The sequence below is a fragment of the Acetobacter fabarum genome, assembly GCF_029069195.1.
Classification (GTDB): Bacteria; Pseudomonadota; Alphaproteobacteria; order Acetobacterales; family Acetobacteraceae; genus Acetobacter; species Acetobacter fabarum_A.
The window spans coordinates 1-57,671 of sequence record NZ_JARDYK010000009.1 but is presented as its reverse complement, the minus strand read 5'-3'; the positions used below and the strand labels follow the sequence as shown (position 1 = coordinate 57,671).

The following is a 57,671-nucleotide window of genomic DNA, read 5'->3' as shown; positions in this document are numbered from 1 at the left end:
GGTCGCTGAACATCGGGATCAGCATCTGCTTTTCCAGAGTGGTGAGCTGTGGATTGGCCCAGGTGTAGCTCGGCAGATAGGCTACGTTCGCCAGTGGCATCGGCGTGCGTAGTCCCGGCTCGCCATGCGCGCCTACATGCGTCGGGACACCAGAGGCAAAGCCCAGTTTCTGGAGATGGCACGACGCGCAGGCGAGCGTCCCATTCTCCGATAGCCGTTTGTCATAAAACAGCCGCCGCCCCAGTGCGACCTTCTCTGCCCTCATCGGATTGTCGGACGGGACGACTGGCGCAGGCGCCCAGGAGGGGATGTCCCAATGCCACGTCGTGGGCCGGGTTGCGGCTGATAGAAGCAGCGCCCCCCCACCCAGAAGGGCCATCTGGAGAACTTTGCGAAATAACGTGCGCATCTTATCGACCCCGAAATACCGACTGAGCCGGCGGAGAGGTCTCTGATCCGAATGGCAGGCCGAACTCACGGAACACACCTGCGCAATCCTTGTCGTCCGGTCCAGACATGCAACCTGGCGCACTATTAATCTGGTTGGTGCTGACATTACTCAGAGCGAGCAGTCGACTTATGTCGAGCTTCACGGTCTGATGCGCCGGATCGAACTCCGGCAGCGTGACCGTGACGAGGTTCGGGGCCGTGCACGCGCCCTTCGGCGCCTCGACCGCGCTGGCGGACTCACAGCCGGTGCTCCCGATATGGACAGGGAAGCCGTGCGGTCGCGCTTTGTCGCCAGGCTTCGGAATCATCGTGATGTCGAGCGTGAAAAAACGATATCCTGACTGCCAGGTCCAGAACATGCTCGTCATGTTCAGTGGTGGCTGTGCAATCGTAGGATCGCCGTGATTGGCGGCCATAGGCAGCCCAACGGTGAAGCGCAGGCCGGTGAAATGGCCTTGCGGCCAAACAAAACTGATAGCCGAGTTCGGCGACGGAGTCGTATCGCTGCATGGAATATTGCGATCGATCAGGTCGATCAGCGCTATCCCGTCACGCTGCCAGAGGCCGGACGGCCCTGGCTTGACCAGCACCGCACGGCCGTCCTTCGTGAGCAGCGCCACATCGTGGATGTAGAAGCGTAGATCGTTGATGCGGACCGTATTGTCGCTTGTCCCCACCGGGCTTATGGTTCTAGCACAACTTACCGGCTGGTTTCCGAATGCCGCCTGGAAAGTAAGGCGCCCGAGCTTTGGTGCTGCGTGGGCTTCGTTTGAAGAAAAGGCCGGGAAAATAAATAGACCCATCCCAATGAATAACAAAAAAAAATTTATTCTATACACTGACGGCGCATAGGTCAAATTGCTCACAGTATGCGGCTCCATCCAGGGAATACAGAAATTTTGTTATCAAAAATAAGGAAATACGACGGAATATCATCTTCCGGGCTTAAATCCGCACCAATTTCAATTTCTTGAATTTCTCGTTGCAGATCTACCGCACGGTACTTCCAGCCGACAGTCCAGTTTTGTTTGATACCGCGGTAAATGGCGATGCCTAGTGCTTCTGTGCGATCAGATATGGCCCACCGAGCAGCTGCAGCTCCCGCCAATTCCGATAGAATGATTTCGGAATTAGAACTATTCAGCATCTCATTTTCTTGCAACCAAATGATAACCCAGAGGTGTAATGGCCAACCAAAACAAATTTTTCGCTCAGAACCCCACCTCATAAAGGGCCGAAAAATATTGAATCCGTCTTGATCACCAGAAAAATCCAGTAGGGATGGACATGGATCATAAAGAGCATGCCAATAACCGCGCCACGCAATATCTAATCGCACCAACGCGCGCCTGTTGTCAGAAAACAAAGAAAACTGATCTGGGCGCGACATAAAGTCTATGACATCGATATCACGCAAATATTTTCTATGATTGTTCATTGTATACACTCTGGTTTTTCGATTTCAAGCGAAGGCTGTTTAAATCTTCCACTATAAGGTCGTAATCAAAATTTCCGTCTCGTTCGTAAGTAATTGTAGTATTTTCACGAAAAAACAGATCAGCATAACGATCTATGAAGATCTCCGTTTCTGATGAAATCTGCTCCGAATGTGAATCAATTAAAATATTATTATCGCTTGGTGCTGGAGTGTATCCTGCAACATGATAGTGTAGCGTTTTCGATATTACATTCTTCCAGTCGTCTATGTCTGCGCCCGTATTCCTAGAGGCACAAACAGCATTGGATATATCAAACAACACATTACATTCAGTTTTCTTTGATATATGCTCGAAGAAAGTTGGAGCTTCATAAGAACCGTCGAGCAGTGAAGGATAATTCTCTAAATATAGAGTATGACCAAGCATATCCTGCCACCGCCGAATTTTATCAAAATATATTGACCCTATTGCATAATTTATTTCGGCGAGTTGATAAAAATTAGTTCCGTTATGCTCGAAAAGTGCGATATGATCGGAAATATAAAGTGGCTGAAACGCCTCAGACATTTGCGTTATTCTGCTTGATATATACTTTAATTCTTCCTCACCTCGCTCCAAAAAACGGGATTGCATAATATGGAATGCGACAGGGCAAGGAAATTTCTTTGCAATTTCTGTTGGATTGAGATGTAAAAAATTGTCGATCAGGAGTTCGACGTAATCTATATGTCCCTCGTCAATAAGGGACATAATAGATGAGTAAGATTGGCCGCCAGTGAAATTTATGCCAATAGAACCGTTACACATCGTATACCTCCTAGGGCGAGACTGGCGCGGAAAGGCGCCAGTCTCTGTATTGTTTTAAGCGTTATAACCGCAGACACCCGAACCACACTGCAGTCCGGCCCGGACAGGTACAGAAATTTGTTTGGTTTTAAGTATAGTTATAGTAATAGTCATTTCATACCTCCAGTAACCACAATAGACATTCTATGTGGCGTCTAATTATACATAAAAACAGGAAATAAATCAATGGAATTACGTGTAATAATTTGATTTATTTCAGAATAACCTCCTGGCGATTGTCAAAATCTATATGATAGATCAAAGCGAAAGCTGCGACCTACTTCAGGAAAATCAACGTTTGTGGAAGCCATTTTATACATACTGTATTCCTTGTCGAATAAGTTGGTAACAGCAAAATTAATTCGCCAAGGCTTGCGAGGAGGTGCCCAGGTTGCGAGTATGTCGTGCACCATATAGCCGGGACGCCGACGAATAATAGTTGCATCGTAGTTCTGAGCGTCTACGGCCATGAGGCTGTACATTAAAGTCAGTCCGATGTTCGGAAAACGGTAACGCATATCAGCGGCAACTTTATCTGGAGGCGAGTACAACCCAGCACCGGTCCGAGCGTTTGTGACTCTTATGTGGCTGAAGCTCAGATCAAACCCCCAGTTTCCTATGTCGTAATTACTATGTAGCTCAATACCGTAACGTGTGGCGTGTCCAACGTTCTGATATTGATAAATGGGTCTGTTTTTCCCATATTTTCCATTAAAACGCCCGATAGCAACTTCTTGAATGAGATTGGTTACGTCTTCGTAAAAACCTGTAGCGCGGACGCTCGCACGATCGTGCTCGCTAAACAGTGCGCTCTTTGTATAAGTAAATCCGCCTTCGTATGTTTTGGCAGATTCGGGTTTTAGATTTTTGTTAGAAACAAAATTTGCGAACCATTGATTGCCTGTCAAATCCATGTCGCTTTGCGCTGGGGTGGGAGCATTATAAGCTTTCCCCCAACTGAGATATATCATCCATTCGCGTGTTGGTTGCCACGATAATGTTATTTTTGGAAGAATAGCACCGTTTGAGCTATTTGAGAGACCTTTCCCGTGTTCAGGAAAGGTATTGTATCTATCGTAACGCAAGCTAGGGGAAAGAGTGACATGGTGGCGAAATTTTATTTCATCTTGCCCGTAAACCCCATATACCTGCTGTTGTGCGTTGGGTGTATTTGAACCAGATGTGGTGTACGTATAAAAATCGCGGTAGTAATTTACGCCTCCAGTAAATTTATGTCTTCCAAACAATCCGAAATTACGAAAGTATGATTTTTGTAAGTCGAAACCATAGGTCTCAAGGACAGTGGACCCGCCATTAGAGTCCATGCTGTTCGGCACCTGCTTTGAGGCCATTTTCGTTCTGTAAAGGGTCAGCCTTCCATCTTCCTCGCCTTGCTCGTTACGTGTTGTGAGGTGCAATGTTGACTCGTCCTGTCGGACATTTTGCTCTTGGCAGGTAGAACAGTGGTAAGTGGAAGGACCTTTTTGTGGCACTGAAGATCTATAGTTTTCATCAAGATAAAATTGCTGACCAAAATCTATTCTAATTCGGTCATTGATGTCATATCCAAGTTTAAGTAGTGCGCTGTGGCTTTGCCCGTCATTGGGTGAAAGTCTCTCGCCGCCCCCTAATCGTATCGAGTTGAAGGTTTGCCCAGAATAAGCAAGAAGCGCATCGAACTTGCCCCATTTTCCGTATATTTTTGCTGATCCCTTCCCATTTCCGTTGGCGCTTTGATAGCCGCCATCAATTTCTCCGCCCAAGCCTTGACCCGGTTTCAGAAGGGACTTTGCGTCAATAGTCTTAATTGACATAACTCCGCCGAGACCACCTGTTCCATAAAGAGTGGACGCTGATCCGGCGACAACTTCTACACTCTGGATAAAGGCGGGATCGATATAAAGCGGCGCTTCAATCCCTTGGGAATCCCAATTACGCCGTGCGCCATCGACCATCAAAATGATCTCGCGTCCCGCAAACCCACGGATTTGGGGAACCTGACCTTCCATACGCGCCGTGCCGACCATATCGACATCAGGCAAGCGATTGAGGGCATCTGAAATCGTGGAAGATTGCCTCATTTGGATGTCCTGACGTGTTATCAGGCTGACCGAGGCGGGAACGTCCTGGATCTGCTGTGGCGTTCGCGTGGCTGTGACAACGAGCCGCTCAGCTGCGTTGCTGGATATAGGGACGGCTGCTCCTGTTTTTACGTGAGCGCCGAGTTGTTTTGACGTGTTTCGTGATGACTGTTCCGGAGTTTTTTTAATCGCCGCCTGCCTGGTTGATGCGGCACTCTCACGCTCTTTTCCGGGCAGTTCATTGGCATGCGCCGCGAAGGACGGGATAAGAAAAATTGCGGCGGCAGAAAGTAAGTGCGCGCGGTGGAACGTGTGTGCGCAAACATGTGTCGAAGACATGGAAGCTGATCCTGAGCTGAGAATATCGTTCAGCCAGCAGGACGGTCATTGTCTTTTTCGTCATTAGTTTATGACGTCAGCGACGCACTATGCGTTAAGTGAACGCGTACGGTCGATGAATGACAGCTTAAACGGCCTGCGGGCGCTAGAAGACCGCAGACACAGGGGGGCCACAGGAGAAAGGAACACCAAGTGTGATGACAGGTGGAGCACGGGGGTTAACGATGTTGACGTGGCGTTGCCAACGAATAAACGCCAGTGCCAGCAAGATCACGAGAGCTGTGAACAGGAATACTGGCAGGTGCAGGAGGGGGCATAACGGACAGCTTCCATCGTGATGAGAAGGATGCCCGGACATGTGGTCGTGGTCGCCCTCATTGTCGGCTGACACAGCCTGCGTCACATTGTCCATTGTCATGCCAGGCATATCCGCACAGACGGAGTGCTTATGTGGCGTGTGATAAAGATGTGGAGCGATATCAATGCCTGTCAGGCGCAGGATGGTAGCACGAGGCATTTCTCCCGGCATTGCCTGACTCTGGATCAGGAGTTGCCCCAGAAAGCCCATGAGCGTGAACGCGACCAGAAACCAGCGGCTCAATGAAGAGCGGGGCGCAGGATGTATGGCATGGGCCATCTTTTGAAAACATATGCTCCTGTCACGGTAGACTTTTTATAAAATCCATTATGGTTGCGAGCCTGTCAACCCGATATTGCACACACATGGCAGGCATTCCTACCAGGATGCTTGAAGAGCCCATTTTGGCTTGGCGGCGGCTTTGTTTCGCAAATACGTGGAAGATCGCCGAAGTTCACATCCACGTTGCTACTTTTAACCGCTTCACAACGCTCGGAACCTCAATCACTTAGGCGGTCGTATAACAAAAAACATAAGAGCGTTCAGCACGACCAATCAGTGAATTGTGCAACAAAGCCGAATATATTTTTAGGTATTTTTAAAAATAGTTCTGTGAGGCAGGGCATAATTGACGTGTTCAGATGTTGCTCTCGCTGCCTCCTGAAACAAGTGCCGTAAAAATTTTCAAATCGATCCCTTTGACTGCACGCTGGATTGGTTCTTTCTTGAGGTGAGCATAACGTGCGGTCGATTTGAGATCGCGATGACCCAGCAGTTTCCCGATCATGACCAGATCCTCGCCGAGTTCCAGCGCATCGGATGCAAAGGAATGGCGGAGATCGTGAATGCGGACATCATGCAGCCCGGCTTCCTTTCGGATGCGCCGCCACGGCTTCTCCAGATCGGTCAGGTGACCACCGTCTTTCCGTCCCGTGATGACATAGGGATTGCCCTCAACCCGCGTGATGTCTCCAAGCAAGCCGATCGCACTCTCGCCCAACTGAACCGTGCGGGCACCATTTTTGCTGTCAGGTAATCTGATTATCCCTTCGTCCAGAAAAACATATTCCCATTTCAGACGTTGGATTTCCCGCAGGCGGCAACCGGTTAAAAGCAGGAGTTGGAACGCGTTGACGGCTTCCGGCATTGCGGAACGGCCGTCGTCGAGTGCTTTGCCAAGACGCTGATGTTCTTCTGTTGTGAGGTAGCGCTCGCGCTTCTGCTCCTTATAGCGTTTCACGCCCCTGCATGGATTGACGTTGTCTGTCCGCACACCCCAGAGGATTGCCAGAGAGAACATTTTCGACAGCACACCCAGAGTCCGGTTCGCCTGATACGGGATATGGCGATAGGCGTGGTGGAATGCGACCACATCCGAGTGGGTCAGGGTGGCCACCATCCGGCTGCCAATTTTTTTTATAATGAACAGGTCAATCGCGCGTTGATATTCGGCTTGTGTGGTTGATTTCAGATGCGTCTTTACATGCCGTTCAATGAAAGTCTTGCAGAACTGACTGATTGTGGGGGAGGTCCGCTCTTCGCCGCGTTCGGTGTTTGGGTCGTTGCCGTCTTTCACACGAGCGAGGATTTTAATCGCTTCATCGCGTGCTTTGTCTGCCGTCCAGGGACCATGATGGCCGATCGTATAACGTCGGAACCGGCCATTGGCTCGATAATGAACCACGTAGCTCATCCGACCCGAAGGCCAGACCCGCAGGGCGAAGCCGGCGACCTGATCGTCCCAGACGATGTAGTCCTTCTCAGCAGGCTGGAGGGTGGCGATTATGCGCTTTGATATCCGGGGCATGGCTGCCTCCACAGGATGCGTATAGGATGCAAATGGGATTGAAACGTCAGCGTGAGTAAGCGTAGACAGAAGAGCCAAAATGAACGACTTATTCAATTAAAATAATAGGATAGTAGTGGTTCTTCGGGATGCGTCGGGGAATTTCGTGGCAGGGCGTAGCTCTTGCCTACAAACTCATAACCTGAAGGCCGTAGGTTCAAATCCTACCCCCGCAACCATCTGAACTTGCGATGCTAACGCATCACGAACCCCAGTCCCGTAACGGACTGGGGTTTTTGTTTGTCCGCTGCCCGACGCCATCGTCAGGATGCCGGCCAGATCGCCACGGACATCGATCTGGAGGCCCTTGTCGGACGGCGTGAGGATGATGGCCTCGATCAGAGAGCGGATTACTTCGGCCGCTTCCTGACGCTTCTCGTCCAGCTCCGAATGCAGCATGTCGTGCAGGCGCGCGAGTTGCCGGTGGTAGAACTCCGCCATCTGCGGATGGAGCAGGGGCGGGGGCGCCTCGGCGGTCGCGAGGAACTCTGTCAGCTCCGCCTTGCGGGCTTCGAGCTTGGATCCGCGCTCCTTGACCGTCGCGATCGAGATCGCTTCCGAAAGGTAGAGATCCATCAGGCGCTGGATATCGCGCTCGACCCGCTTCAGCTCCGCTTCTGATGCGCCGATGTCGGCCGACGCCTCCATGCGCAGACGGTTCATCTCGTCCGTGAACGCGGTGCAGAACTCCGCGAACAGGTCCGGGTCCATGAGATGCTGGCGGAGCGCGTTGAGAACACGCCGCTCCAGTTCCTCGCGACGCATGTTGGTCCGGTTGTCGCAGGTACCCTTGTTGCGTGCTGTCGAGCAGCCGAGCAAGGTGCCGGAGATCATCGAATAACCGCCACCACAGCAACCGCATTTGCTGAGGCCCGAGAACAGGTAACGGGGGCGGCGTTTCTCGCGGAAGTGGTCGGGCGATGACGTGTCGCGTGTGTCCCGGCTGGCGCTGACGCTGGCCTGCCGTGCCTTGACCGCGTCCCACAGTTCCTGATCGACGATCCGCAGCTCCGGCACCTCCTGGATGACCCATTCGGATTCCGGATTGGGTCGGGCCTGTCGCTTGCCGGTATCGGGATCCTTGATGAAGCGCTGCCGGTTCCACACCAGCCTGCCCACGTACATCTCATTATTGAGGATACCCGTGCCGCGCGCCCGGTTGCCGTTGATCGTGGAGAAGCCCCACGCACCACTGCTCGGTGCCGGGATGCCTTCGTCGTTGAGGCGGAAGGCGATGGCGCGCGGTCCCAGCCCGGCCGCGAAGTCGCGGAAGATACGACGGACAATCTCTGCCTCCGCTGCATTGATAGTCCGGTCTCCCCGGATCGGTTCGCCGTTGGCGTCGAGCTTACGCACCACGTCATAACCATAGGCATTGCCGCCGCCGGACTTGCCCAGCTCCACGCGCCCCCGAAGACCGCGATGGGTCTTGGTGGCTAGGTCTTTCAGGAAGAGGGCGTTCATCGTGCCCTTGAGGCCGACGTGAAGGTGGGAGACTTCGCCTTCGGAGAGGGTGACGATCTGCACGCCCGCATAATTCATGCGCTTGAAAACGCCGGCGATGTCCTCCTGGTCGCGGGACAGGCGGTCCATCGCCTCGGCCAGCACGATCTGGAACCGTCCGCGCTGTGCATCGGCGATCAGCGCCTGGATGCCGGGCCGCATCAGGGAGGCGCCGGATATCGCGTGGTCTGTATACTCCTTGACGATGGTCCAGCCCTGCTTTTCCGCGTGGGTGCGGCAGACCCGAAGCTGATCGGCGATCGAGGCGTCGCGCTGGTTGTCGGAGGAATAGCGGGCGTAGAGCGCGACCTTCATGACGGGTTTTCCCTTACGGTCCGGAGCGGCGACATTGCTCCTGTTGCTGCGACCGGAACCAGTCCCGTGCGGCACGACGGGCCATGAGGCGGACCAGCGCTATCAGACGCGGGTCGGGGGCATTGGGCCGCAGGATGAGCCGCAACTCGGGCTCGGGCGGCCGATACGCCGGGGCAAGGGACTGGCTGGGTCTGTCCGTCATCGTTGCTCTCTTCCGACCGTATGGCAAGGAAAACAGACACACGATCCGGACAGATGACTGTTATTTCAATGGAAATACGCAATGCGGGAGATCGCGCCTGCGCGTGCTCCAGAGTGCGGAATCGTAGTTATGGGTAGTCCCGGATACAGACGCGTCGTACAAATACTTGCTCATGGCGGTGCAAAAGGTCGCGGATCATGAAAGATCCGCGAATAACCTCTTTTTTTGAGCAACAGAGAACAGGGCGCTAAATGCCCACGATCGTAAAATGTGGTGATTTGGCCCGGCTTGTTTCAGTTTCATTGGCCGGAGATTGTAGAAGGCCGAATAGTAATTTCTCGACTTCTATGAACGGTAGTTTCAAGTCTCTTGCAATTTCACGCTTGGTGAGACGTTCTCTCCAAAGGTCTTCCAATACCATTTTCCAGACGGCTGATTCTTCTCGTGGGAGTCCGTTTGGTTCTGTCGTCCGGTAGCCGCGCTTTCCGATTTCAATGACAATTCCACGATACTGCCAATCACTGATAATATTGAGCTTATGCAACCGGTAAGCGAGCGCCGAGACTGACACGCCCCAACGTTTTTTGGCGCGCAAGATGTCATTCAGCGAGGAGATGAACGGGAGTTTTGCCCTAATATCTGCTTCTGGCATCAGAAATGAAGCCGCAAATTGTTGAGCTTCCAGCTCAGCTTGCTTCCCCTGTCCAGGGCCTCCATGTCGATGAAGTACCAAGTGACCGAGTTCATGGGCGCAGTCGAAACGACTGCGTTCAGCTGATTTCATGGTGTTAAGAAAGATGTAAGGAGCATCATCTCGCCAACAGGAATAGCCGTCTACATTGAGCGTTTCCTCCGCAAGAGAAAATATGCGGATTCCCTTGGCCTCCATTAACTTGATCATGTGACTGACGGGTTGTTCGCCCAACGTCCAATGCTCACGTAACGCACGAGCTGCTGCCGCAGGATCTCTTTCCGCAGACAGGTCCAATAAGTCGGCTTGAGGCAGATTGAAGCGGGCATCTACCCAGTCCTGGACCATGTAAGCAAGAGGAGCTGCTGCTTTGGACGCATCTCGTTCACGGGCAGTCATGGCACTTAAACTGCGAAAACTCACTCCGTCGGGAGATGGCGCTTCATAGACATCGCCTAAGAAAAAATCCTCTGGGAAATCAAGTGTTAGAGACAGTTTGTATAATGTATCCGGCTCAGGGGCATTTTTCCCGTTCTCTATGCGTGAAAGCGTAACTGGAGTGATGCCAGCCTTCTCGGCAAGCGCCCGACTGGACAGCCCGCGACGATGGCGGGCAAGGGTCAAACGCGAAGGGTTGAACATGGGGTACCGTCTTATTTTCTTGAGATCTGAATATCGTAATCCTGTTCAGGCATATCCAGATCGTTGTCCATACGAACGTCGTCAAGATCGCCTTTTTTCACAATGAAAATGCGTTCGTGGAAATCCACAAACTGCTCGTCTTCAATGGGCAAAGGACGTGATAATTCCGCTCTGATGCCCGTCACTTCATCACAGCTGACACAAAGGTACCAGACTTCGCCCGTAGGGCTTTGAGTTGGAACTGTATGGATGGGCGGAGATGAGAATAAATCCCCTTGAGCCGCGTCAACCAGAGCTTTAGAGGCAGCTTTCTTGCCAGAAATGGCCTTGGGCGAATATTTCAATTCAGCAGCCAAGTCTACGTTCTGAAAAATAATTCTGATGTTGGTATCTTTATTAAAGACGGATTCGATATTTTTTTCGCGCAAAGCTACCCACTTCTTTGCCCGAAAAATCATCCTAATTCCGCGCGTCCCGAAGATGTATGAGAATATTCCGGGAGCACTGATTGGATCGTCATCAGTCGAGTCACGACGAGCGCCTACCGCCATCTTGACGATATTGATTAACTCTTCCCGCGTGACATCAAAATGCTCAGCTAAGCGAGCTATAATGTCCACCTCTTCGGTTCGGATAATTTGTTTAGCGGGAATTCCCATGACATCACCGTGTTAATTTTTTCACCCTCAATTGTGGAGAAGAAAATTAACACGGTCAAGGAGAATTCTTTCTTCTGCCGTGTTATCTGATGGACGCCGAAAAAAGAAGAAAAAAGGGCTAATGGCTCCGCCCTCGCGCCAGCAAGGGTTCGCGTCAGCGCGCTGACGCCGCCCGATGGGGTGTCCCCGATCTTCCTGCGCTACGCTCCGTGCAGACCGGGAGATACCCCTCCCTATCGGTCGCCCTTGCCGTTGCTACCCCGCTGCTCGCCGCGAGGCAGAGAAACAGCGGGGGCTGTTCCTCGCGGAACAAAGGGCAAAGACCATGACCGGCAACACCAACACGGCGACCAATTTCCGCAATACCATTCTGAACGGTGACAGCGTGCAGTTGATGCGCGCACTCCCGCGCAATGCGGTGGATTTTATCCTGACCGACCCGCCTTACCTTGTGAACTATCAGGGCAGGGACGGGCGGAAGGTGCGCAACGACGACAATGCACGCTGGCTCCGGCCCGCTTTCAACCAGATGCACCGTGTCCTGAAATGGGGCGGGTTTGCCGTTTCTTTCTATGGCTGGAACCGCATCGACCTGTTCGCCGATGCCTGGAAGGCGGCGGGGTTCCGCATGGTCGGGCATATCGTCTTTCGCAAGTCCTATTCGTCCTCTTCCCGGTTTCTCCGGTATGAACACGAAAGCGCCTATCTTCTGGCCAAGGGCAATGTAACACCGCCCGCAAAACCTATCCCGGACGTGCTCGACATGCCCTATTCGGGCAATAAACTGCACCCGACGCAAAAGCCGGTGGCGGCTCTCCTTCCCCTGGTGGAAGCCTTCTGCCCGGTGGGTGGTCTGGTGCTGGACCCGTTTGCGGGTTCCGGTTCGTCGCTGGTGGCGGCGCAGCATCTTGGGCGCGACTGGCTGGGCATGGAACTGGACCCGGAGCACGCGGCCACGGCAACCCGTCGGCTGGCCTGGCACGGGGCAGGGAGGGCGGCGGCGTAAGCCGCCCCTTTCTTTCTTTACGCTAACCGGGCGGCCAGAAAATCGCGCCGGTCCTTCGGGACCGGCGGTGGAAACGCGCTGCCCGCGTGTGCGGCGCTCGCCGGCACGCCGGCTCGCAAGGTTCAGTGAAACAGGGTGCCGGACCGGTGTTCTTTGATCCAATCCCAACGCTGCAAAGCCAACGCGCCGCGTTCCCGGCGCGAGCGGAAGGCGCCGACAGGGGCGCCTCGGTCAGGATTGTCCGGCGCGCTTCGCGCGCTGTCTCTATGGTGAAAACGATGTCGGGAAACAGGCTTCTATTCTCTGGATATATCGGAACTGGCCCGGCATGTGTGTGGTATTGCACTCCATGGAAAGGATGCGATCCATGCTGCTCGGTCTCGGAATTGTCCTTGGCGTCGCCGGTATCGGTTTCCTGTGCTGGCTGCTGTTTCTCTGCGCAGTTTATGCCGCTTCCCTGTTTGTGGCTGCAATGGTCTGCAGCACATTTTATGACCACTCCATGATGTCCGGCTCTCATGCCATCCTTGCTGGTATCGCCGCCGGAATCATGGTTCTGGTGTTCGGTCAGGCGATACTCGTCTCCTCGCACGATCCTGCAATCCGGGGCGCGGTCTCGCTTCTGCTCGCCCTGCCGGCCGCGCTGGCGGGATTTGGCATGACACTGGGGTTCAGCGGGCTTGGCGATATGGGGACCATACCGGCATATCTCTTCGCGACATTCGGGGCGCTGTGCGTCGGCGGGGCCGCCTGGTCGCGGCTATGCGCCATCCAGCCCGCCTGAAAGCCTGATCTTCCGGCAGGCAAGTGTAGGGGCGGGGCGGTTAGTCCCCGTTGCGTGAGCAAGGGCGGCTCCATGGGATGGGTGCGTGTGCCGTCTTCATCGAAAGGACATGGACGGATGGATCTGGGGCCGGACCGTCCAGCTTCCCGCTGAGATACACCTGTTCATACGGTGCAACGCAGGATCGGTGCGGCCCCTTGCTGTTTTCCTGTCCGGATGCCATGTCCGCAAGCGGTCCTGGCTCATCGGTTTCGATCCCCGACAGCTTGCCCACACCGGTCTCGCAGTCGCAACAGGGCGGGATGCGGATGGAAGGGGGATCGGGCGCGCGGGCGGCGATGAAGGCGTCGGGTCTGTACGACGTATTCCGCACGGATCGGATGGCGACGCCACGGGCGTCGGATGCCGGGAAGGGTGGTCGGGGCGATGTGCTCGCGCAACTGACGGGGCAGGAAAACCATCATGCGGGGATGCTGGGAACCCCGACTGCGAACCCTGCGCCACGGGGCAGCATGTTGCGTCGGTGCAAGGGGCGGATGACATCGGAGCAGGACGATTTCAACCGCACGCCGACGATCGGGGAAGCGCTGTATTTCGAGGAGCACCAGCCTCCCTGCGGGATGCTGCCCACACCGCTGGCGCCGAACGGGGGCCGCCGACTCACCGCGCGGGAGATCGAGACGGGCCGTCGGGCGAACGGCGCGAAGGCCCAGATCGACACGCCGAACCTGCTGCGGCACGCAGCACTGGAAACACTGCCGACGCCCACGAAGCGCGACAGCCGGATGGACGGGTGGAGCGATGCCTACGATCGGAGGAAATCGCCCACGATGGACGCGGTGATGGATGGAGCGATGACGGGCAGGGCGCCCCCGGACCGCTGGGCGGGAGCGCGGGCGCTGGCGACGCTGCTACGGAGCCATGGGCTGACTGGAACGGCGGCCCTGCCACTCACCTACGGCTGGATGATGGGCTTTCCGCCTGGCTGGCTCGCACGCGCGTTGCGCTCGGCGATGGACGCCGGGCGTCTGCCGCCAGCCTCGCCGTCGAGGCGTTCGGCGACGCGGTCGTCCCGGACATCCCCGAAGCCATAGGCAACGCCATCCTGCGGGTCGAACTGGCGCTGGATGTGACGCTCGGGCGTGGCCCGTTCACCGTCATGCCCATGCGGACTGCGGGAGAGGTGTCATGACCCGGCGCGGCTGGTTTTTCACCACGTATTTCGCTGTGCTCGGTGTGGGCGCCTCGCTGGCGTTTCATCCCACACCGCGCTGGGTCTGGAACGAGACGGCCAGCGTGCCGGTCGGGCTGTATCGCATCCAGCCCACGGTTCCGGTCCGTGTCGGTGACATCGTCGCGCTCCGTCTTCCCGAGCGCGAGGCGACGCTGCTGGCGACACGCGGCTACCTGCCGTTCGGTGTGCCGCTGCTCAAGCCTGTGGCAGCACTGGCGGGGCAGAGTGTCTGCCGCATCGGCGCGCATGTCACCATCGACGGCAAACCTGCCGGTGACGCGAAGACCGTCGATCATCGGGGCCGCAAGCTGCCGGTCTGGCAGGGCTGCCAGCATCTCGGACCGGGGCAGGTCTTCGTCATGAACGCCGCCGTGCCGACCAGCCTGGACGGGCGGTATTTCGGCGTCCTGCCGATGGATGCCGTCATCGGGTGTGCCGTGCCGGTGCATGTGCGCACAGGCGAGGCCGAATTGCCTCCGCCGCATTTCGATCCCCTTCCGGAACCGGATGATTCCGTGAGGAAGGGACTGCTTCTGGGACCGCCCATGGTGCCCGTGAAACAGAGCGAACCGCCGATCGAATGACGGTCGTAAGGCACACGGATTTTCCACCCGCACCGCCGATGGTTTTGCCGGTCGCGTGCGCACTCTGTCGCTAGACGCAGAACTGACCTTCGTGCCAGCGGAAAACAATGGCGCGGAGCATGCGCCGGATTATCGCATCCATCTTGGTGATGGAGACGCTGGGCCGGAGATCGGTGCCGGGTGGACCCGCACCGGGGAGCGCGCCGGCGAATATATTTCCATCGTCCTGGATGACCCCAGTTTCATACAGCCGGTCCGGGCCACGTTGTTCCAGGCGGGACGCGGTGGGCGTGAATGGCAACTGGTGTGGAACCGGCCCGTGAAACGTCCGGGAGGCCGGGAATGAACGGCCGCTTTTTCCTGCCTGGCAGCATGCTGGCCGTGCTCGCGCTGCCGCTCTCGCCGGCCATTGTTCGAGCGCAGGATTTCGATGGCCTCGTGCGTCAGGCGGCGGACCGGAACGCGATCCCGGCGATGTGGGTGCGGGCGGTCATGCAAGCCGAAAGTGCTGGCGATCCACATGCGGTTTCGGGCGCTGGTGCGATGGGTCTGATGCAACTCATGCCCGGCACCTGGAAGGATGTCCGGCGCACGCTCAATCTGGGGGCTGATCCCTTCGATCCGCACGACAATATCGCGGCCGGGGCGGCCTATCTGCGATGGCTGCACGACCGCTACGGTGATGCCGGTTTCCTTGCCGCCTACAATGCCGGACCAGCCCGTTACGACGACTATCTGACGACTGGCCGACCGCTTCCAGGAGAGACGGTTTCCTACGTGGAATTCGTCACACGGCTGATGAAAAAACCATCGTCTGACTTCCAGCTTCCCGTTTCTTTTTTGTCCTTTCCGGCTCGCTCCTGGGTGACGGCCGGGCTCTTCGTTTCCGGCCAGCCCGATGCGTTTCGGGCACCCACGGCACGTCATGTCGCTGCTCCCGAAAATCTCTTCGCAGGACATGCCGGGGAGAGGTCCGTCATGGTCCCACTGAAGGGATCGGATCAGGTCCAGTGAGGCGTGAAACCCCCGGAAAGCCAACAGAAAAGGGAGGGCTGGATAAAAGGCCGCACATCGCGGCTCGGTTGGGGTGGCTGTTTTCCGGGATTTTTGAAGTCTTGTCGCGAGGTGCGTGGATTTTCCGCACCTCGCGACAAGGTGTCATCTCTTTGATCCGACGTGATTTTTCACGCGGTGCAGGACATTTTTCATGAACAGGGATGAGGGCTTCCGGGTCCGACCAGGGCGTATCCGCTCCACCCGTGCCCGGCAGGCACGGCCTTTCGTGACGCAGGTGCTGGCGTCCGTGCAAAGGGCCGGTGGCAGGGTTTCCCGCGCGGGGAAAATCAGTTCCGGGCGCCGCTCCAGTTTCGGGCGGGGCCGGGCCGCCGCTCATGCCGCCAATCGCCTGCTGACCAGTCGTTCACGGGGCGTTGTCATCAAGGCCCGCGTCGTGCGGCACGCACCGCGCGCCACCTCGCTGGCAGCACACCTTCGCTATCTCCGCCGGGAGGGCGTGACGCGGGACGGGGAGGATGCGCGCCTGTTCGGGAAGGACAGCGATGACATCCGTGCCTCGGACTTCGCGGAACGCTGCGATGGGGACCGCCACCATTTCCGCTTCATCGTTTCGCCCGAGGACGCGCCGGAGATGTCGGACCTGCGGGCTTTTGCTCGCGATCTGATGGGGCAGATGGAAACCGACCTCGGTACGAAACTGGACTGGGTTGCTGTGGACCATTGGAATACAGCGCATCCCCATCTGCATGTCATCGTCCGGGGTGTCACGGAAGATGGTGCCGATCTGGTGATCGCGCGCGATTACATCCGTGAAGGCATGCGTGCCCGTGCTCAGGATCTGATGACGCTGGAACTCGGACCGCGCACCGATCATGATATCCATCAGGCGGTCGAGCGGCAGGTAAATGCCGACCGCTGGACCCAGCTCGACCGTCAGCTTCAGAAGGACGCCGGAGAGGATGGCGTCATCGCTCTCGGGCGCACGCCGGGTGAAACGCCGGACGCCTTCGCGACGGTGAAGCTGGGTCGTCTGCGCCGTCTGGAAACCATGGGGCTGGCGCATCAGGTCGGGCCGGATTGTTGGCGAATGGACGGCGGCGCGGAAGCGACCCTGCGGGAAATCAGCGAGCGCAACGACATCATCAAGCGGATCCACCGAGGGTTGGCGGAACAGAAAATCGATCGCGCCGCGTCCTCTTGGGTACTGGCGGGTGAGGACTCCACCGATCCCGTCATTGGACGACTGGTCGATCGTGGCCTCGATGATGAACTGCGCGGCACGGCCTATGCGGTGATAGACGGGGTTGACGGGCGCACGCACCATGTCCGCCTGCCGGACCTCGAAGCCGCTGGCGACGGAGCGGTCGGCTCCATCGTCGAACTGCGGCATTTTACCGATAAACGGGGCCGGGACCGTGTCGCGCTGGCCGTGCGTTCGGACGTCACGCTGGAGCGGCAGGTGACGGCGGAGGGTGCCACATGGCTCGACCGGCAGGCGATCGCGCGGGAACCTCTTGTCCTGGCGTCCACCGGGTTCGGCTCCGAGGTCAAAGAGGCGATGGAAAAGCGCACGGGGCATCTGGTGGAGCAGGGACTGGCCAGCCGCGACGGCGGGGGTATCCGCTATGCCCGGAACCTGATCGCCACGTTGTGTCAGCGGGAGCTTGAGATGGTAGGACGGAACCTCAGCGGGAAATCAGGGATACCGTTCCGGCAGAGTGGGGAGGGCGATCCCGTTACCGGCAGTTATCGTCAGCGTTTCAATCTGGCGTCGGGCCGGTTTGCCATGATCGACGACGGGCTGGGTTTCGAGCTGGTGCCATGGTCGCCCTCGTTGGAAAAGCAGCGCGGACGGGAGGTGTCGGGAATCATGCGCGGCGATGGGGGGATTGACTGGTCGTTTGCGCGCAAACGCGGGCTTGGATTATAAAATCAGATGTCCGTGTTTTTCTTCGCACATGCTGCCAGTTTCTCATGATACCGTCGACGCCGCGCAATGCAGAATGCATGGAAGCCGTGCTACAAGATCTGGATCAGCGACAACCGGACGGAGACTGCCATGCAGCCGTTTCCCCTTGATCAGGCTTTTACGTTTCTGGAATCCGGGCCGGTAACGCTCGTGACCACGCATGACGGCAGACGCGACAATGTCATGACAATCACCTGGACCATGGTGCTGGATTTCGACGCGCGTTTCGCCATCACCACTGGTCCCTGGAATTACTCATGGGAAGCGATTGAGAAAACACGGGAATGTGTGCTCGCCATTCCATCCGCTGACATGCTCGACACTATCGTGGGGATTGGTCTCTGCTCTGGCAGGGATACGGACAAGTTCGAAAAATTCGGTCTTGCCCGCCGTAAGGCTGACAGGGTGAAAGCACCGCTTCTGACTGAATGTCTGGCGAACATCGAATGCCGCGTCATCGACATCATCGCGCCGTATGGCATCGTCATTCTTGAAGGGGTTGCGGTCCATGCCGACCCGCATCGCAAGGAACGCTCCCCCCTGCACGCTATTGGCGATGGCACCTTTGTGAGCGACGGGCCTGTACTGGATCGGCGCATGATGATGCGCCCGAAGCTACCACCGAGCGTCCTGACGCATAAATCATAACCCCCACATGATCATTCCCGTGGGGTCTGCCGCAGGCTGCGGTCGCGCTGGTGGGCGACGATCCCACGTTTGACTGCCGCGAAAATCTCTACTGGCAGAAAGCCCCACGCAAAACAGTCGGGTTGGTTGCGTGAGACGGGCCGCAGATCATAGCCGGGCCACACGAAACGGTTGAGTTCTGCGGTTATGATCCATGACGGTTCGTCATCCAGCCCAAGGCGTCGTTTGACGTTTGCAGGGAGAGCTACCGCATGTGGGTCGTCCGGTCTGGAATGGGTGATCGGTACGACATAAACTTGGTGGTCGCCGTCAGCATCGGCGGCAGCAACCACAATGGCACAGGGCCGTGCTTTCCGGCCTTCCTCGGCACCGGCGCGGTGCTGGTCATGCCAGAGATAGGAATAGGAAATGACCAGACCAGGCGCAGGTTCGGGAATAGACACGATGCGTGCTTATTGGCCCATGGTGTAGCGGTGCCCCTCGGGGATATCCGCTGCCTCGATCAGGGCAATCTCATGATCGTTGAGATCGGTCGCAGCGATGGCTTCGCGCTGGGCCTGCTTCAGGGCGTGAAAGGTCTGCGCCGAGATGATATAAACCGTCTCCCGACCATATTTCGTGACTTTCACCGGTTCGGTGAGCGCGCGGTCATGATAGGCGCCGAAATTCTTCTGCACATCGGATGAAGTGACTGTGGTGGACATCGGAGCGTCCTTCCTTTTTATCTATCATCCGTAAGATACGGATTTCTGTTCAGCGGTGCAAGGCTGGAAACCGCAACGCGCCAGTATTTCTTCGCTCCAGCCCGCTCTGGTACGATGAGTGCCAGATCCTGCTTGCGTCCCGGAAAATCCCGGTTCTCCGCTATCTCCCATGACAGGGGGAGGACTCGATGGACCAGCCGGGAACACATATCCAGTGGGGGCAGGCGCTCGTGGTCCTGTCCATGATCGTGCTGTCCTGGTGGGCGGCGACACAATGGACGGCCTGGAAACTGGCCTTCCAGCCGGAACTCGGCCGACCGTGGTTCACGGTCCTGCACCGCTGGCCGGTCTATGCCCCGCCGCTGTTTTTCTGGTGGTGGTACGAGTTCGACGCCTACGCGCCGGCGGTGTTCGCACACGGTGCCTGGATCGCGGGTTCCGGCGGGGTGCTGGCTTTTGCTGCGGCGGTCGCGCTGTCGGTCCATCGTGCCCGTGAAGCGATGCGGGCCGCGACCTACGGGTCCGCCCGCTGGGCCGAAGACGCGGAAATCCGCGCGGCGGGGCTGCTGGGTGAGGATGGCGTCGTGCTGGGTAAAAACCGGCGGGCCTATCTCCGGCATGATGGCCCCGAGCATGTCCTGATCTTCGCACCGACGCGCACCGGCAAGGGGGTGGGTATGGTGATCCCCACGCTCCTGACCTGGCCGGGCTCGGCCATTATCCATGACATCAAGGGCGAGAACTGGCAGATCACCGCTGGCTTCCGAAATCGCTTCGGGCGGGTGCTGCTGTTCGATCCCACCAATCCGGCCTCTTCTGCCTATAACCCGCTGCTGGAGGTCCGGCAGGGGGCGTCGGAGGTCCGCGACGTGCAGAACATCGCCGATATCCTGGTTGATCCCGAGGGTTCGCTGGAACGGCGGAATCATTGGGAGAAGACCTCCCATGCCCTGCTGGTCGGCGCGATCCTGCATGTGCTCTATGCCGAGGATGACAAGACCCTCGCCGGGGTGGCGAAATTCCTCTCCGACCCGAAGCGGTCGATCGAGGCGACCCTGTCCGCCATGATGCGCACGAACCATCTGGACGGGAAGGGGCCGCACCCCGTCGTGGCCTCGGCGGCACGGGAACTCCTGAACAAGTCCGACAACGAGCGCTCCGGCGTGCTGTCCACCGCCATGTCGTTTCTCGGTCTCTACCGTGATCCCGTGGTGGCGACGGTGACCAGTCGCTGTGAATGGCGGATCAGCGATCTGCTGGAGGGTGACCGGCCCGTCTCCCTGTATTTCGTCATCCCGCCTTCGGATATCAGCCGCACCAAACCGCTGATCCGCCTGATCCTCAACCAGATCGGGCGGCGGTTGACGGAGGATCTGTCCGGCCGGAAGGGACGGCGTCGCCTGCTGCTGATGCTCGATGAGTTTCCCGCTCTTGGCAGGCTGGATTTCTTTGAGAGCGCGCTGGCCTTCATGGCGGGCTACGGGATCAAGGCGTTCCTGATCGCGCAGTCCCTCAACCAGATCGACAAGGCTTACGGCCAGAACAACAGCATTCTCGACAATTGCCATGTCCGGGTCAGTTTCGCCACCAATGATGAACGGACCGCAAAGCGGGTGTCCGACGGGCTGGGCGTGGCGACCGAGATCCGGTCACAGAAGAACTATGCCGGACACCGGCTGTCGCCCTGGCTCGGGCATCTCATGGTTTCGCGTCAGGAGAGCGCGCGGCCTTTGATGACGGTGGGTGAGGTGATGCAGCTTCCGGCGCGGGATGAGGTGGTCATGGTGGCGGGTTGTCCCCCGATCCGGGCGCGGAAGGCGCGGTATTTCCGGGACCGCCGCTTCGTCGAGCGTGTCATTTCGCCACCCGATCCCGCACAATTACCTCGCCAGGTCCAGCCTGATGACTGGAGTGGACGCACGCTTCCAGTCACCCCGCCGCCGGACAAAAAGTCACCGTCACAATCGTCAGAAAATCCTGATGATGCGGACAGCGATGAATCCCTCGGCACAGGGCGGAAGTGGTCGCGCGAGCATGATCCGGCGGAGACCGGCAAACGCAAGCGGCGTGCGGCACCGGACCTTTTTGGTGAGGAACCGCCACAGGATCCAGAAGCGCGTGATCGTGCCGACCTGACGCGGATTGCCCGGCAGGCCGGGCTCGACCGTGGCAATGACCTTGGGTTGTGAGGGTGCAATGAGAATATCCCAGAAGAAGGCGCGGCTGTCGGTGTATCTGGAACCGAAACTGCTCGATGCCCTGACCGCGCACGCTACGCGGCGCGATCTCTCCCTTTCCCTGGTGGCGGAAGCGGCTATCGCATCCTTTCTGTCGCCCGATGCCGATGAGCGACGGGAAGCGGCGATGAGTCGCAGGCTGGACCGTCTTGACCGGCAGGTCGCCCGCATGGAGCGTGATCTCGGGATCAGCCTTGAGACGTTGGCTCTGTTCATCCGCTACTGGATGACGGTCAGCCCGCCCTTGCCGGAACCAGCGGCCGCTGCCGCGCGGGCACAGGGTGCGGAACGGTATGAAGCGTTCGTGGCTGCCCTTGGCCGACGACTCAGCCGGGGACCGGTCTTCCGGCAGGAAATTCCCGACGACGTGCCTCCAGCGCCAGAAACCTGATCCCGCAATCCGCAAGTAAAAACCGCATCCCCTACGATCCTGTACGATCGTAGGAAAATACTGTTGAAATCGGGAGAAAGCAGCACTCTCTAATTGTCCCCGTCGTTGTCCGGAAGGCCGGATGACCTGAACGGCCGGGGGCTTCCATGGTGGTTACATCCATTGAAAACGGTGCCCGACAGCGCGGCATATCCATGCTGCGCACGGCGATGGGGCCAGCGATTGGCCGGCACCTCGCTGATCCCGCGATCATCGAAGTGATGCTCAATCCCGATGGCAGGCTGTGGATTGACCGTCTGTCCGAGGGGCTGGGCGATACGGGCGACAGGATAACGCCAGTCGATGCCGAGCGCATCGTGCGACTGGTGGCCCATCACGTTGGAGCGGAGGTTCACGAGGCAGCTCCACGTGTGTCGGCGGAATTGCCGACCGGTGAGCGGTTCGAGGGATTGCTCTCACCCGTGGTGACGGCACCCAGCTTTGCGATCCGTAAACCCGCCGTCGCTGTGTTCACGCTCGACGATTATGTCGAAGCCGGGATCATGGCAGAAGGGCAGGCGGCATATCTGCGCCAGGCAATTGCTGACCGTAAAAATATTCTGGTCGCGGGGGGCACATCCACCGGCAAGACCACGCTGGTCAATGCCCTGCTGTCCGAGGTCGCGAAAACCGACGACCGGGTCGTGCTGATCGAGGATACGCGCGAACTGCAATGCCGGGCGCCCAATCTCGTATCGCTGCGCACCCGTGATGGTGTCGTCACGTTGTCCGAACTGGTCCGCTCAGCGCTACGGCTGCGCCCTGACCGTATTCCCATCGGCGAGGTGCGTGGCCCGGAGGCGCTCGACCTCCTCAAGGCGTGGGGCACGGGGCATCCCGGTGGGATTGGCACGCTGCATGCTGGCACCGCCATCGGCGCGCTGCATCGCATGGAGCAACTGATTCAGGAAATCGTCGTCACCGTTCCGCGCGCGCTGATCGCGGAAACCATCGATGTCATCGCCGTGCTTTCAGGACGCGGTACGGCGCGCCGCCTGTCCGAACTGGCAGAAATCGACGGCCTCGATCCCGTGACGGGAGCCTATCGCATCCGTCCGGTCAGCTTGCCCTCTTCCAAAACATCCAGCTCTGACAATGGAGAGTCATCATGATGCCGCCTTCACGTCTGCGCGCCATCGTGTGCGCTGTTGCACGTCCCGACCATCTCATGCCGGATATCCGCGTGTTCGGAACATCCATGCTTCTGTCGCTGGTTTTCGTGTCATCGGCCTGGGCGTCCGGCTCCGGCATGCCGTGGGAAAACCCGCTCAACGAGATTCTGGAATCCGTGCAGGGGCCAGTGGCCAAGATTGTCTCTGTGATCATCATCACCGTGACTGGTCTGACCCTGGCGTTCGGGGAAACATCCGGTGGCTTCCGTCGCCTGATCCAGATTGTCTTTGGACTCAGCATCGCTTTTGCCGCCAGCTCGTTTTTTCTGTCGTTCTTCTCCTTCTCCGGCGGAGCACTGATCTGATGGCCGCCGGATACGACGATGACGCGGTGCCGGGATTTCATGTCCCGGTGCATCGCTCGCTGACCGACCCGATCCTGCTGGGTGGGGCGCCCCGCGCCGTGGCGATTGCCAATGGCACGCTGGCGGCTGCGATCGCGCTGGGTCTGCGCCTCTGGCTGATCGGCGCGGCATTCTGGATCGTGGGGCACACGCTCGCGGTCTGGGGTGCGAAGCGTGATCCGTTGTTCATTGAGGTCGGGCGGCGGCATCTCCGCTACCCCGCCTGGCTGCGGGCATAGGGGGATCGGCCATGATGTCCCTTGGTGAATATCGCAATCGAAATTCTCTCCTGTCCGATTTCCTGCCCTGGGCCGCGCTGGTCGAAAAGGGCGTTGTCCTGAACAAGGACGGTTCTTTTCAGCGTACCGCAAAAATACGCGGTCCTGATCTGGATAGTGCCACGCTAGCGGAACTGGTCGGTGTGACCGGGCGCCTGAACAACGCCCTGCGACGTCTTGGTTCCGGCTGGGCGGTGTTCGTGGAAGCGCAGCGTGTGCCTGCCACGATCTACCCGGAAAGCGATTTTCCCGATGCGGCCAGTCAGATGGTTGATCTGGAACGCCGGGAGCAGTTCGAGGATGAGGGCGCGCATTTCGAAAGCCGGTATTTCCTCACCCTGGTGTGGTTGCCCCCGGCTGAATCTTCCGACCGGGCCGCGCGGTTTCTTTATGAGGGCAGGGAGCGCGAGGGGCCGGACCCGCATGGCATGCTTCACTCGTTCGTGGACCGCACGGATCGGATGCTGGCCCTGCTCGACGGATTTATGCCCGAGGCGGCATGGCTCAATGACGGCGAGACGCTCACTTATCTGCACAGCACCATTTCCACCCGAAACCAGCGTGTCCGGGTGCCGGAAATCCCCATGCATCTGGACGCCCTGCTAGTGGATCAGTCGCTGTCGGGCGGTCTGGAGCCGAAGCTCGGCGATGCCTTCCTCAAGACGCTAACCATCACAGGCTTCCCGAGCCGGACCTTCCCCGGAATTCTGGACGACCTCAACCGGCTGGCGATGCCCTATCGCTGGTCCACCCGCGCCATCCTTCTGGACAAGACCGATGCCACCAAGGTTCTGACGAAAATCCGGCGTCAGTGGTTCGCAAAACGCAAGAGTATCGCGGCCATTGTCAGGGAAGTAATGACCAACGAAGCGTCGGTGCTGGTGGACAACGATGCCGCCAATAAGGCGGCCGATGCCGATCTGGCCTTGCAGTCCCTCGGTGCCGACGAGGTGGGGCAGGCCTACATTACCGCGACCGTGACGGTCTGGGACGGCTCTGCCTCCATCGCGGCCGAAAAGCTCCGGCTGGTCGAGAAGATCATCCAGGGCCGTGACTTTACCTGCATGACGGAAAGTCTGAATGCGGTAGAAGCCTGGCTCGGGAGCCTGCCCGGCCATGTTTACGCCAATGTCCGTCAGCCTCCGGTCTCGACGTTGAACCTCGCGCATATGATCCCGCTCTCCGCTGTGTGGGCAGGGCCGGACCGGGATGGGCATTTCAAGGCGCCGCCGCTGTTTTACGGCAGGACCGCTGGAGCCACGCCGTTCCGGTTTTCTCTCCATGCCAGCGATGTGGGTCATACGCTGATCGCGGGACCGACTGGCGCTGGCAAATCTGTCCTGCTGGCGCTGATGGCGCTCCAGTTTCGCCGGTATGTGGGCGCGCAGATCTTCGCCTTCGATTTCGGTGGCTCCATGCGGGCGGCAACACTTGGTATGGGTGGTGACTGGCATGACCTCGGCGGTGGGCTGACGGATGATCATCCATCGGGAGAACAGGGCAGCGGCGTCTCACTCCAGCCACTCGCCGGGATTGACGACCCGGACGAGCGCAAATGGGCCAGTGAATGGCTGGGAGAGATCCTGGTCGGTGAAGGGGTAATGCTTACCCCGGAGGTGAAGTCCTACCTCTGGTCAGCGCTGAATTCCCTGGCGTCCTCACCCTTGCAGGAACGCACCCTATCTGGACTGGTGGCATTGCTCCAGTCCAACGCGCTGAAACAGGCGCTGGCCCCGTACTGCCTAGGTGGTCCCTATGGGCGTCTGTTGGATGCGGACGCCGAGCGACTGGGCGATGCCGATGTGGTGGTGTTCGAGACCGAGGGGCTGATTGGTTCCGGCGCGGCATCTTCCGTTCTGTCTTATCTGTTCCACCGCATCGAAGGCCGTCTGGACGGTCGCCCGACGTTGCTGGTCATCGACGAGGGATGGCTCGTTCTGGATGACGGAAACTTCGCCGGCCAATTGCGAGAATGGCTGAAAACCCTGCGCAAAAAGAATGCGTCGGTGATTTTCGCGACCCAGTCCCTGTCTGACATCGCCAATTCACCTATTGCGCCTGTGGTGGTGGAAAGTTGCCCCACGCGGATTTTCCTCCCCAACGAGCGCGCCATCGAGCCGCAGATCATGGCGATTTATCGCGACTTTGGTCTAAATGACCGCCAGATCGCCATCATCGCCCGCGCGGCCTCGAAGCGGGAATATTACTGCCAGACCCAGCGCGGCAACCGGCTGTTCGAACTCGGCCTCGGTCCGGTGGCGCTGGCGTTGTGCGCGGCATCCGGCAAGGACGACCACAGGCTGATCGATGCGGTGCTGGAGGAACACGGGCGTGACGGCTTTCTGCCGGCCTGGTTCGAGGCGCGTGGTGTGTCATGGGCGGCTGACCTTCTGCGGGACGGACGCTTGTCATGATGGACAGGTTCAGCCGCCACAGGGGCACTGCAATTCTCCCGATTGCTCTGGCTGTGGGTGTTGGGGCGATGCCGGTGCTACCGGCTCACGCCCAGTGGGCGGTGTATGACGGGGCGAACCACGTCCAGAACGTGCTGATCGCGGCCCGCACGCTTCAGCAGATCGACAACCAGATCACGTCACTGGCCAATCAGGCCCAGATGCTGGTCAACCAGGCGAAGAACCTCACGAGCCTGCCGCTTTCGACCCTGTCCACGCTGCAATCGACGATTTCCCAGACTACGGCACTCCTCGCGCAGGCGCAGAATATTGCCTACAGCGTGCAATCGGTCGAGCAGCAGTATCAGCAGGCGTACACATCTGTCTCGTCGGGTATGTCTGACAGCGCCCTGTTTTCTCAGGCGCAGACACGCTGGCAGAATTCTGTCGGCGGGTTCGAGGATGCCCTGAAGCTGCAGGCGCGGGTGGTAGGGAACATCCCCAGCGACAGTTCGGCCATGACCCAGCTCGTGTCCGCCAGCCAGACCTCCACGGGAGCCTTGCAGGCGGCTCAGGCCGGGAACCAGCTTCTCGCCCTGCAATCCCGGCAACTGTCCGACATTCAGGCTGAACTCGCCGCCAATGGCCGCGCCACCGCCCTGCAACAGGCGCGCGAGGCCGCCACGGAAGCCGAAAGCGCGGCGCAGTATCAGCATTTCTCCCAGCATGACGCCTACGTGCCCGGCACCGTGTCCATGTTCGGCAGCAGCGGGAACTGACCGCCATGGCGATGAGCGACGTTGGCGTTATCGATACCTTCCTGAACACTTTCACCACCACCATCGACAGTGGGTTCGGTCTGGTGAAAGGGAACGTGATCTCTCTGGCCGGAACGCTGTCGGTGCTGGATATCGCCCTTGCCGGGCTGTTCTGGGCGTGGGCTGCGGATGAGGACATCATCCAGCGTCTGGTCAAGAAGACGCTGTATATCGGGTTCTTCGCCTGGATCATCAACGATTTCGATGCGCTCTCGAAGATCGTTTTCGACAGTTTTGCGGCTCTCGGTCTGAAAGCCAGCGGTGGTACGCTGGCACTTTCGGATTTCCTGCGTCCCGGCCGCCTGGCCTCGACCGGTTTCGATGCAGCCCAGCCGCTTCTGGACTCTGTCCACAATCTGCTTGGTCCAGTCGCCTTCTTTACGAATTTCATCCAGATCTTCGTGCTGTGCCTGTCCTGGCTGATCGTGCTGGCGGCATTCTTCATTCTGGCGGTTCAGCTCTTTGTCGCCCTGATCGAATTCAAGCTGACGACGCTGGCAGGCTTCGTGCTGATCCCCTTCGCCCTGTTCAATCGCACCGCCTTTCTGGCGGAGAAGGTGCTGGGCAATGTCGTGTCCTCGGGTGTGAAGATCATGGTGCTGGCGGTCATTTCCGCCATCGCCTCCGTGCTCTTCAGGCAGTTTGCGACGTCTTATGGCGATGCTGCTCCCACGGTTGGACAGGCGACCTCGGTGGTGCTGGCTTCTCTGGCAATTGTCGGCCTGTCCATTTTTGGCGGCAGTATTGCCAACGGTCTGATCTCCGGCGCACCCCAGCTTGGGGCAGGGGCCGCTGTCGGCACTGGCATGGCGGTGGGCGCCATGGGTGCTGCTGCCGTAGCGGGCGTTGGAGCCGTCGCTTCTGGCGGTGCCGCAGCTATCGGTGCAACCGCCGCTGCCGCACGTGGCGGGGCTGCGATCGCCGGGGCCGCCACGTCCGCCTATTCGGCCGGGGCGGCCGGCACCTCTGGCGGCGCGGGCAGCATGGCGGCCGGGATCGGAGGCATGGGCCGGGCTGTCGGCGGGAATATCGCGAATGCCGCCAAAGGGGCGGCCTCGCGTGCAGGTTCATCTCTCAAGGAAAGCTACGCCGCCGGCGGACGCTGGGCCGCGCGCGGGATGGGGGGCGACAGTCCAACGGGCGATGGCGGTGACGGCAGTTCATCCGGTGGTGGTGACCCCACGGGTGGCGGCCCCGCCGGTTCTGGTCCGTCTGGTCCCGACGGTGGTGGCAGTTCCGGTCCGACAACCGGCGGCGAGCCACCCCGCTGGGCACGGAACATGAAACGTCGCAATGCCGCAGCCCATGCCGCCGAGGCGGCTCATGTCATCCGCTCCGCCGATGGCGGAGGCGGGTCGGCATCCATCGACCTCTCGGAGAAAGAATGATGTTCCGTCGCTCCACCACACGCTACGGGACCACGCCCGAGCCCGTGACACCCTATCAGAAAGCGGCACAGATATGGGACGAGCGCATCGGCTCCGCCCGTGTGCAGGCCCGCAACTGGCGGCTGACGGCCTTCGGTAGCCTTTTCTTATCTGCGGGCCTTGGGGGCGGACTGATCTGGCAGTCCGCGCGCGGCACGATTGTGCCGTGGGTCGTGCAGGTCGACCGTCTGGGGGAAGCGCAGGTCGTGGCTCCGGCGACAGCGGGTTATACGCCCGCCGATCCACAGATCGCGTGGTATCTGGCGCAGTTCATTGGAGACGTCCGTGGTCTGTCGTCCGATGCCGTTGTGGTCCGGCACAACTGGCTACGGGCCTATGATTTCACCACCACGTCCGGTGCTGTGGCGCTGAACGACTATGCCCGTCTCAACGATCCCTTCTCACGCATAGGGCATGAGCAGGTCGAGGTGGACATCGCCTCGGTGATCCGCGCCTCGTCTGACAGTTTCCGTGTCGCCTGGACCGAGCGTCATTATCGCGATGGGGCTTTTGTGGGCACCGAACGCTGGACCGCCATCGTGTCCATCGTGCTGCGCACGCCTCGCGATGCGGATCATCTGCGTAAAAATCCCCTCGGCATCTACGTCTCCGCCATCAACTGGTCGAAGGAGCTTGGTCAATGATCCGTCGTGCGCTTCGTGTTCTGCCACTGCTGGTCCTGTCTCTGGCGGGCTGCGCGCAGCAGTATCACCCGCCTGTCATCCGTTATGACGATGCCGCACGCGCAACGAGACTTCCCGATCCACCGAAGCCGGTTCAGGTGGTTGAAGTCCCCAGACCGCTTCCCTTGCCGGGGCAACTCAAGCCGCTGCCAGCCCGACGTGTGATCCATCCACCAGCGGACGTTCCTGATCCGACCGTGCGCGTGACCCAGGCCAATCTGGCTGCGCGCATCCAGCCCACGCGCGCCGGGTTCATCAACGCGGTGCAGGTCTATCCCTATTCTCCGGGCGCACTCTATCAGGTCTACACCGCGCCCGGTGAGATTACCGATATCATGCTCCAGCAGGGAGAGAAGCTGGTGGGCACGGGGCCGGTCGCCGCCGGGGATACGGTACGCTGGATCATCGGGGATACAGAAAGCGGGGCAGGGACGACCAAACGCATCCATATTCTGGTCAAACCCACGCGGCCCGATCTGACCACCAACCTGATCGTCAACACGGACCGGCGCACCTATCTGGCCGAACTGCACTCCACCCCCGCGACCTACATGGCGTCGGTATCGTGGAATTACCCCGAGGATGACCTGATCGCCCTGCACCGGCAGGACAGCGCTGCCGATGACGAGGCGCCCATTGAAACGGGGCTCACTCTCGACGCCCTGAATTTCCGCTACGCCATCCAGCCGGTGAAAGGCGGGACACCGCCCTGGCTTCCCAGCCGAGCGTTCGATGATGGTCACAAGGTCTATATCGCCTTTCCATCGGGGATAGGGCAGGGGGAACTGCCGCCGCTCTTCGTGCTGGGAGCCGATGGCGGGCCGGAACTGGTCAATTACCGGGTCCGACAGAACTGGATGATCGTAGATCGGTTGTTTGCCGCTGCCGAACTGCGCTTGGGAGACAAACACTCCGAGCAGCGTGTGCGGATCGTGCGCACCGATGGACGGCACTCATGACGGACGGGCAGGAAGAAGAACGGGATGACAGGGGTGATGGCAGCACGGAAAACGTGCCCCCTGCGGCCCCGCCGTCACCACCCGATCTGCGGCTGCGGGCGGAACGCCCGCGTGTGGTGCGGCTGTCGCGCACCGTCGTCTGGTCGTTGGGAGGTGTCGCCATGATCGCGGTGGCGTTTGCTCTGGGCTATGCGCTGGAAAGCAGCCATCACGCTCCCCCCTCGACGGAGGTGCAGGACACGGATGCGCATTCGTCCGCTGATGGTCTGGCCGTGCTGCCGTCCGACTATGTCGGCAAGGATGTGCCGAAGCTGGGACCAGCGCTGCCCGGTGATCTGGGGCATACCATCCTGAAAGCACAGGAGCAGGGAAAGGTCGCGTCCGGGGGCGATGATCGCCGCGCCGCGCAGGAGATGGAGGCTGCGATCGCCAGCAAATTGTTCGTGCAGACGGGGGACCGGAACCGGGGCAACGAACAGGCTGCTCCGTCCACATCGGGTGCCTCTGCCTCCCAGACAAACCCGTCTCCCGCGACCGACGCACAATCTGGCAACCGTGCCTTTCTGGCGGGACAGCCCGACCGCATGACCGTCAGCCCGGATCGTATCATGCCCCCGGCCTCACCCTACGTCCTGCAGGCAGGCACCGTGATCGCGGGGGCGTTGAACACCAAAATCAGTTCCGACCTACCGGGTCAGATTACCGGCCATGTGACACAGAACGTCTATGACAGCCCGACCGGCCGCTATCTGCTGATCCCGCAGGGGAGCCTGCTGTTCGGGGCGTATAATAGTGGCATTTCTTTCGGACAGCAGCGGACCCAGATCATCTGGACCCGGCTGATTTTCCCGAACAGTGACAGCCTCGTGCTGGAAAAGCTGCCGGGTGGCGACGCCATCGGCCAGTCCGGCCTGTCCGATGAGGTGAACAACCACTGGGGCCAGCTCTTCAAGGCCGCCATCGTGACCACGCTTCTGAGCGTCGGATCAGAGGCCGGAACCAGCCAGAGCGAGAACAATCTGGCCCAGGCCATCCGTTCCGGGGCCAGCAATGGCTTCTCGATGGTTGGCAACCGGCTGGTCGACCGCAGCTTGGATGTGCCGCCGACCCTTACCGATCGGCCGGGGCTGCCATTCACTGTCGTCCTCAACCGCGACCTTGTCCTGAAACCCTGGCACGCAAAGGAGCACGCCCCATGACAACCCTGCGCATCACCGAAATTCCTGATGACCGACCCGTGCGTGTTACGGTCCAGCTTCCTGCTGATCTGCATCGCGATCTGTTGGCCTATGCAGCGATGGTGCGTGACAATGGACGTCCTGCCGATCCGATAAAACTCCTGCCCCATATGATCCGGGCATTCATAGGTTCTGATCGGGTATTCCAGAAAGCTCGGCGTGATCGAACAGTATCAGGTGTTACAGTGCCCGACGGGCATCTTCCAGCGCGGTAAGGATACGTCGGGTCACGGGCGAGCACCTGTCTCTTCTGGAGATGACACCGTAATCCAGATGTGGTCGGCCATCACCATCCACGATATCCACCGCTACGATCTGTTTTTTCATGGCATCTGGAAGAAAGGCGAGCCACGCATCTGGAAGGAGGGCAATCCCTTCGCCATTGGCGACCAGGGCGATAACGCGCAGACTGCCAATATCATGATGGTGAATAATGGGATGCGCCCCAGCCTGGTTCATGCGACCTTTCAGAAGGGTATGTAGTTCATGCCCGGCATTGTCCGTTCCGATCAGGAATGTCTCGCCAGCGAGAACTGTCCATCGGACGGAAGGTCGGTCCGCCAGAAAATGTCCGACTGGCACGACCACCACAATCCGGTCACTCCACAACGGCGTTATTGCCAGCACAGTGTCCATCGAAGGAAGGGTCGTAATGGCCATGTCCAGAAAATCCATTTCCACGAGGTGACTCAGAAACTCGCAGGTGCCCTCGCGATAACGGAAGGCAATGTCGGGCTGATGATGCCGACAGGGTTCCAGCAGGGCTGACGCCCGACCCGGCGGAATGCAGCTTTCGATGCCGATGTTTACTAACCCGTGCTCCCCATTCCCCCAGCGTCGTGTCTGTTCGTAGAGGCTCAGCGAGCCATCAAGAAGATCATTTGCTTTCTGGAGAAAAGCTGTCCCGGCGGGTGTCAGTGTCGCGCCACTCGGCGAGCGCAGGAAAAGACACGCTCCGATGCGTCCCTCCAGCAGGTGGAGGGTACGGCTGAGTGCAGATTGTTTGTATCCCAGAGCGCGGGCCGCCCCGTGAATGCTCCCATGAACCGCGATTGCGCGGACGATCCATAATTCACGTAACTCAAAGGGCGGTCGACGCATGATGGTTCACAGTCTGGCCGTGCCGCCGAGAGCGTAGAATATTCCGTGGCTTATACGAGTGGCGCAGCATCAGCGTTGCTTTGTGGATTTATGCTCACGTACTTGCAGGCTCGTGATGCATCGTCACGATCATCCATATGATGGACGATGTGTCTGAAGAGGGAGAGCCGACTGCAATACACATTCGGCCGGGGGTTCGTGGTCCGTTATGGTTCCCATCCAAAGCAGTCTCATGGTGTTTCCCTGTGAGGCGAAATCGAAATTTCATGCTCGATAGAGACAGGACGATTCCCGGCAAAAAATATTCAGAAAAACAGGCAGGACGGACAGCGAAGCTGACCCATTCACAAAGTCAGTTGCGGAAATCCTGTCCTTCCCGTATGGGGAAATGAGAACCGTTCTTAAATACATCTTCATGCCCGCCAGATATCAGGGACGGAGATGGACCGAAGCGGGGAAGGAGCCCCGAGGCAGTGCCGCGTGACAGAAAGTTTCTGGCCTTATACGCCGCCCACCGTAATGCCCTGCTGAATTACGCGAGCACCATCACCGGTGATCGCGTGAACGCGGAAGACGTGGTGCAGGAAGCCTGGGTACGATGTGCTGCTGCTGTCGCGCCACGGGAAAACCCGCTGAGCTATCTGTATCGCGTCGTGCGTAACCTGGCCATTGATGGGCGTCGCAAGGCCGATCTGGAACGTCGACGCCATGACGCCGGTGACACTGATCGGATTAACCAGATTGCGGAAGACAGGGCGTCCCCCGAGGCCGAACTGGTGGCCCGGGATAATATCCGTCGTCTTCAGGACGCCCTTGCGGAACTACCCGAACGCACCCGCCGTGCGGTCGAGCTTTATCGACTGGGCAACCATACCTATAAGGAAGTCTCTGAACAGCTTGGCATTTCTGTCGGGCTCGCCCATGCCCTTGTCCTGGATGGGCTTGAGCACTGTCGTAAGCGCCTTGGCGGCATTGAATAAGTTCATATGCATTTATTTTTTGAAAATACGCATCATTCAGTTCGTCTATATGGCCGGGAGCGAAGCGCATCATCCGTAGCGTTCCGCAGCATCGCCGGATACTGAGAGCATGGCTACGGAACAGGATGATCGGGCGCACGGGACCATTCCCTCACCGCGCAAGGCGACCGAATGGCTGCTGGCACTGAACGAGGCGCCTGATGACGTGCTTCTGCAGCGTCGGTTCCAGGCATGGCTGACCGAAGACCCGGCTCATGAGCGGGACTGGATCAGCGTCAACAGTATGTTCGATCAGCTTGGCGCCGCATTGTCACCGGACACAGTGCCTGTGGAAGCGACTACGGTGGTGCCGTTCCCGGCGAACCGGGCGACGAAACGGCGGCGACTGGTTGTTATGGCGGTGGGTCTGGCTGCGGCCTGCGTGGCGGCTGGCGTTTTCAGTCCGGAACTCCTGCTACGTTTGCAGGCCGATCAGATGACGGGTGTCGCCCAGCAGCGCGAAGTCACGCTTGCCGATGGCAGCACCATCCGGCTCGCACCATCAAGCGCCATTGCGACCCACTTCACTGCCGGACGCCGTGATGTTCGCCTTCTGCGTGGAGAAGCCTTTTTTCAGGTGACCCATGATGCGAAGCGACCCTTTGTCGTGACGACAGGGGCAGTTCAAACCACGGATGTCGGAACGGCGTTTGACGTTCGTCGTAACGCTGCGGACACGACTGTCGCTGTTCGCGAGGGAGCAGTCCAGGTTGAAAGCAGCGGATCGCCACATGGGGTGCGTGAAGTGCTTCGTGCCGGAGATGAAATACGCGTTGAGACGCATGGTGACCGTGTTTTCGACATCGCCCATCGGCACATAGAGCCGGAAGAAGTCGCTCTGTGGACGAGCGCACGGGCTATGGTGCGGGACCGGACGGTAGGCGACGCCGTGGAGGCTATTCGCCCCTGGTTCCATGGTGTCATTGTCCTGCGTGGCGACCTTGCGCGCCAGCCGTTGACCGGTGTGTACAATCTTTCCGATCCGCTTGAGGCACTTGCGGCCGTTGCGCACGCGCAGGGTGCCGCGATGTACCGGATTTCGCCCTGGATTGTTGTTCTGTCCGCGCGCTGATCGCCTGATCTCAAAAATTCGAAAACTTTTTTTGAAGATCCGGATACCCGGTTTCGTCTCTCCATCAGAAAGCTGCTGTTGCGTCTGAATTGCAACAAGCCGGATTCAGAATTTGGATATGACGCGGACTGGAGACGATACGAACATGAAAACAGGTACTGCGTCGGGGCAGGCGGCTAAAGGGCGCCCATGCTGGCTGGCAGCCGCACTGATGACGACCACTCTGGCAGGTCTGGATGGGCATGTGGCGCGCGCTGCGAACGCACACACTATAGCCGCACCTGCGCAGGCTTCGGCGCAAAAATTCAACATCCCAGCCCAGAAACTGGGTGATGCTTTGGCATCCTTCGGGGCTCAGAGTGGCTGGCAGGTTTCCGTGCGGGCCGATGTGATCCGCAATGCGACCAGCCCCGGCGTAAATGGCAGCCTGACACCTGCCGATGCGTTGTCCCGTTTGCTGGCTGGAACGGGTTTTACATATCGCTTGTCAGGTGGACACACAGTGACGCTCGTTCCGGTGGCTGCCAACATCACACTCGGTCCTGTACGCGTCGGAGGAACCTTGGCGCATCAAGATCCAACTGGACCGGGCGTAGGATATTTTGCTGAAAATACCATGGTGGGCACTAAAACCAACACGCCTATCACGGAAATTCCTAACTCTGTGCACGTAATTACCAAACAGCAGATGATTGATCAACAGCCACAAACATTAGCGCAAGCACTGCGCTACATGCCGGGCGTATACGCGGAGTTCTTGGGTACGCAAAGTGATGGAAACGCGAATGGCAGCGAAAATTCGATCAGGCAGCGTGGGTTTGGCTCGACCCTTTTTGTCGATGGGTTAATGAGTTCTTCGCAGATTGCTGGTGAGCCGACATTCCTTGAGCGTGTGGAGGTCGTGAATGGACCTGCTTCTGTGATGTATGGACAGACGACGCCTGGGGGTATGATAGGTATGAGTCTGAAAAAACCCACAGATACGCCACTGCATCAAGTGTCGGTCGGATTTGGCAACTGGGGTCGGTATCAGGCAAATTTCGACTTCAGCGACAAAATTACGAAATCTGGAAATATCCGCTTTCGAATAGCCGGTCTTGGAGTAACCCAAGGTGAACAGACTAATTACGTAAAATACAAAAAAGTTTCTGTATTGCCGTCACTTACATGGGATATTGATGAAAAGACGTCGTGGACACTTATTGGGATGTACGACTATACACCCAATCAGGGAACGGCGTCCCAATATCCGGCACGTGGTACACTGATAACAAACGCGGCAATCCCGCGTATTTCTCGTAAGACTTACCTTGGGCTTCCGAACTGGAATGATAATGATATAAAAGGTGGTATGCTTGAATCTTTATTTCAGCATAAATTCAATAAATATGTCACGTTTAGCCAGACGTTTCGATGGAATAAAGAAAGCATTGACAATAGAACATCGTACTTTGGTTATCCAGCAAGTATAAACACAGCATATGTTGTTCCATGGTGGATAAAAGGAACTCAAAATAGAATACAGTTTGATGCGAGACTTTCCGGCATTATAAAAACAGGCCCACTGCAGCATACGTGGGTCGTTGGATCGGATTTCCGTGACTATGATTATACCTCATCTACTAACTTTGATAGGAATGATCAGGATTCAACTACCGTCAATATCTATAATCCTCAGCCAAACTATACCCCTTGTTTCTCTCTTCCGAGTTCAACATCTTGCAAAAACACATTCACGAGTGGTAACTATAACTTGTTTCAAGAAGGAGTATATTTTCAAGATCAAATTAAATGGAAGCGCTTGTCGATCGTGCTTGGTGGTCGTCAGGACTGGGTGAACAGAACAGCGACTTCTCATAGCTGGGCGGATAATAATTCAACCCACAAACTAACTTACAAAGACACAAGCGCAAACCCCCAGCCACAAAGTGCGTTTACATGGCGGGCAGGAATTCTGTATAACTTCGATTTTGGATTGACGCCATATTTTAGTTATTCAACGTCTTTTGTCCCACAGGTTTCGACTGATTATCTTGGTCGTCCATTTGCACCGCTTTCAGGGAAACAAATGGAAGCTGGTTTAAAGTATAAAGTTCCGAATAAAGATATTCTGATAACGGCTGCTGCATATGACATTACCGAGAGCCACTATCTGATCACGGATCCAGTGCATACAAGTTACCAGACTGATGTTGGTACAGTGAGATCTCGTGGATTTGAAGTGTCCGCCAATGCGAATGTTACTAAAAACTTACGCGTAGTTGCGTCATATAGCTATACTGATACGAGATTTGGAAAATCGAATCTGACGCAAAAAACTTGGTGCAATTCTGTAGATGATTACTGCAGCCCTTCTGAAACCCGGTCTGAAGCCGGAAGAGCTGTGCCCTATGTTCCGAGAAATATGTTTTCAGTGTTTGCAGATTACACAATACCAAAGTCGATAGCCAAAGGAATCAGCGTAAATTGGGGTATGCGTTATATTGGTTCCACATATGGGGATTACGTAGAATCATTTAAGGTGCCATCTTATATCCTGTTCGATATCGGTGCCCATTACGACTTCGGTCAGCAGTTTTCGAGCCTCAAGGGGTTACAGGCACAGTTAGCTATATCAAATCTGACAAATAAATATTACGTGACAAGTTGCTATCAGGATTTATGTAACCTCGGGCAAGGGCGTCGCGTGTACGGGAACCTCACGTATAACTGGTGAAATTTCCCTACCCCGAACTACGGCATCTTTTCCCTATTAATTTCAGCACCTTGCCCCTCGTTTCTATGCCAAACTCGTGGGGCAGGCATGCTGCAAGTCTCGAAGGGCAGCCCATGCAAGATGCGTGGACTGCCCACGGCAACAACCGTGGGGCGACCCATGTCAAAATCGTGCCCCGCAAGTGTGCAAGATGCGAGAGGTGTCCCTGCAAAATTCGGCTTGCAGAGCGGACAGTTTTATAAAGCTTTATACAGTATTCATGCAGCGTCTCTGGGAGTGGATGTTTTGTGTGCTTTCAAGATGCGGATGCATTTTGGATAAGGCACCAAGTCTCCAAAAAAATGAAAATACGATCTCTTAGATCGTCTTACATAATGAGATGAATGTTTTCGGTTAAAAGTCCGGCACGGAGCATCCTGCGGCCATAATCGCACGGATGAGCGTGATGTGGCTGAAAAGACCGGGAACGAAGGGCGAGGGACGAGGTTTTGCACGTATTCTGTTGTTGCGACTTACTCTTACACGCATTTGTGAGCGTGCGGTTTTCATGACGACCCGCACCCTTCGCCGCTGGTTCGTGGTCCATAAATGGACGAGCCTGGTCTGCACGTTGTTCTTGCTGATCGTGTGCGTGACCGGGCTGCCGCTGCTGTTTTCAGAGCAGATCTGGGACACGTTCGTCGGCGATGATGACCCGCCGTATGAGGTTCTCCCGCCTGGCACGCCTAATGCCAGTCTGGACGTCATCGTGGAGAAGGCGAAGGCGCTGTACCCCGGCCAGATCATCACCAATGTTGATCCTGACGATGACGAACCCGCTGTTCTCGTCTCGATGGCCCCAAGCTGGCAGGCCCTGAAGGATGACGACAAATACCCCGACCGGAATTCCAGCCACTGGATCAAGTTCGACGCCCGCACGACAAAGGTGCTCAAACAGTCGCGACCCGAGACAGAACCCAAGCCGCCCGGCACATGGACGGGCCTGATCATGGGCATTTGCCGCCGTCTGCATGTCAGTCTGTTCGCGTATCTGCCCGGTCGCCTGTTTCTCGGCCTCATGGGCGGTGTCTTTGTCGCATCCCTCGTGTCCGGCACGGTGCTGTATGGCCGGTTCATGAAGCGCCTACCGTTTGGCTCGGTCCGCCGGGATCGGGCCTCGCGCCTGACATGGCTGGACCTGCATAACCTGCTGGGGGCCGCCACACTGGTCTGGGCGACGGCCGTGGGCTTTACCGGGCTGGTCAACGAACTCCAGACGCCGCTGTTTGGCCTATGGCGCGTCACCGACGTGCGGCAGATTTTGCGGCCTTATGCCAACCTGCCCGTGCCGTCGCAGGATCATCTGTCTTCCGTGCAGGCTGCGTTCGAGACTGCGGCCAAGGCAGCCCCCGGTAATGAAGTGACCGGCCTGTCTTTCCCTGGTGCGTCCTTCGGCAGCCCGGTGCATTACGTGCTGTGGACACGAGGCGCGACACCGTTGCGGGCGCGGCTGTTCACCCCGGTGCTGGTCGATGCCCGCACAGGGAAGCTGACCGGGGCCTATCCCATGCCGTGGTATCTGCGCTTCCTCGAAATCTCCCGCCCTCTGCATTTTGGCGATTACGGCGGTATGCCGCTGCGCATCCTGTGGGCGCTGCTTGATGTGGTGGTGATCGGCGTGCTGGTCAGCGGTCTGGTGCTTTGGGCAGGCAAACGGAAGATCGCCACCGATGCCCGCCTGCGGGCGCTGGGTTACGATCTGGACGATACGGACGGCGTGCCTGCTTTGGCGGAGCGCGCATGATGAATGCCGTCTCTCCCGAAGTCCCCATGCCGTCCTCTCCTGTTTCGGCAGCACGTCCGCCCGTTGCTGTCTGGCCGTGGCCGATCGCGCTGGGCCTGCTCACCATCTTCGGCCTGCTCTCTGCTCTGCTGGGGCAGCACGGCATCTGGCTGGTCCTGTCTTGGGTCGCTCTGTCCATTCCCCTCATTGTGACTGTCGTCTGCCTGATCCGGGCATGGAGCCGACCGTCTAACAAAGGAGGTCTCTCATGACCGATCTTGCCCCCATTTCCTTTTCTCCGTGGGAGATGTTCCTCAACGCCGGTCCGGTCGTCCGCTGCGTGATGATCCTGCTGGCCGTGGCTTCTTTGCTGACCTGGACGATCTTCATCGCGAAATCGGTCGAACTGCTGCGCGCGCGGATCAAGCTGACAAAAGCCGAGCAGACGCTGGAGCAGGCCAATACGCTGGATCTCGGCGAGGAAGGCACCCGCCAGAACGGTATCGCCCACACGCTGGTCATGGCCGCCGAGACCGAACGCAAGCGCTCAGCCGACATTCCCGACGACAGCGAGGGGCTGAAGGAGCGCATTGTCCTGCATCTCGAACGGCTGGAAGCCGCTGAGGGCCGCAGGCTGATGCGTGGCACCGGCGTGCTGGCCACCATCGGCGCAACGTCTCCTTTCATCGGCCTGTTCGGTACGGTCTGGGGCATTATGACGTCCTTTACCGGTATCGCGGCGGCGAAGGCCACCAGCCTCGCCGTGGTGGCGCCGGGCATAGCCGAAGCCCTGCTCGCCACGGCTCTCGGTCTGGTCGCGGCCATCCCGGCCGTGGTGATCTACAATCATCTTGCGCGCCAGACGGCCTCGTGCCGCGCGCAGGTGGCTGATCTGACCTCACTGGTCATGCGCCTTGTCTCGCGTGATCTGGGGCGCATGCAGGCCCTGACCGCCAGCGGGCAGGTGGTACGGCTTGGCGCATCGCGCGACAGCCGCTCGGTTGCCGGGGAGTAAGCGGCATGATCCGCATCCGCCACACCGATGAGAACCCGCATGAGGCGAGCGAGATCAACGTCACGCCGTTCATCGACGTGATGCTGGTGCTGCTGGTGATCTTCATGGTCACCGCCCCATTGACCACGGTGAACGTACCGGTGGACCTGCCGTCCTCGACCGAGAAGCCCACGCCGCGTCCGGATGATCCGGTGTTTCTGACCGTGAAGGCCGATCATGGCCTGGCTCTGGGCGAGGATGACATCAGCACCGATGCGCTTCCCGGCGCGCTGGAAAGTGCGACCAAGGGCAACAAGGACGAGCGCATTTTCCTGCGCGCCGACAGGACGGTCGATTACGGCACGTTGATGGGCGTGATGGATAAGTTGCGGTCTGCTGGCTACCTCAAAGTCGCTCTGGTCAATCTGCAGGGGCAGGAAGAAGGTAGTGAGGCCGGAACGACGCCGGTTCCCGCAGGTGGCGGCGCGTCTTCCACGACACCGACGGCTCCCGCTGCTCCCGCGTCTGGACCGACACCGTGAGTGCTACGGCCGACATGGTGCAGGAACAGGACGGAACTGTCGAAAGTCCTCCCATGTCCTTTGCCGAGTGGCAGCGCGGACAGTTGCGGCTGGTCCGGCGTGAGGACGCGCTGCGCTGGGGACTGTCCTTCCTTGCCGTGCTGGCGGTGAGCGGTGGAGCGGTGTGGTGGATCATGCGCCTGCCACCACCGGTCATGGCTGTTCCAGAACCACCACCGGCTGCGATCGCCATCGACATGGCCCCGGAACCGGTCTCGATCCCGACGCCGCCCACCGATTTGCCACCCGGCCCCCAGCAGACCCAGTCCATCCCCGATCCGGACCCGGTCGAGCCGCCCAAGATCACGGCTCCACCGTCACCCGCGCTCAATCCACCGGTGCCAGTCCCCAAGCCCGAAAAGCCAAAGAAGCTGGTCAAGAAACATAAGCCGGTGCCGGTGCTCAAAAAGCCGATCCCTGACAAGACGCCACCAGCCGAGGCGACGACAGCACCGCCTTCTTCGGAAGCGCCGCCCGCGCCCGCACAGGCCGCCCCAGCTCCCGGTGCGTCGTCCTCCAAGGCGTCACATGATCCGGTGACCTGGCAGGGCGCGTTGCTGGCGCAATTGGAAAAATTCAAGCGCTATCCGTCCGACGCCATGGCCGACCATCAGGAAGGCGTGCCAACGGTGACCTTTTCCATGGACCGCAAAGGTCATGTGCTTTCGGTGACACTCGCCAGCTCTTCTGGCCATCCGCTGCTGGATCAGGAAGCCATCGCTCTACCCAAACGTGCCCAGCCGCTACCCATCCCGCCGGACAGTGTTGCGGGGGATCCCATCACCCTGACGGTTCCCGTCGAGTTCTACATCCACGCTGGCGGAAACTGAGATTTTTTCCGTTCTGGCTCCCATTCCCTTTCTCTGATCGTGACAGGATCAAACCCATGCTTGCCTTCTCCGAACATCGCCGATCTTCACCATCCCTGAATGAAATCCGCCCCGGCATGGGCGCCAGCCGTAGCGCCGTGCGTAGCCTGGAAGAACGCAGCGAGGAGGTCGGCATCAAAATGACCGATCTGCGGCGCATCCTGTTTCATGGCATTCTGGAAGCCGGGCCACGTGCGACGGCGGTGGAAATCTGGAAAACGCTCGGTCGGATCATGGAGCAGGGACACGTTCCCTCACAGGGGTCAATCCAGCGCAATCTGAATCTGTTTCTGGAGCGGGGCATCCTGCGCCGCGATGTCACGCCCGACCGACAATGGCTCTACAGCGTGGCTCCGGAGCCGAGGGCAGCGCTTGCGATTACCTTTGTGGAAGCCGGGACGGGGCAGAAGATCGCCTGCAATGCCCCGGAAGTGGTCAGGGTATTACGTCGGGTCGCGGCTGAGCACGGACTGGCCGTGCAGGGAGCCGCCATCACGGTTACATCGTCAGCCGGGTAAGATTCGAAAAACCGCTGAAAGAAGGTGAAGATTTTTTCGTGCTCCTTTGAAAAAACACCCGCATCAATCGTCTTATAGAGTGAGCCCTCCCGCAGGGACGGGACATCTTCCTTGAAATTTATCTCCTGGTTTGTCCATCGCCCGGTGGCGACAACGCTGCTGCTGCTCTCCGCCGTGCTGTCGGGGCTGATGGCGTTGCCCCGTCTGCCGGTTTCAGACCTGCCTGATGTTGATCTGCCGGTGATCTCGATCTCGGCGTCGAATACCGGCGACTCGCCCGAAGTCATGGCCCGCACGGTGGCCGCCCCGCTGGAGCGGCATCTGGGCAATATCGCAGGCGTTACGCAGATGGAGTCTTCTTCCACGCGGGGCGAGACCTCCATCTCGCTGGGCTTCGCACTGGGCCGTGATCTCAATGGCGCCGCGCGGGACGTGGAAGCCGCCATAAGGGCCGCCCGGCGCGACCTCCCAACCACGCCGGGATCGGACCCGAGCTACCATCGCGCCAATCCGAATGCGACGCCGGTGTTGATCCTTGCAGTGACACCGGGCATGCAACCCATGTCCCACCTGTATGATCTGGTGAGCACCATCCTGCGGCCCATGCTGCTGCAGGTGCAGGGCGTGGGCGATGTGACGCTCATGGGCAGTTCCGCGCCTGCCGTGCGGGTGGAAATGAACCTGCTGTTGTTCTTCAAATACGGCATGGGGTTCGAGAACCTGCGCGCAGCACTTGCTTCGGCCAATGCGCATACACCGAAAGGTGTGATCGATATGGCCGGGCAACGCTGGCAGCTTGCCGTCAACGATCAGGCCGAACATGCCGATGCCTATCGCAATATGGTTATCGCCTACAAGAGCGGACGCCCCATCCGGCTGCGCGACGTCGCGACCGTGACGGACAGCATGCAGGACGTGAACGCCGCCGCGTTCTTTGACGGCAAACCGGCGCTCACCCTGATGGTGCGTGCCCAGCCGGGAGCCAATCTGGTCGGCATTGTCGATGCGGTGAAGGCGCGGCTGCCGCAACTGCGGACACTGATGCCGCCGGGTGCAGATATCGCCGTGGCGCGGGATGGCTCGGCGGTGATCCGGTCCTCCCTGCACCATACGCTGGTGACGCTGCTGGCCGCCTGTGCTCTGGCGCTGGCCGTGGTCTGGGTCTTCCTGCGCTCGTGGACGGCATCCATCGCGGCGGCGATCATCGTGCCGTGCTGCCTGATCGCCAGTCTTGGACCGATGCATCTGGCGGGGTTCGGGCTGGATAATCTCTCGCTCATGGCGCTGACGGTGGTGATGGGACTGGTGGTGGATGACGCCATTGTGGTGATCGAGAATATCATCCGCATGCGTGAGCGCGGTCTGTCCGTGGACGAGGCCGCCATTGCCGGGGCCAGCGAGGTGGCGTTCACGCTGCTCTCCATCACCGTCTCGGTGCTGGCGGTGTTCCTGCCGATCGGGCTGGCGTCTGGGCTGACGGGACGGCTGTTCCGGGAGTTTGCCGGGACGGTGGGTATCGCCGTGACCGTCTCGCTGGTCCTGTCCTGCGTGGTCACACCCTGTCTGACGGCGCTGTGCATGCGCTTTGCCGAAAACAGAACCATCGTGCATCCAGAAGTGGATGTCGCAGACTTTCTGGATCATGGAAAACACAGAGGCAGCCCGTATCGCCGCACTCTGGAAGTCTGCCTGACCCATCCCGGCAAGACGGCACTGCTGCTGCCGCTGACCCTGCTGGTGGGCGTGGTCCTGTTCACCCGTATGCCCAAGGTCGTGTTTCCTCGTCAGGATATCGGCATCGTTTCGGGCGGGTCGCGGGGCAGCGGCAGTTCTCTGGCGCAGACAAAAGAACGGCTGGAGCGGTTCAGCAGGGTGCTGCTGGAAGACCCGGCCGTCAGCCATGTCATCGCCTATCTCGATACCGGCGAAGGCTCCAGCCACGGCATGGTGTTCGCCTCGCTGCGCGACCTGTCCACCGGGCGGGAGTCGGGAACGGAGGTGGCGGCCCGTGTGGTGGCCCGGATGGGAAAAGACATTCACGCCGAATATCACGCGCAGGCGCCCGGCAACATCATGATGCGGGTGGGCTCGAACAGCAGCGGAGTGAGTTACATCCTGCGCAGCGAGGATGACCGGCTGCTGGGGCCGGCCACACGGAAACTGGAGAAAGCCCTGCGGCATCACCCGGAATTCGCGGATGTGGATCCGGACGTCGATCCGCCGGGGCAGGGGATCACGCTTACCATTGATCGCGATACCGCCGCCCGCGTTGGCGTGACGCCACAGGTGATCGGCAGCACCCTGTCCGACGCGCTGGGCCAGACCACGGCCTCGGTCGTCTACACGACACACGGCCAGTATAACGTGGTGCTGACCGTGGAAAATCGCTTCCAGCGCGATCCTGAAATCCTGAAGCAGTTCTGGGTCAGCCCGTCCGGCGGCTCCGCCTCCGGCAGTTCGGCGTCCAACACCATCCGGGTCGTGACATCGGCTGCGGCCAGCACCACTGCGTCGACGAGTGCCACGGCGTTTCGGAACCAGATCGCCAATTCTCTGGCGGGTGGGGCGAATGCTTCGACCGGATCGGCCGTGGCGACCGGGGCGGAGACGCTGGTGCCGCTATCGGTCGTGGCCCGCATCACTCCCAGCCTCGACCCGGTGGCCGTGACCCATATCGGCTATGCCAGTTCCGCCTCGCTGGCGCTGGAGCTGGCTCCCGGCGTCAGCCTGTCACAGGCGCAGGCGATCATCGATCAGGAGTGGCGGAACCAGCATCTGCCGGAGACCATCAACGGCGAACTGCAGAGTGACGAAGGTGATCTGGGTAAAAGCACGCATGACAGCGAGATCCTGATTATGGCGGCCATCCTGGCGGTGTGGATTACGCTGGGCATGCTGTATGAAAGCGTGTGGCACCCGCTGACCATTCTCTCCACCATTCCCTCTGCCGGGATCGGGGCGGTGATCGCGCTCGATCTGTTCGGCCTGCCGTTCTCGGGCATGGCGGTGATCGCCATGCTGCTGCTCACCGGCATCTCGCTCAAGAATGCCATCCTGCTGGTGGATTTCGCCATCCATGCCGAGCGCGAACGGGACATGACACCACAGGACGCGATCCGTGAGGCCTGTCTGCTACGTCTGCGGCCCATCGTCATGACCACCTTTGCCGCCGCTCTTGGCGCGCTGCCTCTGGTGCTGATGGGCGGCTACGGGATGGAACTGCGCCAGCCGCTGGGTATTGCGCTGATTGGCGGGCTGCTCGTCAGTCAGGCCCAGACCATGTTCACCACGCCGGCGCTCTATCTGCTGGTGGGACGATGCGCACGGTGGGGGAAAGATAGAAGCGTCTGACGGCAACTATGGGGGGGAAGCTGAATGTCGGATTTAGGGCGCGAGACCGCTATTTCAGCCCTTTGCTCATTTTATGTGGGGCCGCATCCAATATTCGAATTCAATAATATTATCTGTTTTTGAGCACCCCAATCCGGGATTTCCTTATAATATTTTCTTAACGGAAATTCTTTTATTTATATCACTAGAGAAGCACTCAATTGAAAATATTTTGCCAGATTCCGATGGTAGTGGAATATAAAAAATCTTTGATCCTATGTCATTAGGACGAATTAATGAAATTGATTCGTAGATATCTATCATGTTAATCTTGTTAAGATGCACTTCACGCATGGCTTCATTTGTAATGTATATATTTTTAAATAATTTCAACGAATCTAAATGCTGATATTCTCTGCTTGTTATTGTATTCAAGGCAGCTTTATAGGGTTCAAAAAATCGTTCATCTATATTTTCCTGATATTTTTTTATTTCACTATCATATGCAGGAAATAAGTCAAATGCTGCGGTATTTATAAGTCTTCTTGCTTGCCTCAAATCCGGATTTACAGTTACAATAGAAGTTGCCACGTCTAGGGCATTGATATCTAATTCAAAATTTATAAACAAATCAGGATTTACGATTATTTGTTGTATATTTGTATCGTAAAATTCATTGTGATCTTCTACAGCTGTGTATATCGATCTAAAAATGAGGTGTAACATTTCATATTTATTGAAATGTCTTAACTGATTTATTTCCATTTCCTTATCGGAAAAACTTACTCGCGATGGGAAGGCTGGAGTATTTACTACATATTTAGAATTAAAGTTATTTTCTTTGTCTTTTAGGACAAATGATTTTCCAGGAAATACTGGAATTCCAAAACACTCACTCATAGTCAAAGACGATACTATTTTCACTGAAGTATCTGAATCATAATAATTTTCATTATCAGTGCCAATATTCACATTAAGTTTTGATATAATTTTTCGGTCATCGGCATTGATTTTTTTATTGTATTGATGATCCAGAATAAAATTTAGATTTTTTTTCATATTTATATATCCATGTAGTTTGTTAGATCTACATTTATAACCTTATCAATATTTTTTTTATTCACGATAATTGTCGGTATCCCCATATCAACAAATCCTTCACTTTCTATAAAGGAGTGATGTATCGAGCCAGATGAGTTGGTATAGGGTGGATCAGATTGAAACTGCATAAATGCCATTTTTCCATACAATGAAGCTTTTTCATGCGTGCTCGTAAAATATTTTACCTCACATCCATTTGGAGATGGGGAATATTCCTTCGTTTCTTCTATTATTAAAGTCTCATCTCCAGTCGTTGATCTATAAATAACTACCATTTTATACAGCTTCATTCATAAAAAGTTCAAACCCAAGCTTAATAATATTACATTACGGGTGGAATTCTAGATATATGATACGAAAAATGTCAATTTCCCAATGACGGAAGTTTCAGAAGGAGCGTTTCACATATGCGAGTTGTCAAAGCGTAAGGCCCAGCTTCTGCTGTCTGTCAATGTCGGCTTTACGGCAACATCGCGGGAGAATGTAATGTCATGAATGGTAGGCGGAAGCGGACATAGCTCTGGATGTATAAGCTTTACGCTTTATGAGGGTAGGGGGGGCATTTATTTCAGTAAGAGGTCATGCGTATGCCGAAAAAAGTTCATTAAAACAGCCTATTAATCCCGCTTTGCTCTCAACTTGCGGTTGTCGCAAGCTGAGAAGCAATCCTGCCCCCGCAACTACTTGCAGTTTTTGAAACCCCGCTAAGTCAACAGCTTAGCGGGGTTTTGCTATGCGTAAACCGAGGGCCTCTTCTGGGGAACTGTTTAATTTCAGGTGTTTAGGAGAATCAGGTTCAAATCGGGGGTATCTTATCTCGCAACCACTTGCGATTATCTGCATTGACGCGAGCCGCTGTCACAATAATGCTCAGAAACTACGCCCCCCTTGCGGGTCGAGCGTGTTTGTAAACATTCAATATAAGTATAAGGGTGATATATTTATGGAATTTTATTACAATAAAAAAATGAATGGATTATTTTATACACCATACTTTGAAGATAGTACAGAGGGGAGTGTATTTATAAATAAATCTGGTTACTCGGATGTAGATTTAAAAAATAAAATTATTAATAATAATCCAGACACTAAAAACGGTAAGAATACTGAAATACATGGGGTTTTCCCTGGATTTTCAATTTATTTTTCATTCATTGGTGTCCAGCCTGGTGACTTGGAGAAAATCCTTCTTGGTGACGGTGAGCGTTTTCGAGCAGCTATCTCAGTACTAGTGAAAGGAAACTCATGCAGGACAAAAGAAAAATTTTTTGAGAGTGAAAAAATAGAAAGTTTAGAGTTTAATTTATCTTCTTATAACGCTTTCTTTCATGATGTCGCATTAGACGAAATATTTTCTCTATATTGGGATACAGAAATTGGAGAAATAATTCTTCAGTCAAAAGAGGTAAAAAACATAGAAAATGATATGGAGAAAATCATTGAGACAAATTTAATAATTAATTTAAGAGAAAATAAAAGTATTTCTGATGCTGTGTTTTTAACAAAGTGGATCGAAAGGTTTTTCATTACGTTTATAACAAAAAAAATTCATATCAGTTATCCCGAAATAAAATTAAATAATGGAAAAATAGGAATATTAATATATCAAAGGGAGATTTTGAATGATTTTCAAATGATTGGTGAGACATTTGTTTCTAAATTCATATATCTAAAAGACACATTCGGAGCATTGTTGGCAAAATACATATTAAATTCTGGAAAATATGAGCAAGCGTATTATTTGTATACATTTAATTTTTATAAAAATAATTTTGCCGAATACAATTTTATATCTTTAGCGTGGGGGATGGAAGTGCTAATTAATAGATTTAATCCTCCTCAATTGCCAGAAAAATATTCTAAAAGCATCAAAGATTTTAACAGGATAATGGATGATTTAGTTCATGATAAGAAAATAACAGCCAAAAAATCTTGCTCTTTAAAAAAGAGAATAGAGAGATCATACTCTCTTACATTAAAAGAAAAAATAGAAAATGCACTCTGCAAAATTAGTAATTTTCTTGCAAAAGAAAAAGTAGGATTGTTTTCAGAAGATTTTTCTAAATTACGGAACCAGCTATCACATTATGGCGGAAAAAGAGAACCTGAAGATGAATCCTATGTAATGCATATGCATGAATTAACAAAATCAATAAGAATATTGTATTTACTTATAATAATGAAATCCTGCGATTTCCCTCAGGACTTGATAGATGGTATTTTAAATATGGAATTTTCTAATGAAATGATCCATGAATATATATCTCTTGTGAAAATGGGTTTAGTAAAAAGTCCTTTTAGCAAGGCTTTGGTAGAAAAATTGGAGTGAAAATTACCTAAGGATGCGATCGGTGGTTCATAGAAGACCATCTGTTATGGGGTTGCAGGGTCTTCACATAGCCATCTACAGGTGAAAACCTTGAGGGTGAGTTCTGATCCACTCGGAGCAAGGTTGTTATACCAACCTGCTCACGAGATGACTCATGAAGGGTACCACGAGGCGCGGACTTGTGAGCGGAAAGGGAATTAAGCGAAACTGACCATTCAGTTGCAGACATGGCGTGGTCGCTCGGATATGGTTTTGAAAGCGCATTCAGCAATGCTTTTAGCAGAGCGACCGGTTATTCTCCCGGCACTTTCGTAAGGAAGCCATGCAGAGCTATTCGAGACGCAGTCGCTATGAGGAGCGGCAGACGTTTGAACCTGGAGAAGGAGCTAGATGATTGATCGTGTTCACAAAATATGTTTGTATAAATTGGTATCTTCTGTTTCTTAATTAAAGAGAATTAAGAGATTTTATTATTGCAGCGCTTAGAGCTGTGGGATTTTCTGACTGGGTGATTTTCGCCGCGAATAGCCTCACGAAGATAGGCGCCGTCGCACATGGGGCCATTGCTAGTCTCACCTCTGGGGGCCGGAGCTATAGTGGCTGACGTTCGCCCCCAACTCGTTACCATCCGCTACTGGCGGGACAGTATTCCGTTTAATCTTGGCTGGTGGACTATATCTTGCCACTCGGCTTCTACACGGCTGTGACCTACAGTTTCGGTACGATCCTGCTATCGTACATGAGCTCAAGTGGTTGGTTGTGGCTTCTGGAGCGGTTGCCTGCGTGTGGAAAGGCGGTCTGTTCGTGTCGCTCTGCATTGCGATATCGCAATAATTGGTTTGGCGGGTCGTCTGTGGGCTCATCAAGTGTATGGAGAGGTCGCAAATGGTCGACAAAGGCGAGAGCAACCGATGAATTTTCAGGCAGTCATTGATGAAGTTGCACGTCGAAAGGTTGCTGGATTTACCGGTACGATCGACGAGGATGGGGATTACTATTCCAAGATCTACGCCGGCAGCGCCAGCATGGGGGAGAGCATCGCATCGGATTATCATGGCCGGTTCCTAATCGAGCTCATCCAGAACGCGAATGATGTGCACCCCGACAACAGGTCCGACGGTGCTATCAAGGTCGTCTTGGATCTGGCGGAGGGGGCGTTCGGTGTCCTGTACGTTGCAAATAGTGGTACGCCCTTTCTGCTAAAGAATGTCGACGCGCTTTGTGACATGGGACTCTCCAGCAAGCCTCCTGGCGAGTCCATCGGCAATAAGGGGTTAGGTTTCCGTAGCGTGCATCATGTCACGGATGTGCCGCATGTTTTCTCCCGCGCATCCGAAGGCGCAGCGGATATCTTCGACGGCTTCTGCTTCCGCTTCGCGGGAAGCGACGATCTGGACCGATTAGTCGACAACCCAAGACATCGAGAGTTGGCGAAGATCGACCTGCCGCTTTTCCATATCCCTGTGTGGGTGAGTGAACAGCCGGAGACTGTTAGACGCTTCGCGCGGCAGGGATATTCGAGTGTGATTGCATTGCCGCTGAGATCGGCGGACGCGGTAGCAGATGTCCGGCGCGAGTTTGCATCTGTTCGCGCAAGCGGCGTCCCACTCCTGCTGTTCCTGTCTCGCTTGGCAAGGTTGACCGTCAAGGTGCTGGGTGCTGGCGGCACGGTCGAGGACGAGATCATTCTCGAACGTATGGAAGATTCTGTCGAGATCGGCGGCCAATTGTTGTCAGTCGCCGACCTAGGAAACGAGGGTACGTACCTGATCGCCAGAAGATCGGTTCCCGAGATTGGGATGCTCGGCGCCATCCAGAATGGCATCGAGACAAAGCAACTCCATAAGCATTGGGAAAAATGGGGGGGCGATGGCGAAGTCGCGCTGGCTGTTCGTCTTGACGCGATGCTGCCGCAGACCCGCCTTTACACTTACCTGCCTATGGGAACGCAAGCTGTTTCGCCGTTCAATGGGTTCCTCCACGGCACGTTCTTTCCCAACTCAAGCCGTACAGCGGTGGACGGCTCCATCAGGTTAAACGCCCTGCTTGCCGAGACAGCAGCTGCTCTAGCTGCGGCGACCATAGCGACGCTTGTTTCTCCCGCCGCCGATGGAGCTTCGCCGAAGCTTGACAAGGTGAAGCGCGCCAGCGCGGTAGTCGACCTGCTGGCTTGGGAGCCGGTTGACAGCTTGGCAAGCGATGTGCCGCTTGAGGACATCATCGTCGAGCAATTGGTTACGATCCTAGGGGTCGAGCGCTTCAGCGATGCCCCGATCGTGCCGGCGCTTGTACATGATGCGGAGCCGCTCAATTGGTTCGGCGGCGCTATGACTCGTCATTGGACTGAGGAGGGAACCGTCTTTGGCGCCGACGCGGCGGCGCTCCACGCGCAAAGCACTGGTGTGTCGCCGATCTGGCCAGGGCTAGGACCGCGTATCGACCGGCTAACGAGTTTCCTAACTCGCACGATGATCGGGTACGTCAATAAGCCGAAGGTCCCAGAGAGGGTCGCCTTAGTCGTCGCGATTGCTAGGGATATTGCCAGCGACAAGCAATCCACGGCGTCGCGCTGGAATGATTTCTATCACCAACTTCCCGGATTCCTAAATCAATCGGGCGCTGCCCTGGCCGGCGCGCCCATCCTACTCGATGCCGACGGGAACTTGCGAAAGGCGATGACGCCTGCTGTCGAGGTCGAGGGCAAGGCAGTTCGCCGCAAGCGTGGCACGGTCGTGGTGTCGGTGTTCTTCCCGCCTGCGCGGCGCGGGGGAGACCAAGACGAGGATAACTTCGTCCTGCCCGCGAGCCTTGCCAACAACTTCGCCTTCCTGTCGCATAGCCTCGATTGGTACGGCGACCTCTCTGACGCCCGCGAATATTTAGAGAAGCACAAGCTCGTCCTGGAGTTCGACCGCGACGTTATCCTTGTCCAGCTCTCGCGGATCGTCCGTGCGGATGGCAGGAACGCCACACGGACGGCTGGTCTTAGGATGGCATTCCAGATTTGGCGCGGACCGCGCACCAAGGGGCGTGCCTTCAAATTACAGGCGCAGCATCGGTTCATGGTGCCGACGGTGGGCGGCGAATTCGTGGATGCTCGGCATGCCGTGTTCTCTCGCAGTTGGCCGGACGATACGCTTGGTCCTCTGATCCATCGGTTCATCGGAAGCGCACCGACCGGTTCGTATGACATCGACGAGCTCGCAGCGCGTCGACTTGCGGACCGAAACCACTATTGCTTCAAGGGTTCGAGCTTGGATCTATGGACCGAGTTCCTTATTGAGCTTGGTGTCCAGAAGGGCCTCCACCCGATCCGCAAGACCTCACCAGCGAGCATTCCCGCTCGTCGACTGAGGGACTTCTCGTTCTGCGAGGATCTTGGCATCCCCGACAGAGCTGCCCAAGCATGGCGCGCCGATATTATCGCCCATGTCCCCTATGCGTTCAAGCTGAAGTCGTCCACTGGCGACTATATCCTACGAGGCGACATCTTCTGGCTGCCCGGGCAGGGCGATGTAGATCGTTTCACGCGTGATTGCCTGGAGCATTTCGCTCAACTGGTCATCGCATGGCTGGATGCGCCGCCCGCGAAAGGCTGGACCATTGACGTGCATCACCATCATTTTATCCACGACGATGCCCGCGACTGGCCGACCCCCCTTCGGTCGTTCCTACGTTCGTCGGCATGGATACCCGCTGACCAGCCGTCGACGGCTGGCACGCAGCATGCGACCGTCCGACCATGCGACATATGGCGGACCGAGGATGGCGAGCGCTTCCCTCCGTTCTTGCGGCGCCCCACTATCCCGGTGATGCGTGCGCTCGAACGCGCTACGAAGGGGCAAGCTGGCGAGCTTCACAAGCGGACTGGGATGAGCCAGCTCTTCGCTCCGGGCACGCTGGTGCAGCAAGCTGAATTCCTAGCTGCCCAGTTCGGCAGCGATGGCTTCGATCGCTACTTCGAGCGCCATTTTCTGAACCTCTACCATCGCGGCTGGCGCCAGCTCGCCACCCGTTACTCTGCTGGAAGGTTCGACCCAGCGGGAGCCAAGGCTCCAAGTTTGCTTGTCGTGAGGGAAGGTAGCGGTTTCGGTGCCGTCGACCTGGCACAGGCAGGTTCGGCAGCGGTCTATGTGCGCGATACCCGCGATGAGACAGCCGTGAGCCTCGCGGAGGCCGCCGAGGTAAGGTTGTTCGATGCGGGTTCGGGTGACGCAGAAGCGATGGGTCGTCTCATGAGGGTAATCTATGGTGATCGGGTCCGTCTCCTTTCTGGAGTCGGCTACGAGCTAATCGCCGATGGCCAAACGCTTGGCGAGGGCGAAACCGTGCCCGTAATCTCCCTCTGCCCGCGCTTGCGCCTACTGGTCGCGGTGGCACTTGAGGCATTGAAGGGCGTGGACTATCAACGGCTCCCAGCAGATCGACAGGGCATCCTTGGCAAGCTCGAGCGCTTGCTGGTCCAACGCGCTGGCATGATCCGGTTTAAGTTCGATGGAGTCGACATCGAAGGAGACGTTGAGCACCGCCGAGCCTTCTCTCTCAAGCTAGATAACGGGCACACGGTCGTCGTCACGCGCATTTCGGGTGGCATCGATTGGCAGTCCATCGACGACTTGCTACCATCGATATGCGAGGCCATCGAGCAGCCTTCCCTGGAGCCCAACCTACGCCTTCTCCTGTCGGATATCCGCTATTCCGGAGCGGAAGTGGATCAGGAGCCGGATCTTGAGGAGGAGATCGAGCCGATGGCGGATCGGCTTCGCTTGGGCACGCAGGCTCGATCTGTTGTCCGCGACACACTCGGCGCGAGCATCGAGCGGCAATCACCTTGGCTTAAAGCGATATTGCATGCTGTTGGTGGGCAGGAAGCGGTCGACGCCTTCGAGGAGGACGAAGCCGCCATAGTGCAGGATGTCAGTCACCTTCGTTCGTTTCTCTCGCCGTGGCTGGCACCGGTGCACATGGACATTGAGCGTGTCCTCGATGCGTGCAGGACTTCACTTGCGATATCAGAGCTTCGCGAGGCGCTTGGAATGGACTTCGCGGTGCTGAACCACGCACTCGATGCAGTCGGAGAGGCGCCTGACATATACCCCGAGGTGCATGCCGGCCAACTAATCCACTTCATCCGAGACAATAACCGGGCGATTCTGGATTGCCTCCGTGCCAAGCACGCGGACGCCTTGGCCCGCTTCGAGCCCACGCCCGGCTACTCGGTGGCGCGCGATGCATTGTATGACCTCAGAGCCGATCCTGACTGGTTAATGAGATTCCGCGACGTGCCGGAGCAGATCCTAGGCGAACATGTCGATGCTTGGCTGGTATCCCATGGTGCGCCAACCCTTGAGCAGGGGCACTTAGCGCTCGAGCCGCTTGATGACGTCCGGGATGCGAACGCGGCAATGACCCGCAAGCTCGTGGCAGCGGCGAATCCTCTCGTGCGTGCGTGGTGCACTAAGAATGACCAGACGGTCCCGGCTCCGTGGCTCGAGGGCGATGCCGGTTGTTCCTCGATGCGCGCGATTTTGGACAAAGGCGGTGCGTTCGAGTTCCAGGCCCTATCGGAGATCTCCATGAGACGCTGGCTTGTAATCTTGGAGGCATGGCCGGTAGGCATGCCGGAGAGCTTCGACCGCGACGTCCTTGGAATCGGTGACCAAGACCTCGACGTACAATTCGCAAAGGCGCGTGCCGAGGCGGATGCGAGGAAACGCGAGGCTCGGTTGGTCTCCTTCAATGGCCGCAAGATCGACCCCGAGGAAGCTGACTGGCAGTCGGTGTCCGATGAGTTGGCTTCATCATTATCCTCCAAGCTTTTGGGCGTCGCGATCGGTAGCGCCGCCAAGCTGAAGCTTTCCCGGACGAGGGAGAGGCCTCGGTCGTGTGACGTGGAGCGCAGGCAGAAGCCTCCGCCACCGCCTCCGCGGGCACCATCCCAGAAGACCGACATGATTGGACGGCTAGGCGAGATGGCGGTTTATCATTGGCTGCGCCGCAGGCTCCCGGACCAAGATATTGATGCGGCCTGGATGTCCGGGAACGCGCGGCCCATCACCAATCGCGAGGGAAGCGACAGTCTCGGCTACGATTTCGAGATAGGTTTCCGAGGGCAACGCTGGCAGATAGAGGTCAAGGCCAGCCTCGCCGACCCATGCGCGTTCATTTTGGGAGAGACAGAGGTCAGGGCGGGAAGATCGGCGGCCCGGCCGCGCAGTGGCACGCAATATTGGATCGCCTATGTCAGCAATATTGGGAACCCTTCCCAAGCGAGGGTCGAAATGCTGCCCAACCCGATGAGCGAGAGTGGCGAATCCGTTCTCAACCTGCTTGGGGAAGGGCTCCGATATGGTTTCGTCCGACTGGCCTGAACGTGTGTCGCCGCGACAGCGACAAGACGCCTATGAACGTCCGCTCGTCTCTGAAGCCGGCGTTCATCGTTGGGCACCGGTACGACGGCTAGGTAGAAGGTGCGATAGTTATCATCCTGCGTGCAAGCATAATCGACATGAGGCGTCAGCGGACATGGCTCTGAATGAAGAAGTCTTGTTTTAGCGAGAAAAGGGCCCGTAAATGTCACAATGGGTCAGGCGTAACCGGAAAAAAGTCTCGAAAAACAATTACCTAGGCTGGCTTTGTTCTCAACTTGCGATTGTCGCAATTTAAGCAGCAATCCTGCCCCCGCAACCACCGATTCCCACATTGACGTTTTCGCAAGTCCTTTCAAGGACTTGCCTGATTTCGTGTCCTTCTGGTTCACGAATCTGAGCAGCGTTCCAAGCTCGCCATAGAGCGTCGCGAAGATCTCGCCGCGCTTGTCGCCGGGGGAGAGGACGATCTTCTCCACCAGTGCGCGGACGGCCTCGGATGCTTCGGCCCGATCCTCTGGCTGGTTCAGGCTCTCGGTCAGACGCTCCACCTTCTTTTTGAACACCGCCGCGACATTCGGGTGGATGTCCAGGGTATCCTCCAGTTCGGAGGAGAGAAGGGCATCGAGTTCGACTTTGCGAGCTTCGAGCGTGTCCATCTCCGCTTTCATGGCGGGATGAAACATGCCTTCCTTGATGGCCTCGACGATACCCCGGATACCCTTCTCCACCTTGACCTGTTCGGCCTTCCAGCCAGCACTGTTGGCGCGGCGCTCATGGTTCAGCCTGTTGGTCTCTTCCGTATAGGCTTTCATGGCTGCAGCGGCGGCTTCGGGTGTCATCAGTTTGTGCTTGAGGCCGGTCAGCACGCGCTCTTCAAGGTTGGGGCGCAGGATCGTCGCCTTGTTATGGCAGGAACGGTTAGCGATCCGGTTCGAGCAGGCATAACGGTCCTTCTCGCGGAGCGAGTAAGTGCCGCCGCAGACGCCGCAGAAAATCATACCCGAGAACAGGGATTTCGGGCGGCGCATGCCGTTCATCCGGTTAGCGGCCGATGTCCGGACGGCCGCGATGACGTTGACGTATTGGGCGGCGATCTTTGCCTGACGGTCGCGGACCGCCTGCCAGAGAGCATCATCCACGATGCGCAGGTCGGGCACATCGGTGATGATCCACTCGGATTCAGGGTTCAGCCGCGACACCCGCTTACCGGTTGAGGGATCCTTGATATAGCGGAGCCGGTTCCAGACGAGGCGGCCGATATAGAGTTCGTTGTTGACGATCCCTGTGCCGCGCTGGACGTGCCCCCGGATCGTGGTGTCGATCCACAGCTTGCCGTTCGGACCAGGGATACCTTCATCATTGAGTGTGCGTGCGATTGCGCGCGGGCCGATGCCAGCGGCGAAGTCTCTGAAGATGCGGCGGATAATATTGGCTTCGTTTGCGTCAATCTCACGGTCGCCCCGGATCGGATCGCCTCGGGCATCCAGCTTTTTGATGACCTTGTAGCCGTAGCATAGGCCACCACCAGATTTTCCGTCCTCAACCCGGCCGCGCAGGCCGCGATGGGTTTTGGCCGCGAGGTCTTTGAGGAACAGAGCGTTCATCGTGCCCTTGAGGCCGACATGCAGTTCGCTGATCTCGCCCTCGGCCAGGGTAACGATTTTGACCCCTGCAAACTTCAGGTGCTTGAACAGGGTGGCGACATCTGCCTGATCGCGGCTGATGCGATCCAGGGCTTCGGCCAGCACGACAGTGAATTCGCCGCGTTGCGCGTCCTGCAAGAGGGTCTGGATGCCGGGCCGCAGGATCATGCTGGAACCGGAGATGCCTGCGTCTTTATAAGCGCTGGCGACCTTCCATTTTTCGCGTTTGGCGTGCTCGCGGCAGATGCGGAACTGATCTTCGATTGAGGCGGCCCGCTGATTGTCGGAGGAATAGCGGGCATATAGCGCGACACGGACCATGGCAGGACTCCGGGCATCATCTTCCAAAAAGAGAGGGTGTCAGAGCTTACCCTGCTTCCACCCGCCGGGTGGTAGTCAATTCGTTGGCGTCGCCATCACGTTTTTCGGGCAGACCCTGCTGGATGGCGGGTGTGGCGTCGGCGGCGCTTCTGACGCTCATGATCCTCGCGAGCCATCTGGCGACCGATGAGCCGCGCCAGGCGGAGCACGCTGGCATCGGTCACATAAGGTGCGGCTGCCTCGTCGTCGGGAAGAATGATCTCGATCCGCGCCTGCCAGTCTCGTGCGTCCATGACGGTTTCTCCAGACGATACTGGAGCCATTGGACAGGGTCATGCGTCATGGAAAAGAACAAAATCATCCCATGCGGTCATCGGCGGTATTTGCGTAAGTAATAGGATGGATGAATCAACATCAATGGGGAGATGTAGTGGCACGTCGTGGTCGGTAATGGTTCCAGTTTTAATGGATTCTGCTGCCATGAGCGCTCAGATGAAGGCGAAACCGGTATGCGCAGCGAGCGACCGCTTTCGCCCTAATTCTGTTGAAAAAGTCGCTCTTGAAATAATCATGGCTTCCTGATTCAGTCGTCATCAGTCAAGGAGTGTCGGCAGATGATGGGTGAGCGAACCGGGGTACAGGAAACTT

The 57,671-nt window shown here is 57.3% G+C and carries 50 protein-coding genes and 2 pseudogenes (1 of these 52 running past the window's edge); 33 read left to right on the top strand and 19 right to left on the bottom strand.

What is annotated here, in order from left to right; all coding sequences use genetic code 11:
* The 12 genes from PY793_RS10835 to PY793_RS10785 all read right to left on the bottom strand — a co-directional run.
* Window positions 1-409, bottom strand: partial view of a methanobactin export MATE transporter MbnM gene (locus tag PY793_RS10835; RefSeq protein ID WP_275178068.1) — the 5' end (the start) only. The gene continues 767 nt to the left of window position 1, outside the view; only the first 409 of its 1,176 coding nucleotides appear in the window; its start codon is at window positions 407-409; the stop codon falls past the left edge of the window.
* Window position 410: 1 nt separating this feature from the next.
* Window positions 411-1,316 (bottom strand): MbnP family copper-binding protein, encoded by a 906-nt coding sequence (locus PY793_RS10830; protein WP_157132976.1) that lies wholly within the window; start codon window positions 1,314-1,316, stop codon window positions 411-413.
* Window positions 1,313-1,888 carry a methanobactin biosynthesis protein MbnC gene (gene mbnC, locus PY793_RS10825; protein ID WP_275178067.1) on the bottom strand — a complete coding sequence of 192 codons (576 nt, stop codon included), beginning with the start codon at window positions 1,886-1,888 and terminating at the stop codon, window positions 1,313-1,315. The genes PY793_RS10830 and mbnC overlap by 4 nt, the downstream gene beginning before the upstream one ends.
* On the bottom strand, window positions 1,875-2,696 hold the full coding sequence (gene mbnB / locus PY793_RS10820) for a methanobactin biosynthesis protein MbnB (protein WP_010517450.1): 822 nt from the start codon (window positions 2,694-2,696) through the stop codon (window positions 1,875-1,877). The genes mbnC and mbnB overlap by 14 nt, the downstream gene beginning before the upstream one ends.
* 54 nt (window positions 2,697-2,750) lie before the next feature.
* Window positions 2,751-2,849, bottom strand: coding sequence for a methanobactin (gene mbnA, locus PY793_RS14160; RefSeq protein ID WP_082770916.1), 99 nt, complete (start codon window positions 2,847-2,849; stop codon window positions 2,751-2,753).
* Window positions 2,850-2,974: 125 nt separating this feature from the next.
* Window positions 2,975-5,155, bottom strand: coding sequence for a TonB-dependent receptor domain-containing protein (locus PY793_RS10815; RefSeq protein ID WP_082770917.1), 2,181 nt, complete (start codon window positions 5,153-5,155; stop codon window positions 2,975-2,977).
* 145 nt (window positions 5,156-5,300) lie between these two features.
* Window positions 5,301-5,792 carry a DUF2946 family protein gene (locus PY793_RS10810; protein WP_029329788.1) on the bottom strand — a complete coding sequence of 164 codons (492 nt, stop codon included), beginning with the start codon at window positions 5,790-5,792 and terminating at the stop codon, window positions 5,301-5,303.
* A gap of 358 nt (window positions 5,793-6,150) precedes the next feature.
* Window positions 6,151-7,320, bottom strand: a complete 1,170-nt coding sequence (locus tag PY793_RS10805; RefSeq protein WP_034931190.1) for a site-specific integrase — start codon at window positions 7,318-7,320, stop codon at window positions 6,151-6,153.
* A gap of 174 nt (window positions 7,321-7,494) precedes the next feature.
* Window positions 7,495-9,177: a recombinase family protein gene (locus tag PY793_RS10800; RefSeq protein ID WP_275178066.1), complete on the bottom strand. Its 1,683-nt coding sequence runs from the start codon at window positions 9,175-9,177 to the stop codon at window positions 7,495-7,497.
* A 13-nt stretch (window positions 9,178-9,190) separates the two neighbouring features.
* Complete coding sequence (locus tag PY793_RS10795) at window positions 9,191-9,379, bottom strand: hypothetical protein (protein WP_275178065.1); 189 nt, start codon at window positions 9,377-9,379, stop codon at window positions 9,191-9,193.
* 247 nt (window positions 9,380-9,626) lie between these two features.
* A complete protein-coding gene (locus PY793_RS10790; protein ID WP_275178064.1) occupies window positions 9,627-10,712 on the bottom strand; it encodes a helix-turn-helix domain-containing protein in 1,086 nt (361 codons plus the stop codon).
* Between the two features lie 11 nt (window positions 10,713-10,723).
* Window positions 10,724-11,371, bottom strand: a complete 648-nt coding sequence (locus tag PY793_RS10785) for a hypothetical protein (RefSeq protein WP_275178063.1) — start codon at window positions 11,369-11,371, stop codon at window positions 10,724-10,726.
* Window positions 11,372-11,696: 325 nt separating this feature from the next.
* Here PY793_RS10785 and PY793_RS10780 point away from each other — a divergent pair, with 325 nt between their 5' ends.
* From PY793_RS10780 to PY793_RS10745, 8 genes and pseudogenes are all read left to right on the top strand, one after another.
* A complete protein-coding gene (locus tag PY793_RS10780) occupies window positions 11,697-12,377 on the top strand; it encodes a DNA methyltransferase (RefSeq protein WP_275178062.1) in 681 nt (226 codons plus the stop codon).
* Window positions 12,378-12,744: 367 nt separating this feature from the next.
* A complete protein-coding gene (locus PY793_RS10775; protein ID WP_275178061.1) occupies window positions 12,745-13,161 on the top strand; it encodes a hypothetical protein in 417 nt (138 codons plus the stop codon).
* A 793-nt stretch (window positions 13,162-13,954) separates the two neighbouring features.
* Window positions 13,955-14,353: a hypothetical protein gene (locus PY793_RS10770; protein WP_275178060.1), complete on the top strand. Its 399-nt coding sequence runs from the start codon at window positions 13,955-13,957 to the stop codon at window positions 14,351-14,353.
* On the top strand, window positions 14,350-14,979 hold the full coding sequence (locus PY793_RS10765) for a S26 family signal peptidase (protein WP_275178059.1): 630 nt from the start codon (window positions 14,350-14,352) through the stop codon (window positions 14,977-14,979). Before PY793_RS10770 ends, PY793_RS10765 begins: the two co-directional genes overlap by 4 nt.
* A gap of 16 nt (window positions 14,980-14,995) precedes the next feature.
* A pseudogene (locus PY793_RS10760) lies at window positions 14,996-15,325 on the top strand (DUF736 domain-containing protein); the annotation flags it as partial.
* Window positions 15,322-15,993 carry a lytic transglycosylase domain-containing protein gene (locus PY793_RS10755; RefSeq protein ID WP_275178058.1) on the top strand — a complete coding sequence of 224 codons (672 nt, stop codon included), beginning with the start codon at window positions 15,322-15,324 and terminating at the stop codon, window positions 15,991-15,993. The pseudogene PY793_RS10760 and the gene PY793_RS10755, both read left to right, overlap by 4 nt.
* 193 nt (window positions 15,994-16,186) lie before the next feature.
* Complete coding sequence (locus PY793_RS10750; RefSeq protein ID WP_275178057.1) at window positions 16,187-17,926, top strand: DUF3363 domain-containing protein; 1,740 nt, start codon at window positions 16,187-16,189, stop codon at window positions 17,924-17,926.
* A 129-nt stretch (window positions 17,927-18,055) separates the two neighbouring features.
* On the top strand, window positions 18,056-18,613 hold the full coding sequence (locus PY793_RS10745; protein WP_275178056.1) for a flavin reductase family protein: 558 nt from the start codon (window positions 18,056-18,058) through the stop codon (window positions 18,611-18,613).
* Between the two features lie 11 nt (window positions 18,614-18,624).
* Here PY793_RS10745 and PY793_RS10740 read toward each other — a convergent pair whose 3' ends face one another.
* Together PY793_RS10740 and PY793_RS10735 are read right to left on the bottom strand one after the other, a co-directional pair.
* Window positions 18,625-19,056, bottom strand: coding sequence for a hypothetical protein (locus PY793_RS10740; protein WP_275178055.1), 432 nt, complete (start codon window positions 19,054-19,056; stop codon window positions 18,625-18,627).
* 9 nt (window positions 19,057-19,065) lie between these two features.
* Window positions 19,066-19,317 (bottom strand): type II toxin-antitoxin system Phd/YefM family antitoxin, encoded by a 252-nt coding sequence (locus PY793_RS10735; RefSeq protein WP_275178054.1) that lies wholly within the window; start codon window positions 19,315-19,317, stop codon window positions 19,066-19,068.
* A 188-nt stretch (window positions 19,318-19,505) separates the two neighbouring features.
* Here PY793_RS10735 and PY793_RS10730 point away from each other — a divergent pair, with 188 nt between their 5' ends.
* From PY793_RS10730 to PY793_RS10675, 12 genes are all read left to right on the top strand, one after another.
* Window positions 19,506-21,506, top strand: coding sequence for a conjugal transfer protein TraG (locus PY793_RS10730; RefSeq protein ID WP_275178053.1), 2,001 nt, complete (start codon window positions 19,506-19,508; stop codon window positions 21,504-21,506).
* 7 nt (window positions 21,507-21,513) lie between these two features.
* On the top strand, window positions 21,514-21,945 hold the full coding sequence (locus tag PY793_RS10725; protein ID WP_253519108.1) for a CopG family transcriptional regulator: 432 nt from the start codon (window positions 21,514-21,516) through the stop codon (window positions 21,943-21,945).
* Between the two features lie 146 nt (window positions 21,946-22,091).
* The gene (gene trbB, locus PY793_RS10720) at window positions 22,092-23,096 is read left to right on the top strand and encodes a P-type conjugative transfer ATPase TrbB (RefSeq protein ID WP_275178052.1); all 1,005 of its coding nucleotides are present in this window, start codon (window positions 22,092-22,094) and stop codon (window positions 23,094-23,096) included.
* Window positions 23,093-23,461 carry a TrbC/VirB2 family type IV secretion system protein gene (locus PY793_RS10715; RefSeq protein ID WP_275178051.1) on the top strand — a complete coding sequence of 123 codons (369 nt, stop codon included), beginning with the start codon at window positions 23,093-23,095 and terminating at the stop codon, window positions 23,459-23,461. Before trbB ends, PY793_RS10715 begins: the two co-directional genes overlap by 4 nt.
* Entirely contained in the window at window positions 23,461-23,739 is a 279-nt protein-coding gene (locus PY793_RS10710) for a VirB3 family type IV secretion system protein (RefSeq protein ID WP_122049981.1), read from the top strand. Before PY793_RS10715 ends, PY793_RS10710 begins: the two co-directional genes overlap by 1 nt.
* An 11-nt stretch (window positions 23,740-23,750) precedes the next feature.
* Window positions 23,751-26,192, top strand: a complete 2,442-nt coding sequence (gene trbE / locus PY793_RS10705; protein ID WP_275178050.1) for a conjugal transfer protein TrbE — start codon at window positions 23,751-23,753, stop codon at window positions 26,190-26,192.
* On the top strand, window positions 26,189-26,950 hold the full coding sequence (gene trbJ / locus PY793_RS10700; RefSeq protein ID WP_408744702.1) for a P-type conjugative transfer protein TrbJ: 762 nt from the start codon (window positions 26,189-26,191) through the stop codon (window positions 26,948-26,950). The genes trbE and trbJ overlap by 4 nt, the downstream gene beginning before the upstream one ends.
* Window positions 26,951-26,955: 5 nt before the next feature.
* A complete protein-coding gene (trbL, locus tag PY793_RS10695) occupies window positions 26,956-28,377 on the top strand; it encodes a P-type conjugative transfer protein TrbL (RefSeq protein WP_275178049.1) in 1,422 nt (473 codons plus the stop codon).
* Entirely contained in the window at window positions 28,377-29,060 is a 684-nt protein-coding gene (gene trbF, locus PY793_RS10690; protein ID WP_275178078.1) for a conjugal transfer protein TrbF, read from the top strand. Before trbL ends, trbF begins: the two co-directional genes overlap by 1 nt.
* The gene (gene trbG / locus PY793_RS10685) at window positions 29,057-30,058 is read left to right on the top strand and encodes a P-type conjugative transfer protein TrbG (RefSeq protein ID WP_275178048.1); all 1,002 of its coding nucleotides are present in this window, start codon (window positions 29,057-29,059) and stop codon (window positions 30,056-30,058) included. Before trbF ends, trbG begins: the two co-directional genes overlap by 4 nt.
* Window positions 30,055-31,257, top strand: a complete 1,203-nt coding sequence (locus tag PY793_RS10680; RefSeq protein ID WP_275178047.1) for a TraB/TrbI/VirB10 family type IV secretion system protein — start codon at window positions 30,055-30,057, stop codon at window positions 31,255-31,257. The genes trbG and PY793_RS10680 overlap by 4 nt, the downstream gene beginning before the upstream one ends.
* A complete protein-coding gene (locus PY793_RS10675) occupies window positions 31,254-31,511 on the top strand; it encodes a DUF2274 domain-containing protein (RefSeq protein ID WP_166116129.1) in 258 nt (85 codons plus the stop codon). Before PY793_RS10680 ends, PY793_RS10675 begins: the two co-directional genes overlap by 4 nt.
* Here the strand turns inward: PY793_RS10675 and PY793_RS10670 are convergent.
* Entirely contained in the window at window positions 31,477-32,397 is a 921-nt protein-coding gene (locus tag PY793_RS10670) for a LysR family transcriptional regulator (RefSeq protein WP_275178046.1), read from the bottom strand. The genes PY793_RS10675 and PY793_RS10670 overlap by 35 nt on opposite strands.
* 473 nt (window positions 32,398-32,870) lie before the next feature.
* Here PY793_RS10670 and PY793_RS10665 point away from each other — a divergent pair, with 473 nt between their 5' ends.
* The 10 genes from PY793_RS10665 (at window position 32,871) to PY793_RS10620 (ending at window position 45,279) form a co-directional block, all read left to right on the top strand.
* Window positions 32,871-33,377 carry a sigma-70 family RNA polymerase sigma factor gene (locus tag PY793_RS10665; RefSeq protein ID WP_035352117.1) on the top strand — a complete coding sequence of 169 codons (507 nt, stop codon included), beginning with the start codon at window positions 32,871-32,873 and terminating at the stop codon, window positions 33,375-33,377.
* 109 nt (window positions 33,378-33,486) lie between these two features.
* Entirely contained in the window at window positions 33,487-34,488 is a 1,002-nt protein-coding gene (locus PY793_RS10660) for a FecR family protein (protein ID WP_275178045.1), read from the top strand.
* A 145-nt stretch (window positions 34,489-34,633) separates the two neighbouring features.
* Window positions 34,634-37,204, top strand: a complete 2,571-nt coding sequence (locus PY793_RS10655; RefSeq protein ID WP_275178044.1) for a TonB-dependent siderophore receptor — start codon at window positions 34,634-34,636, stop codon at window positions 37,202-37,204.
* Between the two features lie 547 nt (window positions 37,205-37,751).
* Window positions 37,752-38,987, top strand: a complete 1,236-nt coding sequence (locus PY793_RS10650) for a PepSY-associated TM helix domain-containing protein (protein ID WP_275178043.1) — start codon at window positions 37,752-37,754, stop codon at window positions 38,985-38,987.
* Window positions 38,987-39,238 carry a hypothetical protein gene (locus PY793_RS10645; protein WP_342803922.1) on the top strand — a complete coding sequence of 84 codons (252 nt, stop codon included), beginning with the start codon at window positions 38,987-38,989 and terminating at the stop codon, window positions 39,236-39,238. The genes PY793_RS10650 and PY793_RS10645 overlap by 1 nt, the downstream gene beginning before the upstream one ends.
* On the top strand, window positions 39,235-39,981 hold the full coding sequence (exbB, locus tag PY793_RS10640) for a tonB-system energizer ExbB (RefSeq protein WP_275178041.1): 747 nt from the start codon (window positions 39,235-39,237) through the stop codon (window positions 39,979-39,981). Before PY793_RS10645 ends, exbB begins: the two co-directional genes overlap by 4 nt.
* 5 nt (window positions 39,982-39,986) lie before the next feature.
* Window positions 39,987-40,502, top strand: coding sequence for a TonB system transport protein ExbD (exbD, locus tag PY793_RS10635; RefSeq protein WP_275178040.1), 516 nt, complete (start codon window positions 39,987-39,989; stop codon window positions 40,500-40,502).
* Window positions 40,499-41,371 (top strand): energy transducer TonB family protein, encoded by an 873-nt coding sequence (locus PY793_RS10630; protein ID WP_275178039.1) that lies wholly within the window; start codon window positions 40,499-40,501, stop codon window positions 41,369-41,371. Before exbD ends, PY793_RS10630 begins: the two co-directional genes overlap by 4 nt.
* A gap of 56 nt (window positions 41,372-41,427) precedes the next feature.
* Entirely contained in the window at window positions 41,428-41,928 is a 501-nt protein-coding gene (locus PY793_RS10625; protein ID WP_275178038.1) for a Fur family transcriptional regulator, read from the top strand.
* 111 nt (window positions 41,929-42,039) lie between these two features.
* Window positions 42,040-45,279: an efflux RND transporter permease subunit gene (locus PY793_RS10620; protein WP_275178037.1), complete on the top strand. Its 3,240-nt coding sequence runs from the start codon at window positions 42,040-42,042 to the stop codon at window positions 45,277-45,279.
* Window positions 45,280-45,423: 144 nt separating this feature from the next.
* On the opposite strand, the gene PY793_RS10615 is transcribed toward PY793_RS10620, so the two are convergent.
* Together PY793_RS10615 and PY793_RS10610 are read right to left on the bottom strand one after the other, a co-directional pair.
* A complete protein-coding gene (locus PY793_RS10615; protein WP_275178036.1) occupies window positions 45,424-46,317 on the bottom strand; it encodes a hypothetical protein in 894 nt (297 codons plus the stop codon).
* 2 nt (window positions 46,318-46,319) lie between these two features.
* Window positions 46,320-46,634 carry a hypothetical protein gene (locus tag PY793_RS10610; RefSeq protein ID WP_275178035.1) on the bottom strand — a complete coding sequence of 105 codons (315 nt, stop codon included), beginning with the start codon at window positions 46,632-46,634 and terminating at the stop codon, window positions 46,320-46,322.
* A 668-nt stretch (window positions 46,635-47,302) separates the two neighbouring features.
* On the opposite strand from PY793_RS10610, the gene PY793_RS10605 reads away from it, so the two are divergent.
* From PY793_RS10605 to PY793_RS10600, 3 genes and pseudogenes are all read left to right on the top strand, one after another.
* On the top strand, window positions 47,303-48,688 hold the full coding sequence (locus PY793_RS10605) for a HEPN domain-containing protein (RefSeq protein ID WP_275178034.1): 1,386 nt from the start codon (window positions 47,303-47,305) through the stop codon (window positions 48,686-48,688).
* A 197-nt stretch (window positions 48,689-48,885) separates the two neighbouring features.
* A pseudogene (locus PY793_RS14205) lies at window positions 48,886-49,086 on the top strand (hypothetical protein); the annotation flags it as partial.
* Window positions 49,087-49,599: 513 nt separating this feature from the next.
* Window positions 49,600-55,059 carry a sacsin N-terminal ATP-binding-like domain-containing protein gene (locus tag PY793_RS10600; RefSeq protein WP_275178033.1) on the top strand — a complete coding sequence of 1,820 codons (5,460 nt, stop codon included), beginning with the start codon at window positions 49,600-49,602 and terminating at the stop codon, window positions 55,057-55,059.
* 215 nt (window positions 55,060-55,274) lie between these two features.
* Here the strand turns inward: PY793_RS10600 and PY793_RS10595 are convergent, their stop codons facing one another.
* On the bottom strand, window positions 55,275-57,023 hold the full coding sequence (locus tag PY793_RS10595) for a recombinase family protein (protein ID WP_275178032.1): 1,749 nt from the start codon (window positions 57,021-57,023) through the stop codon (window positions 55,275-55,277).
* Window positions 57,024-57,118: 95 nt separating this feature from the next.
* Entirely contained in the window at window positions 57,119-57,346 is a 228-nt protein-coding gene (locus tag PY793_RS10590; RefSeq protein WP_275178031.1) for a hypothetical protein, read from the bottom strand.
* Window positions 57,347-57,671: the final 325 nt, after the last annotated feature.

Bases quoted from the DNA above. Each gene is read 5' to 3' on its own strand.
- trbJ (WP_408744702.1), top strand. From the start codon at position 26,189: ATGATGGACAGGTTCAGCCGCCACAGGGGCACTGCAATTCTCCCGATT.
- PY793_RS10590 (WP_275178031.1), bottom strand. From the start codon at position 57,346: ATGGCTCCAGTATCGTCTGGAGAAACCGTCATGGACGCACGAGACTGG.
- PY793_RS10765 (WP_275178059.1), top strand. From the start codon at position 14,350: ATGACCCGGCGCGGCTGGTTTTTCACCACGTATTTCGCTGTGCTCGGT.
- PY793_RS10710 (WP_122049981.1), top strand. From the start codon at position 23,461: ATGGCCGCCGGATACGACGATGACGCGGTGCCGGGATTTCATGTCCCG.
- exbD (WP_275178040.1), top strand. From the start codon at position 39,987: ATGATCCGCATCCGCCACACCGATGAGAACCCGCATGAGGCGAGCGAG.
- mbnA (WP_082770916.1), bottom strand. From the start codon at position 2,849: ATGACTATTACTATAACTATACTTAAAACCAAACAAATTTCTGTACCT.
- PY793_RS10780 (WP_275178062.1), top strand. From the start codon at position 11,697: ATGACCGGCAACACCAACACGGCGACCAATTTCCGCAATACCATTCTG.
- PY793_RS10605 (WP_275178034.1), top strand. From the start codon at position 47,303: ATGGAATTTTATTACAATAAAAAAATGAATGGATTATTTTATACACCA.
- PY793_RS10790 (WP_275178064.1), bottom strand. From the start codon at position 10,712: ATGTTCAACCCTTCGCGTTTGACCCTTGCCCGCCATCGTCGCGGGCTG.
- PY793_RS10795 (WP_275178065.1), bottom strand. From the start codon at position 9,379: ATGACGGACAGACCCAGCCAGTCCCTTGCCCCGGCGTATCGGCCGCCC.
- trbF (WP_275178078.1), top strand. From the start codon at position 28,377: ATGTTCCGTCGCTCCACCACACGCTACGGGACCACGCCCGAGCCCGTG.
- exbB (WP_275178041.1), top strand. From the start codon at position 39,235: ATGACCGATCTTGCCCCCATTTCCTTTTCTCCGTGGGAGATGTTCCTC.
- PY793_RS10775 (WP_275178061.1), top strand. From the start codon at position 12,745: ATGCTGCTCGGTCTCGGAATTGTCCTTGGCGTCGCCGGTATCGGTTTC.
- PY793_RS10755 (WP_275178058.1), top strand. From the start codon at position 15,322: ATGAACGGCCGCTTTTTCCTGCCTGGCAGCATGCTGGCCGTGCTCGCG.
- PY793_RS10815 (WP_082770917.1), bottom strand. From the start codon at position 5,155: ATGTCTTCGACACATGTTTGCGCACACACGTTCCACCGCGCGCACTTA.
- trbG (WP_275178048.1), top strand. From the start codon at position 29,057: ATGATCCGTCGTGCGCTTCGTGTTCTGCCACTGCTGGTCCTGTCTCTG.
- PY793_RS10660 (WP_275178045.1), top strand. From the start codon at position 33,487: ATGGCTACGGAACAGGATGATCGGGCGCACGGGACCATTCCCTCACCG.
- PY793_RS10725 (WP_253519108.1), top strand. From the start codon at position 21,514: ATGAGAATATCCCAGAAGAAGGCGCGGCTGTCGGTGTATCTGGAACCG.
- PY793_RS10745 (WP_275178056.1), top strand. From the start codon at position 18,056: ATGCAGCCGTTTCCCCTTGATCAGGCTTTTACGTTTCTGGAATCCGGG.
- PY793_RS10675 (WP_166116129.1), top strand. From the start codon at position 31,254: ATGACAACCCTGCGCATCACCGAAATTCCTGATGACCGACCCGTGCGT.
- trbL (WP_275178049.1), top strand. From the start codon at position 26,956: ATGGCGATGAGCGACGTTGGCGTTATCGATACCTTCCTGAACACTTTC.
- PY793_RS10735 (WP_275178054.1), bottom strand. From the start codon at position 19,317: ATGTCCACCACAGTCACTTCATCCGATGTGCAGAAGAATTTCGGCGCC.
- PY793_RS10615 (WP_275178036.1), bottom strand. From the start codon at position 46,317: ATGAAAAAAAATCTAAATTTTATTCTGGATCATCAATACAATAAAAAA.
- PY793_RS10650 (WP_275178043.1), top strand. From the start codon at position 37,752: ATGACGACCCGCACCCTTCGCCGCTGGTTCGTGGTCCATAAATGGACG.
- PY793_RS10680 (WP_275178047.1), top strand. From the start codon at position 30,055: ATGACGGACGGGCAGGAAGAAGAACGGGATGACAGGGGTGATGGCAGC.
- PY793_RS10730 (WP_275178053.1), top strand. From the start codon at position 19,506: ATGGACCAGCCGGGAACACATATCCAGTGGGGGCAGGCGCTCGTGGTC.
- mbnC (WP_275178067.1), bottom strand. From the start codon at position 1,888: ATGAACAATCATAGAAAATATTTGCGTGATATCGATGTCATAGACTTT.
- trbE (WP_275178050.1), top strand. From the start codon at position 23,751: ATGATGTCCCTTGGTGAATATCGCAATCGAAATTCTCTCCTGTCCGAT.
- PY793_RS10800 (WP_275178066.1), bottom strand. From the start codon at position 9,177: ATGAAGGTCGCGCTCTACGCCCGCTATTCCTCCGACAACCAGCGCGAC.
- trbB (WP_275178052.1), top strand. From the start codon at position 22,092: ATGGTGGTTACATCCATTGAAAACGGTGCCCGACAGCGCGGCATATCC.
- mbnB (WP_010517450.1), bottom strand. From the start codon at position 2,696: ATGTGTAACGGTTCTATTGGCATAAATTTCACTGGCGGCCAATCTTAC.
- PY793_RS10670 (WP_275178046.1), bottom strand. From the start codon at position 32,397: ATGCGTCGACCGCCCTTTGAGTTACGTGAATTATGGATCGTCCGCGCA.
- PY793_RS10715 (WP_275178051.1), top strand. From the start codon at position 23,093: ATGATGCCGCCTTCACGTCTGCGCGCCATCGTGTGCGCTGTTGCACGT.
- PY793_RS10600 (WP_275178033.1), top strand. From the start codon at position 49,600: ATGAATTTTCAGGCAGTCATTGATGAAGTTGCACGTCGAAAGGTTGCT.
- PY793_RS10655 (WP_275178044.1), top strand. From the start codon at position 34,634: ATGAAAACAGGTACTGCGTCGGGGCAGGCGGCTAAAGGGCGCCCATGC.
- PY793_RS10785 (WP_275178063.1), bottom strand. From the start codon at position 11,371: ATGGGAATTCCCGCTAAACAAATTATCCGAACCGAAGAGGTGGACATT.
- PY793_RS10610 (WP_275178035.1), bottom strand. From the start codon at position 46,634: ATGGTAGTTATTTATAGATCAACGACTGGAGATGAGACTTTAATAATA.
- PY793_RS10645 (WP_342803922.1), top strand. From the start codon at position 38,987: ATGAATGCCGTCTCTCCCGAAGTCCCCATGCCGTCCTCTCCTGTTTCG.
- PY793_RS10595 (WP_275178032.1), bottom strand. From the start codon at position 57,023: ATGGTCCGTGTCGCGCTATATGCCCGCTATTCCTCCGACAATCAGCGG.
- PY793_RS10625 (WP_275178038.1), top strand. From the start codon at position 41,428: ATGCTTGCCTTCTCCGAACATCGCCGATCTTCACCATCCCTGAATGAA.
- PY793_RS10810 (WP_029329788.1), bottom strand. From the start codon at position 5,792: ATGGCCCATGCCATACATCCTGCGCCCCGCTCTTCATTGAGCCGCTGG.
- PY793_RS10750 (WP_275178057.1), top strand. From the start codon at position 16,187: ATGAACAGGGATGAGGGCTTCCGGGTCCGACCAGGGCGTATCCGCTCC.
- PY793_RS10805 (WP_034931190.1), bottom strand. From the start codon at position 7,320: ATGCCCCGGATATCAAAGCGCATAATCGCCACCCTCCAGCCTGCTGAG.